Genomic DNA, 54828 nt, shown 5'->3' with positions numbered 1-54828 from the left:
TGGCCGGCGAGGTGCGCGATCCGGCGGTGGCCGAGCCCGAGCAGATGCTCGGTGGCGAGCCGGGCGCCCCGCTCGTCGTCGCCGGCGACGACGTCCACGCCCGGCGGCTGCGCCTCGCGGGCACCCGCCACGACCACCGGCATCCGCCGCGCGAGCGCGCCGAGGCCGCCCGCGTCCGGGACCGTGCCGACCACCACCAGTCCGTCGACGCCCAGGTCCAGGAAGGGCTCGGCGAGGTCGTGGCCCATCCGCCGGCCCAGGCGGGCGTCGGCGAGGAGCATGTGCAGACCGGCCGCGTGCAGCAGGGAGTTCAGCCCGTCGAGCAGCTCCACGAACCAGGGGTTGCGCAGGTCGTCCAGGAGGACACCGATGGTGCGGGTGCGCTGCTCGCTCAGGCTGCGGGCCGCCGCGTTCGGCCGGTAGCCCAGCTCGCGCACGGCCCGCAGGACCGCCTCCCGCTTCTCGGGGCGCACCGGACCGGAGCCACGCAGTACCAGGGACACGAGCGACTTCGACACGCCGGCCCGTTCGGCCACGTCACGGATCGTCGGCGGTCTCATGGCATGGACCGTTCCATGCGACGCGCGGCGCTGTCAAAGGGTTGACACGCTGGTCATGTCCGAACAAAGGTGGCCCCGGAGCGGATCTGGACCGGTCCAACAACCGTGTCCGAGGGAGAGGGGCTGTCATGGTGGACACGCTCGGCGTCGCCGTCATCGGGTTCGGCTGGATGGGCCGGGTGCACACCCAGGCGTACGCCCGTCTCCCGCACCACTACCCCCGGCTGCCGTTGCGGCCCCGGCTCGTCACCGTCGCCGAGGAGGTGCCGGGGCGGGCGGAGGAGGCCGCCGAGCGGTTCGGGTTCGCCTCGGCGACCCGGGACTGGCGCGAGGTGGCCGCCGACCCGCGCGTGCAGGCGGTGAGCGTCACCGCGCCGAACTTCCTGCACCGGGAGATCGGCGTGGCGATGGCCGAGGCCGGCAAGCACCTCTGGATCGAGAAGCCGGTGGGCCTGACCGCCGGGGACGCCCGCGCGGTCGCCGACGCCGTCGCCAAGGCCGGCGTGCGGGGCACGGTCGGCTTCAACTACCGCAACGCGCCCGCCGTCGAGGCCGCCCGCGACCTGATCGCGTCCGGCGAGATCGGCACGGTCACCCACGTCCGCATCCGCCTCTTCAGCGACTACGCGGCCCATCCGGACGGTGCCCTGACCTGGCGTTACGAGCGCGAGCGCGGCGGCAGCGGGGTGCTCGGCGACCTGGCCTCGCACGGCGCCGACCTGGCCCGCTTCCTGCTCGGCGACATCACCTCGCTCACCGCGGACACGGCGGTCTTCGTCCCGGAACGCGCCCGTCCGAGCGGGGCGACGGCCGGCCACGCCCTGGCCGCCGGCGGCGAGCCGGGCCCGGTCGAGAACGAGGACTACGTCAGCTGCCTGCTCCGCTTCGCCTCCGGCGCCCGCGGCGTGCTGGAGGCATGCCGGGTCTCGGTCGGCGAGCAGAACAACTACGGCTTCGAGGTGCACGGCAGCCGGGGCGCGGTGTTCTGGGACTTCCGCCGGATGAACGAGCTGAAGGTGAGCCGGGGCACGACGTACCAGGACCAACCGGTGACCACGGTGTACGTCGGCCCGGGTGCCGGGGAGTTCGCGGCGTTCCAGCCGGGCGCGGCCAACGCGATGGGCTACGACGACCTGAAGGTGATCGAGGCCTACCGCTTCGTCCGCTCCATCGCCGAGGGCACCCCGTACGGCACCACGCTCGCGGACGCGGTGCACAGCGCGACCGTGCTGGACGCGATGGCCGAGTCGGCCGCGAGCGGGACGTGGGTCACCCTGCCGGGGTCGTAGGCATGTTGTACGGCGTGACCACCTGGATCGCGGACGGCAGGACCGGCCCGGCCGGCGGCAGCGCGCCGTGGAAGCGCATCACCTCGTGGCAGCCCTCGCGCAGATCGTGCCGCAGGTCGTGGTGGAGCACGGCGGACAGGCGGTGCTCGCGCAGCAGCCGGGTGTTGTCGTGGTCGAGGTCGTGCGCGACGAACACGGCGCACTCGCGGCCGAGGTCGGCGAAGGCCCGCAGGGTGGCGTTGTTGCCGCCGCCGATGGAGTACACCGCCCGGATCCCCGGGTCGCGTTCCAGGGCGGTGCGGACCAGGTCGTACTGCGTGGCGTCCAGACCCTGGCCCTCGGCGATCTCCACCAGCACCCGCTCCGGGTGCCGGGCCCGCATGACGCCGCGGAAGCCCATCTCGCGCTCCTCCTCGTTGCGGAAGAAGCCGCTGCTGAGGCTGGTGAGGACGTTGCCGGGCCGGTCGCCGAGCCACTGGCCCATCAGGTAGGCGGCGGTCGCGCCGGCCGCCCGGTTGTCGATGCCGACGTAGCCGACGCGTCCGCTCGCGGGCAGGTCGGTGACGAGGGTGACGACCGGGACCCCGACGGCGGTCAGCCGGCCGACGGCCGCGGTGACCTCGGGGACGTCCGGCGCCTTGAGGATCACGCCCTGCGAGCCGCGCCGGGCGATCCGGTCGAGCGTGCCGACCAGCTCGCGGACCGGGCCGGTCTCCCGGAAGTGGAAGCGGGAGCGCACGACGGCCGGGTGCAGGGCGGGCAGTTCGGCCTCCAGGGCGGCGCGTACGGCCGTGGTGAACCGCTCGGGCGCCTGGGCCACGATGTCGACCATGAAGGTACGGCCGACCAGCCGGACCTGGGTGCGCTGCCGGTCGAGATCGGCGATGGCCCGGTGCACCTCCCGCGCGGTGCTCTCCCGCACCCCTCCCCTGCCGTTCAGCACCCGGTCCACGGTGGCCTCGCTGAGACCGGCCTGACGTGCGATCTCCCGGATCGGGAAGGGGTGGCCCATGGACCGGCTCCTTGAGGGGTTTTTGATGGTCGCGTGCTGGTTGTTCGAGGGGTTTGTACTGACAAGAATGACAGGACCGCGCAGCTGCCGTGACCGGAACCCCGGCGCTCCCGTGACCGAAGGCGCGCGCTCCCGTGACCGAAAGAGGGACACCGATGTCCGTCTCCGCCGTGCCAGGACCTGCCTGGCTGTCCGAGCAGGACTGCGATCTCGGCGTGTTCCGCGCCCTGGTGGAGCGGACCACGGACGCCGCCAGCTACCCGCACGCCGCGTCCGTCGTGGAGAACGTCCTCGTGTACGAGGGTGAGCGGCTGCGGACGGCCGGCGACCGGACCGCGCTGCGGGCCGAACTGGTGCGGGCGCTCGCCGAGGGCCCCGGGATCGTCGTCGTCCGGGGCGCCTTCCCGGAGCCGGACGTCGTCGACCGGGTCACAGCGGTGTTCGAGGCGCTGATCTCCGAGCAGCGGGCCGCGGGGGCGATCGCGGGCGACCACTTCGCCGCGCCGGGCGCCAACGACCGGGTGTGGAACGCGCTGGAGAAGACGGCCCTGTACGACGCGGAGGCGTTCGCCGACTACTACGCCAACGACGTCCTGGCGCTGCTCGCCACGGCCTGGCTGGGCCCCGGTTACCAGGTCACCTCCCAGGTCAACGTGGTCAACCCGGGCGGCGCCGGACAGACCGCGCACCGGGACTACCACCTGGGCTTCCTGAGCAACGCGGTGGCCGCCGCCTACCCCGCGCACGTGCACCGCCTCTCCCCCGTGCTCACCCTTCAGGGCGCGGTCGCCCACTGCGCCATGCCGGTGGAGTCCGGGCCGACGCTGTACCTGCCGTACTCCCAGCTCTACGAGCCGGGCTACCTGGCCTGGCGGCTGTCGGAGTTCCAGGAGTACTTCGCGGCCCGCCACGTGCGGCTCCCGCTCGCGAAGGGCGACGCCGCCTTCTTCAACCCGGCGCTCTTCCACGCCGCCGGCACCAACCGGACGGCGGACGTCCGGCGCACGGCCAACCTCCTCCAGATCTCGTCCGCGTTCGGCCGCGCGATGGAGACCGTGGACCGCGAGGCGGTGACGAACGCGGTGTTCCCGGTGCTGCTGCGCCGCAAGGCGGCGGGCGCGTCCGAGGAGTGGCTGGAGAACGTGATCGCCGCGAGCGCAGAGGGCTACCCCTTCCCCACCAACCTGGACAGCGATCCGCCGGTCGCCGGGCTGGCCCCGCCGGCGCAGGCGGACCTGGTGCGGCGGGCGCTGGGGGAGACATGGCAGCCCGAACGGCTGCGCGAGGAACTGCGGGCGGCGGCGGAACGCCGGGAGAGCTGAGGCAGGGCATGGGACTTCTCGACGACAAGGTCGTTCTCGTCAACGGCGGCAGCCAGGGCGTGGGGGCCGCCGTCGCGCGGGCCGCCGTCCGCGAGGGCGCCGTCGTGGCGGTGAGCGGGCGGCGCCGGGAGCCGGGCGAGGCGCTGGTGGCGGAGCTGTCGGCGGCCGGCGGCAAGGCGATGTACGTCCGGGCCGATCTGGCGGACGCCGGGCAGGCCAAGGCGTCGGTCGCCGCGGTCGTGGACGCGTACGGCCGGATCGACTGCCTGGTCAACTCGGCCGGGCTGACCTCGCGGGGCACGCTGCTGGACACCACGCCCGAGCTGTTCGACGCGCACATCGCGGTCAACCTCAAGGGGCCGTTCTTCGCGATGCAGGCGGCGGTCGCCGACATGACGGCCCGCAAGGCGCCCGGCACGATCGTCAACGTCATCACCTCGTCGGCGCACGGCGGACAGCCGTTCCTCGCGCCGTACGTCGCCGCCAAGGCGGGCCTCGCGGGCCTGACCCGGAACGCGGCGCACGCCCACCGCTGGGACCGGATCCGGATCAACGGCCTGAACATCGGCTGGACCGCGACCGAGGGCGAGGACGCCACCCAACGGGCCTTCCACGGCGCCGGCGACGACTGGCGGGAGCAGGCCGCGGCCCGGCTGCCGATGGGCAAGCTCGGCCGGCCGGACGAAATCGCGGACTTCGTGGTCTTCCTGCTGTCCGAGCGGTCGGGGGTGGTCACGGGGTCGGTGATCGACTGGGACCAGAACGTGCTCGGCGGCCTCGACTAGAACTGAAGCACCCACCCTAGGAGCAGTACCGCATGCGTATCGGAATCCTCGGCCTCGGCCGCATCGGCGCCTTCCACGCCGAGACCCTCTTCGGACTGGACGCCGTCGAGTCGCTCGTCGTCGCCGACCCGTTCGCGGAGGCGGCCAAGGCCGCCGCCGAGCGGTTCGGGGCACAGGTCGCGGACTCGCCGGAGGCCCTCCTCGCGGCCGGCGTGGACGGCCTGGTCGTGGCGGCGGCCACCGACGCCCACCCCGCCCTGATCCTGGCCGGCGTCGAGGCGGGCGTCCCGGTCTTCTGCGAGAAGCCGGTCGCCCGCACCATGGCGGAGGGCGTGGAGGTGCTGAAGGCCGTGCAGGGCAGCGACGTGCCCATCCAGATCGGCTACAACCGGCGCTTCGACGCGGGCTTCGTCGCCGCGCGGGCCGCCGTGCGGGCCGGTGAGCTGGGCATGCTGCACACGGTCCGCTCCACGACCCTGGACCCGGCGCCGCCGCCGGCCGCCTACATCGCCGCGTCCGGCGGCATCTTCCGTGACTGCTCGGTGCACGACTTCGACATCATCCGCTGGGTGACGGGCCGTGAGGTCACCGAGGTGTACGCGGTGGGCGGCAACCGGGGTGCCGACTACATCAAGGCGGCGGGCGACGCCGACACCACCGGCGCCGTCCTGACCCTGGACGACGGCACGATCGCGGTGGTGTCCAACTCCCGGCACAACAAGCGCGGTTACGACGTGCGCATGGAACTGCACGGCTTCGCCGACTCCATCGCCGTCGGCCTGGACGACAAGCTGCCGCTGCGCTCGGTCGAGCCCGGTGTCACCTTCCCCGCCGGCACCCCGCACGACTTCTTCATGGACCGCTTCACCGACGCCTACCGCGCCGAACTGACCGCGTTCACCGAGGTCGTGGCCGGCACCCGGACCTCTCCGTGCACCGTCGAGGACGCCCTGGAGGCCGGCTGGATCGCCGAGGCCTGCACGCTCTCCCTGCACGAGCACCGGCCGGTGACCCTCGCGGAGGTACGGACGGCCTGACCGCACGGGAACGGCGCCGGGCACCTGCCCGGCGCCGTCGGCGTGCCGCTCAGCCGCAGTACCGGATCAGCCACTCGTCCGGGTTGTAGGTGTCCCGCGCCGGGTCCGGCACCGTCGCCGGCTTCGTCTCCACCGTGTCCTGCGGGCGTATCCGCTCCGGCAGCGCGCCGAAGCGGTCGCGGCGCCGGGCCTCGGCGTCGGCCGCTTCCTGGGATGGGGATGTGGTGCGAGCGTCCGTACGGTGTGTCATCTCGTCCTCCCGTCCGGGCGTTCCCCGTCGTCTGTCGGAACGCCCGCGTGACCCCGTTGGTTCCCTGCGGGCCGGTGACCGAATCCCCCGGGACAGCGCAGGAACCGGGCCGCGGTCGTCGGCACCGCGGCCTGGCTGACGGTGAAACCGCCCGGCCCCTCAGGCCCCGCAGGACCGCAGGAAGCGCCGGGTGCGTACCGCGATCGGCAGCGGCGTGTCCGGCTCGCACGGGTACATGTCCTGCTCGACGATCGCGAACAGTTCCACGCCCAGCTTCTGCGCCGCCTCCAGCACCGGCCCCAGCTCCGGGACCCCGGAGGGCGGTTCGCACATCACCCCGCGCTGCACGGCCGGCCCGAACGGCACCCCGCCCGCGACCACCTCGGCGAGGATGTCCGGGTCGACCTGCTTGAGGTGCAGGTACCCGATGCGCTCGCCGTAGGTCTCGATCAGCTTGACGCTGTCCCCGCCGCAGTAGGCGTAGTGCCCGGTGTCCAGGCAGAGGTTGACCAGCTCGCTGTCGGTCGAGTCCAGGAAGCGCTCGACGTGTTCCTCGGTGTCGATGTGGGTGTCGGCGTGCGGGTGCACGACGATGTCCAGGCCGTAGGTCTCCTTGACCTCGTGGCCGAGCCGTTCCATGCCCTTCGTCAGGTGGGCCCACTGACCGGCGGTCAGCTCGGGCGGCTCCAGGATCTCGGCGGTCTTGTCGTCCCGCCAGAAGGAGGGGATGACGACCAGGTGCCGGGCGCCCATCGCCTGGGTGAGCGCGGCGACCTGGCTGACGTGCGCCCAGGTCTCCTCCCAGACGGCGGGGCCGCGGTGCATGCCGGTGAAGACCGTGCCCGCCGAGACCTTCAGGTTCCGCTTGGCCACCTCGTCGGTGAGCCGTGCCGGGTCGGTGGGGAGGTAGCCGTAGGGGCCGAGTTCGATCCAGTCGTAGCCGGCCTCGGCGACCTCGTCGAGGAAGCGTTCCCAGGGCACCTGCTGGGGGTCGTCGGGGAACCAGACGCCCCAGGAGTCGGGGGCCGAGCCGACCCGGATGCGGTCGAGCGGAGTGGGGTGCGCCATGATCAGGGGGTTCCTTCCGGGGAGGTCGCCACGGGTGCGCTGAGGTCGCCCTCCTCGGGCAGCTCCTCCACGTCGACGCCGCGCACCTGGGCCAGCTCGTGCTTGAGCGCGGCGAGTTCGGCGCCGCCGGCCATGTGGTTGGTCAGTTCTTCGAGGCCGATCCCGCTGCGTTCGGCGCTCAGCTCCAGGGTGCCGAGGCGCAGGACGCTGAAGTGGTCGCCGACCATGTAGGCGTGGTGGGGGTTGTGGGTGATGAAGATGACGCCGAGGCCGCGGTCGCGGGCGGCGGCGATGTACTTCAGCACCACCCCGGACTGCTTGACGCCGAGGGCGGCGGTGGGCTCGTCCAGGATGAGCACGCGGGCGCCGAAGTGGACGGCGCGGGCGATGGCGACGCACTGGCGCTGGCCGCCGGAGAGGGTACCGATGGGCTGTTCCAGGTCGTCCAGGACGATGCCCATGTGGCGCAGTTCCTGGTCGGCGGTCTCCTTCATGCGGGCGATGTCGAGCCGGCGCAGCGGCCAGGGGCCCTTGGTCAGCTCGGAGCCGAGGAAGAAGTTCCGCCACACCGGCATCAGCGGGACGGTGGCGAGGTCCTGGTAGACGGTGGCGATGCCCCGGTCCAGGGCCTCACGCGGGGTGGTGAAGCGCACCGGCTGCGCGTCGACGAGGAATTCGCCCTCGGTGTGCTGGTGCAGCCCCGAGATGATCTTGATGAGGGTGGACTTGCCGGCGCCGTTGTCGCCGAGGACGCAGGTCACCCGGCCGGCGTGGACCTTCAGGTCGACGCCGTGCAGGGCGCGGATGTTGCCGTAGGACTTGCCGGCGCCGCGGAGTTCGACCAGCGGCCCGTCGGGGGCCGGCGCGCTGTCCTGGAGGACGGCGCCATGGGTGCCCGTGGTGTTGTCGGTCATCGGTTACCTCCGGGTCGCCGTGCGCTGGACCCACAGATTGATCAGGACGGCGCCGAGGAGCATCACGCCGAGGAAGGCCTTGAACCAGTCGGGGTTCCAGCCGGCGTAGACGATGCCCTGCTGCACCATGCCGAACATGAAGGCGCCGAAGACCGGGCCGATCGCGGAGCCGTAGCCGCCGGTGAGCAGGCAGCCGCCGATGACGGCCGCGGCGATGTAGATCAGCTCCTGGCCGACGCCCTCGCCGGACTGCACGGTGTTGAACGAGAACAGGTTGTGCATGCCGACGAACCAGGCACCGAAGCCGACCAGCATGAACAGGGTGATCTTGGTGAACCTCACCGGGACGCCGACCGCGCGGGCGCTGTCCTTGTCGCCGCCGACGGCGAAGATCCAGTTGCCGTACTTGGTGCGCAGCAGCACCCAGGTGGCGAGGGCCGCGAAGACCAGCCACCACAGCACGGTGATCTTCACCTGGACCCCGCCCACGTCGAAGGAGGAGGCGAAGATCTTCCGGGCCTGGTCGAAGCCGTCCATGTCGCTGATGTCGTCGGTGGCGACGTTGCCGGTGACCAGCTTGGTGACCGCGAGGTTGGCGCCCTGGAGGATCAGGAAGGTGCCGAGGGTGACCAGGAAGCTGGGCAGCCCGGTCTTCATCACCATCCAGCCGTTGAAGGCGCCGATCGCGAGGGACACGATCAGGGCGACGACCACGCCGGTCCACACGTTCACGGTGAGCTGGTAGCTGAGCATGCTCGCGGTGAGCGCCGAGGAGATCACGGCGACGCCGGAGGAGAGGTCGAACTCCCCGCCGATCATCAGCAGGGCCACCGGGAGGGCCATGATGCCGATGGTCGAGGACTGGTACAGGATGTTCGCCATCGAGCTGCCGTCGCGCACCGGCGGCGCCGTGATCAGGAAGAAGACCAGGACGGCGACGGCGCCGAGGAAGACACCCACCTCGGGCCGGGCCAGCAGCCTGAGGGCCGGCGGGCGCCGGGCGGTACGGCCGTCGGTCGGTTTCGGGCCGGACGCCGGCGGCCTGCCGACCGCGGGCTCAGCCTGCTGGGCCATGCTCATCACCGGGTGCCCTTCGCGGCGAACCCGGCGACCTTGTCGACGTTGGACCTGTCCACGAAGGCCGGGCCGGTGAGCACGGCCTGCTCACCGCCGCCGCTGTAGTTGCCGTTGTTCTTGTAGAGCCACAGCGAGTCGACCGCCAGGTAGCCCTGGAGGTAGGGCTGCTGGTCGACGGCGAACTCGATGGTGCCCTTCTGCACCGCCTTGACCAGGTCCTTGTTGAGGTCGAAGGTGGCCACCTTCGCCTTGCTGCCCGCGTCGCCCACCGACTGCACCGCCGTCAGCGCGAAGGGGGCGCCGAGGGTGACGACGGTGTCGACGGAAGAGTCCTGCTTCAGCTTGGCCGTGATGGTCGACCTCACCGACGGCATGTCGGTGCCGTTCACGTACAGGGTCTCGGTGGTGCCCTTGAACGTCTTCTTCACGCCGTCGCAGCGCTGGGTGAGGCCCACGTTGCCCTGTTCCTGGATCACGCAGACGATCTTCTTCGCGCCGGTGGTGTTGAGCTTGTCGCCGAACGCCTCGCCCGCCACGCTCTCGTCCTGCCCGAAGAACTCCAGCAGGCCGAGCTTCTTCCAGTCGCTCAGTCCGGAGTTGAGGCCGACCACCGGGATGCCGGCCTGCTCCGCCTTGGCGATCGCGCCCTTCATCGCGTCGGGCTTGGCCAGGGTGACCGCGATGCCGTCGACCTTCTGGTCGATCGCGTTCTGCACGTAGTTGGCCTGGGTGCCGGCGTTGGGGTCGGCGGAGTAGACCAGCTTGATGTTGTCCTTGGCCGCCGCGGCCTCCGCGCCCTTGCGGACGGTGTCCCAGAAGGTGTCGCCGGGCGCCTGGTGGGTGACCAGGGCGACGGTCATGCGGGGGGTGTCGGCCTTGCCCGCGGAGGGGTTCGCCGCTTCCTCCTCGGCCTTCTTGCCGCCGGAACTGCTGGAGCAGCCGGCGAGGGTGAGGGCTGCCGCGGCGGCCACCGCCACCAGGGGGGCCAGTCTGCGGGAGCGGGGACGAGAAGAGCGGTCCATCTTTCCAGCACCTCACTGTGCGTGCGACGGGGCAAGGACGCTGTTGCGTTGGGACGGGATACAAGCCTCTGTCGAGCCCGCTGTCAATACTTTGTTAAGACATCATTTCACAAGCAGGTCCGAATGTAAGTACAAACCATTGACACCTTCGGCGCCGGGTCCTACACCTGAGGGGCATGAGCCCAGTACACCGCACCCCGCGGCGAACGGCACCGGGTGATCGCGCGCTGGATCCCGTGGCCTTCGCCCTGGACCGGTCGAGTCCGGTTCCGCTGTACTACCAACTCGCCCGGCAACTGGAGGCGGCCATCGAGCGCGGCGTGCTGGTGCCGGGGAATCTCCTCGGCAACGAGGTCGACCTGTCGGCACGGCTCGGGCTGTCCCGGCCCACCGTCCGCCAGGCGATCCAGTCCCTGGTCGACAAGGGGCTGCTGGTGCGCCGCCGAGGAGTCGGTACGCAGGTGGTGCACAGCCAGGTCAGACGCCCGCTGGAACTCAGCAGCCTCTACGACGACCTGGAGGCGGCCGGACAGGGCCCGACCACCCGGGTGCTGCGCAACGAACGGATCGCGGCGCCCGCCGACGTGGCCGCCACCCTGTGCCTCCCCGAGGGCGCCGAGGTCGTCGTGCTGGAGCGGCTGCGTCACACCCACGGCCGGCCGGTGGCGTTCCTGCGCAACCACCTGCCCGCCTCGCTGCTCGAACTCGGCACCGAGCGGCTGGAGTCCACCGGTCTGTACCGGATGCTGCGCTCCGCCGGGATCGTCCTGCACAGCGCCCGCCAGTCCATCGGCGCCCGCGCCGCGAGCGCCGAGGAGGGGGCCCTGCTGGAGGAACCGGAGGGCGCGGCCCTGCTCACCATGTGGCGCACCGCCTACGACGACGCGGGCCGGCCGGTGGAGCACGGCAGCCATGTCTACCGGGCGTCCCGGTACGCCTTCGACTTCCAACTGCTGGTCAGAAGCTGAAACGGAGCGACCTGTTTCCCACAGCCCCCTCGGCCGCCCGGGCCGTGGGGGCCGCCGCGTCCCGCCGTCGTCAACGGCGCAGGTGACGATGACGATTACGTTTCGGGCAAGAGACACCTCCGCGCGACCGGAGCTATTGACGCATGAGCGGACATGGGGCTGTTATTACGCCCACGATGTTCGGTCGAGTTGATTTCTGAGCGGTTTCGAACCTTTCGGTGATCAACTCATCCCCTTGGCCGAACCCTGGATGCCTCAGGAGCCGCCATGCGCCTCTCTCCCTCCGGTCTCTCCGTTCCGGGGCCCAGCCGACGTTCCCTGCTGCGCGGAGCGGGCGGTACCGCCCTGCTCGCGGGCGCCGGCATACCCCTGCTGTCCGCCTGCGGAGGCAGCGGTTCCGGATCCGACCCCAAGGCCGTCTCCCTGGGCTCGAACGCCTCCGACGCGGTGCCCAAGAAGGCCTACGAGAGCGTCTACGCGGCCTTCAAGAAGCAGTCCGGCCTCAGCGTCGATGTGAACACCAAGGACCACAACACCTTCCAGGAGCAGATCAACTCGTATCTGCAGGGCACGCCGGACGACGTGTTCAACTGGTTCGCCGGGTACCGCATGCAGTTCTTCGCGGCCAAGGGCCTCGCCAGCCCGATCGACGACGTGTGGGCGAAGATCGGGGACAACTTCCCCGAGGCGATGAAGAAGCTCAGCAAGGGCGCGGACGGCAAGTACTACTTCGTGCCGCTGACCACCTACCCGTGGGCGGTCTTCTACCGCAAGAGCGTCTTCCAGCAGCACGGTTACAAGGTCCCCGCCACCTGGGACGACCTGGTCGCCCTGTGCAAGCAGATGAAGAAGGACGGCCTGGTCCCGATCGCCTTCGGCGACAAGGACGCCTGGCCGGCGATGGGCACCTTCGACCAGATCAACTTCCGTCTGAACGGCTACGACTTCCACGTCGAGCTGATGGCCGGCAAGGCGTCCTGGACCGACGCCAAGGTGAAGGACGTCTTCGACCACTGGGCCGAGATCCTCCCCTACCACCAGGACGGCTTCATGGGCCGCACCTGGCAGGACGCCGCGCAGACGCTGGTGGCGAAGAAGGCCGGCATGTACCTCCTCGGCTCCTTCGTGGCCCAGCAGTTCACCAACAAGGCCGACCTGGACGACCTCGACTTCTTCGCCTTCCCGGAGATCAACTCCGCGTACGGCCAGGACACCGTCGAGGCGCCGACCGACGGCTTCATGGTGAGCAAGTCCCCGAAGAACCACGCGGGTGTCGTCAAGCTGCTGGAGTACCTGGGCAGCCCGGCGGCCGAGGAGCTGTACCTGAAGACCGACCCGAGCGTGGTCGCCGCCTCCAGCAAGGCCGACACCTCCTCCTACTCGCCGCTCCAGAAGAAGGCGTTCGAGATGATCGGCAGCGCCAAGAGCCTCACCCAGTTCATGGACCGCGACAGCCGCCCCGACTTCACCGCCACGGTGATGCAGCCGGGTCTGCAGAAGTTCCTCCAGAACCCCAAGGGCGTGGACGGTCTGCTGTCGTCCATCGAGCGCCAGAAGAAGACCATCTTCGCGTCCTCGTGAGCGGCCCGATGAGCACTGACACGACGACGAAGACCCCGGAGCCGGCGGCCGTGCCGGCTCCGGGGGCCGCGCCCGAGAAGAAGCGGGTCTCGCAGGGCCACCGGCGCCTGCTGACCCGCCGTGACCGGATCACGCTCGCCCTCATGGCGGGCGTTCCGACCGTCCTGCACGTGATCCTCGTCTGGTTCACGGCCCTCGCCTCGATCCTCCTCGCCTTCACCACCTGGGACGGCATCGGGTTCGACTCGATCAAGTGGGTCGGCCTGGACAACTTCACACAACTCTTCACCGACAACCCGCAGTTCTGGCCGGCCGTCCAGCACAACGTCATCTGGTTCGTCGCACTGATCCTGATCCCGACGCCGTTCGGCCTGTTCCTCGCGGTCCAGCTCGACAAGCGGATCCGGTTCAGCCGGGTCTACCAGACCGCGTACTTCCTGCCCGTCGTCATCTCGATGGCGTGCATCGGTTTCGTCTGGCAGTTGGTCTACAACCCGGACACCGGCCTGATCAACAGCATCATCGGCGCCAACAAGCCCGGTCACTACATCGACTGGATCGGCGACCCCGACCTCAACCTGTGGGCCGTCCTGATCGCCGCGTCCTGGCGGCACGCCGGCTACATGATGATCCTCTACCTGGCCGGCCTGAAGAGCGTCGACCCGTCGCTCAGGGAGGCGTCCGCGCTGGACGGCGCCAACGAGTGGCAGACGTTCAAGAACGTGATCTTCCCGACCCTGCGCCCGACCAACACGGTCGTCCTCGTCGTCACCATCATCGAGGCACTGCGCGCCTTCGACCTGGTCTTCGTCTTCAACAAGGGCGCCCAGGGCACCGAGTTGCTGTCGATCCTGGTCACCAACAACATCATCGGCGAGTCCAGCCGCATCGGATACGGCTCCGCCATCGCCGTCGTCCTGCTGGTGATCTCCCTCGCCGTCATCATCCCGTACCTGATCGCCACCTTCCGGAAGGAGCGGCGCGCATGAGCACCGTGAGCGCCCCGGGAAAGCGGCGTACCCCCGTCCGGCCGGCCCGGATCCTGCTGCACGTCTTCCTCGCGGGCACCGCCCTCGCCTGGCTGGCGCCGCTGCTCTGGGCGGTCTTCTCGGCCCTGCGCCCGTACAGCGAGACCAGCGCCAAGGGGTACGTCTCCTGGCCGGACACGCTGAACTTCGACAACTTCACGAACGCGTTCCAGCAGTCGGACATGCTGCACTACTTCGGCAACACGCTGATCATCGCGGTGCCGGCCGTACTGCTGACGCTGTTCCTGTCGTCGATGGTCGCCTTCTACGTCAGCCGCTTCGACTTCCGGGTCAACCTGGCGCTGCTGCTGGTCTTCACGGCGGGCAACCTGCTGCCGCAGCAGGTCATCATCACCCCGCTGTACCGGCTGTACCTGCTCACCGACCTGCCCGGCATCACCGCGAGCGGGAAGCTGTACGACTCCGCGCTGGGCCTGGTCCTGATCCACGTGGCGTTCCAGTCCGGCTTCTGCGCCTTCGTACTGAGCAACTACATGCGCTCGCTGCCGCACGAGCTGACCGAGGCCGCCCTGGTCGACGGCGCCTCGGTGTGGCGGCTGTACTGGCAGATCACGCTGCCGCTGTGCAAGCCGGCGATGGCGGCCCTGGCGACCCTGCTGTCCATCTGGATCTACAACGACTTCTTCTGGGCCCTCGTACTGATCTCCACCGGCGAGAACATGCCGATCACCTCGGCGCTGAACAACCTCTCCGGGCAGTACTTCACCGACCCCAACCTGGTCGCCGCCGGCGCGCTGCTGACCGCGATCCCCACCCTGGTCGTGTACTTCGTGCTCCAGCGCCAGTTCGTCAGCGGCCTCACCCTGGGCTCCAACAAGGGCTGAGGCACCCGCACGTGAAAGAGATCCCCGTGAAGCGCACCCTGTCCGTCCCCGGCCTCGCCTACGGCGGCGACTACAACCCCGAGCAATGGCCCGAGGAGGTGTGGGCCGAGGACATGCGCCTGATGCGCGAGGCCGGGGTGAACCTGGTCAGCGTCGGCATCTTCTCGTGGGCGCTGCTGGAGCCGTCCGAGGGCGTGTACGACTTCTCGCGCCTGGACAAGGTCCTGGACCTGCTGCACGAGAACGGCATCGCCGCCGACCTCGCCACGCCGACGGCCGCGCCGCCGGCCTGGTTCTTCCGGGCCCACCCGGAGGCGCTGCCGGCCGACCGGGACGGCCGTACCCTCTCCTACGGCAGCCGCCAGACGTTCTGCCCGTCCAGCCCCGCCTACCGGCAGGCCGCGCTGCGCATCGCGGGCGCGCTCGCCGACCGGTACGCGGACCACCCGGCCGTCCGCATGTGGCACGTGCACAACGAGTACGGCTGCCACAACGCGGCCTGCTACTGCGACACCAGCGCGGCGGCCTTCCGGCGCTGGCTGCGCGACCGCTACGGCGACGACCTGGCGGCCCTCAACCACGCCTGGGGCACCGCGTTCTGGTCCCAGTGGTACTACGACTGGGAGGAGATCCTGCCGCCGCGCGCCACCGGCGCCGTGTCCAACCCGACGCACCAGCTGGACTGGCGGCGGTTCTGCTCCGACGAGCTGCTGTCGCTGTACACGGCGGAACGGGACCTGCTGCGGGCGGCGGCGCCCGCGATCCCGGCCACCACCAACTTCATGGTGAACTTCAGCTTCGACGCCCTGGACTACTGGCGCTGGGCGCCCGAGCTGGACATCGTCTCCAACGACCACTACCTCCGGTCCACGGACCCCGAGCCGCAGATCGACATCGCGCTCAGCGGCGATCTGACGCGCTCGCTCGCGGACGGCCCGTGGTTGCTGATGGAGCACTCGACCGGCGCGGTGAACTGGCAGCCCGTCAACCGGGCGAAGGATCCCGGCCAGTTGCGCCGGGACGCGCTCGCCCACGTGGCGCGCGGCGCGGACGGCATCGCCTACTTCCAGTGGCGCCAGTCCAAGGCGGGTGCCGAGCAGTGGCACTCGGCGATGGTGCCGCACGCCGGGACGGACAGCCAGATCTGGCGGGACGTGGTCCGGCTGGGCGCCGACCTGAAGGCGCTGGCCGAGGTGCGCGGCAGCACCGGCACCGCCGAGGTCGCGATCGTCTGGGACTGGGACGCCCGCTGGGCCCTGGAGCTCCCCTCCCAGCCGAGCGGCGAGCTGTGCTACCTGGACCTGGTGCGGGCCTGGTACGAGCCGCTGTGGCGGTCGGGCGTGGCCGTGGACTTCGTCCGGCCGGACGCGGACCTGACCGGCTACCGGCTGGTGCTGGCCCCGAGCCTGTACCTGGTCGACGAGGCGGGCGCGGCCAACCTCACGTCGTACGCCGCGGACGGCGGCACCCTGGCGGTCGGCTTCCACAGCGGGGCGGTGGACGAGAACTGCCATGCCCGGCTGGGTGGTTACCCCGGAGCGTTCCGGGAGGTGCTGGGCGTGCGCTCCGACGAGCCGTTCCCGCTGCTGCCCGGCGAGCCGGTCGCGCTGACCGGTGCCGTGCCGGACGGGGCCACGGGCTCCCTGTGGTCGGAGCGGCTGCGGCTCGCGGGTGCCGAGGCGGTCGCCTCGTACGCCGACGGACCCCTGGCGGGGGTTCCGGCGGTGACCCGGCTCGCGCACGGCACCGGGTCCGCCTGGTACCTGGCCACCCTGCCGGACCCGGTCACGCTGGCCGCGCTGCTGGACCGCGTCCGCGAGGAGGCGGGCGTGACGCCGGTGCGGACCGCCCCGCCCGGGGTGGAGGTGGCCCGCCGGCGCGGTCCGCGGGCGGACTACCTGTTCGTCATCGACCACACCGGCCGGGGTGCCGAAGTCCCGGTGCGCCAGGGCTCGTTCGAGCTGCTGACCGGCAAGGAGACGACCGGCACGGTCACCGTCGCCCCCGGCGACGTGGCCGTCGTCCGCGAACCCCGCGATCGGTAGACGGCGCGGCTCAGTGAGCCGCGTCCAGCCGGGCGCGCTGCTCCCCGGTGAGTTCCAGGTCGACGGCGGCGAGGTTCTCGTCGAGCTGGGCCACCGAGGAGGCGCCGACGAGCGGGATCACGGGCAGCTCACCGCCCAGCTGCCAGGCGAGCACGACCTGGTTGACGGTCGCCCCGGTCTCCCGGGCCACCTCGCGCAGCACCGCGAGCCGGGCCGGGGTGCCGGGGTGGTCGTAGTCCGGCGGCAGCGGCTTGTCGGCGCGGGTGTAGGCGCCGGTGAGCAGCGGTGAGTAGGCGACCAGGGTCAACCCCGGCTCCGCCCGCAGGTAGTTCAGGAGCTGGGCGTCCGCGCCGCCGAGGCTGCCGTCCGGGAACAGCTCGCTCGGCACGTCGGTGCGCGGGCGCAGATGGCTGTGCTGGTACTGGAGCACCTCGTACCCCGGCAGTCCCGCCGCCGCCGCGAGGGCGCGGGCCCGTTCCACCCGCCACACGGCGTAGTTGCTGACGCCGAGCAGGCCGACGGTGCCCTCGGCGACGAGCGCGGCGAAGCCCTCGACGGTCTCCGCGAGCGGGACGGCGGGGTCCTCTATGTGCGCGTAGAGCAGGTCCAGCCGGTCCACGCCGAGCAGTTCCCGGCTGCGTTCGGCCGACTCCCGGATGACCTCGGCGGACAGTCCCTCGGCGGTGTCGGTGTAGCTGGTGCCGGGGGCCAGGGGCCGGGCGCCGAGCTTGGTGGCGATCACGATCTCGTCGCCGACGCCCCGGCTGCGCCGCCACCGCCCGAGCAGTCGCTCGCTCTGACCGCCCTGGCCGCCGTCCTCCCAGAAGGCGTAGTTGTCGGAGGTGTCGACGAAGGTCCCGCCGGCCTCGACATAGCGGTCGAGGACGGCGAAGGAGGTCTTCTCGTCGGTGCGCGACCCGAACAGCATCGCGCCGAGCGCGAGCACGCTCACCTCCCGGCGGGTGGCCGGATCGGTGCCGATGGTGCGGTACTTCATGCTGGTCCTCCCCGTGCATGGCTGGTAGCACGGGAGTGTTCAGCTTGAAGTGCACACGAAGTCAAGGAACTCGACGCCGGCTTCCCGGAGGTTTCCGTGCTGCGAGCGATGCTGACGGCGGGCGCGGTCCTCGCCGCCCTCCTGACCCCCGCCACCGCCCACGCCGAGGAGACCGGGGCGGACATCCCCCGGCTCACCGACCGGAACGGACGGGTGCTCACCCTGCGCGGCTGGAACATCGAGGACAAGGCGCACCGGGGCGAGGACGCCCTGACCGCCGTGACCGAACGCCATCTGCGCGACCTGCGGGCCCGGGGCTTCGACTTCGCCCGGCTGCTGGTCTTCTGGGACGACCTGGAGCCCGCACCGGGTCGGTACAGCCGCGGTTACCTGCGGAAGATCGAGCGCGTCCTGGACTGGGCCGGGCGCCATGACGTGAAGGTCGTCATCGACGCCCACCAGGACGTCTTCGGACCCGCCTTCGGCCACCGCGGCATACCCGAGTGGGCGACCCGGACCGACGGGCTGCCGTTCACCGCGCACCCGGACGACTGGTTCGCCGAGTACTTCGAACCCGCCGTGCAGCGCGCGTTCACCCATCTCTACGAGGACGAGGACCTCCGGCGCGCCCAGGCCGGGATGTGGCGCACCCTCGCCGCCCGCTTCGCCCGCCACCCGGCCGTGCTCGGCTACGACCTGATCAACGAGCCGATGGGCGAGCCGAAGCCCGGGGAGGACCTGCCGACGGCCGCGCGCCGCATCGAACGCGAGCAGCTCACGCCGATGTACGACCGCCTCGCCGACGCCGTCCGCTCGGCCGACCGGGACGCCTGGCTGTTCGTGGAGCCGACCCCGATCGTGGGCGAGGGCGTACCGACCGGACTCGGCCGCGTCCACGATCCCCGGGTCGTGTACGCGCCGCACTTCTACGACGCGGCCATGGAGGCGGGCGCCGGCTACGACCCCGGGGCCGGCTGGATCGAGGCGTACGAGCGGGCCGTCACCGCGTACCCGAAGCGGTACCGGGTCCCGGTGGTGGTCGGCGAGTGGGGTCCGCCGGACAGCTCGCTGCCGCACATGGACCGCTTCTACCGGGACGCGATGGCCTCCCTGGGCCGCTACACGTCCGGCTGGGCGGGCTATGTGTGGTGCTACGGCGGCGGGTACTGCGCGCTGGACGGCACCGGCGCCTTCCGCGTCCACAAGGAGCTGACCGCCGAGCCGTACGCGGAGGCCGTGGCGGGCACGGTCCGCTCCGCCGCGTACGACGCCGGGACGGGCGTGTACCGGCTGGTCTACCGCGCGGCGCCGCGCGGCTCCCGGGTGACGGAACTGTCCCTGCCGCCGGGCGCCTGGCGGATCACGGCCGACGGCGGCGCGAGCGTCGTACGCCGGACGGCCGGCCGGGCCCGGGTGACGGCCGCCCCGGGCGGTCTGGTGACCGTCACCGTGGAGCGGGGCTGACCGCGCCGTGGCCCGTGCCCCGGACGTCCGGGGAGCGGGCCACGGCGCGGTGGTGGGTCACACGGCGGGGTGCGCGGGCTCCTGCTCGAAGCGCGCGTGGAACCGGCGGGTGTGGTCCACCTGGCGTGCGGGGCCGGTCAGGGTGACCGTCGCCGTCAGCCGGGCGTCGCTGCTGGACGCCGCCAGCCGCAGCTCCAGTTCGCCCGGTTCGACCACCCGGCGCCCGTCGCGGCCGGTGAAGGAGGCCAGGTCGGCCGGCACGGTGACGCGCAGCCGGCGGGCCTCGCCCGGGGCGAGCGGTACCCGCGCGTAGCCGACGAGGCGCTGCACCGGCTGGACGACGGAGGCGACCGGGTCGTGCAGGTAGAGCTGGACGACTTCGGTGCCCTCCCGCTCCCCCGTGTTGCGCACGGTCAGGGCGAGGGAGAACGCGCCGCTCGTGTCCGCCTCCGGCCGGTCGACGGTCAGCCCGCCCCACTCGAAGGACGTGTACGACAGGCCGTGTCCGAACGCGAAGGCCGCCGTGGGGTCGATGTTGGACACGTCGCTGGCCTGGGCGAGCCGGGCGCCGAGGTAGCCGGCGGGCTGGCCGCCGGTACCGCGCGGCACACTGACGGGCAGCCGTCCGGAGGGGTTGGTCCGGCCGCTGAGCACGCCGGCGATGGCCGTGGTGCCCTCCACCCCGGGGAAGAAGGACTGCACGATGGCGGCTGCCTCGTCCACGGCGCGGCCGAGGGCGTAGGGCCGGCCGGCCAGCAGGACCGTCACCACGGGTGTGCCGGTGTCGAGCAGCGCGTCGAGCAGGCGCTGCTGGGCGCCGGGCAGGGCCAGGGACTCGGCGTCGCAGCCCTCGCCGCTGGTGCCCCGGCCGAAGAGCCCCGCGCGGTCGCCGAGCGCCGCGACGACGACGTCGGCCCGGCGCGCGGTGTCGACGGCCTCGGCGATGCCGAGGATGTCACCGTCGTCCACGCCGGTGCCGCGTACGACGGTGAACTCCGCGTCGGGGAACTCGCGCCGCAGGGCGTCCTCCAGGGTCGGCAGGTCGATGCCGGGCGGCGTCTCGGGGTGGTGCACGCCGACGTGCTGGGGGAAGGAGTAGCAGCCCAGTACGGCCGTGGGCTCGGTCGTGTTGGGGCCGATCAGGGCGATGCGGCGCGGCCGGCCGAGGGGCAGGGTGCCGTCGTTGCGCAGCAGGACGACCGCTTCCTCGGCGACCGTGCGGGCCAGTTCCCGGTTCTCGGCGGAGTCCAGGTCGACGGTGCCGCGCAGGGCGTCGGGGTCGTCCAGGTCCGCTCCGCCGAGGGCGGCCGGAACCGGGTTCCAGTCGGCGTCGAGCAGGCCGAGCCGGGCCTTCTGGAGGAGCACCCGGCGCAGCGCGCGGTCGATCAGCGCCTCCGGTACCCGGCCGTCGGCGACGGCTTCGGCGAGGGGCGCGCCGAACGTCTTGACGGTGGGCAGTTCCACGTCGACGCCCGCGCGCAGGGCCGTGCCCGCCGCGTCCGCCCAGTCGCCGGCGACGCCGTGCAGGATGCGGAGGAAGGCGATGCCGAAGTAGTCGGCGACGACCGTGCCCTCGAAGCCCCAGGTGTCCCGGAGCAGCCCGGTGAGCAGGTCCTCGTCGGCCGCCGAGGGCATGCCGTCGGTGTCGGTGTAGGCGTGCATGACGGAGTCGGCCGCGCCCTCGCGCACCGCCATCTCGAAGGGGGGCAGCAGGACGTCCGCCCGCTCGCGCGGGCCCATGCCGACGGGCGCGAGGTTGCGCCCGGCGCGGGAGGCGGAGTAGCCGACGAAGTGCTTCAGGGTGGCGACGACACCGGCGGACTGGAGGCCCTGGACGTAGGCGGTGCCGATGCTGCCGACGAGGTAGGGGTCCTCTCCGATGGTCTCCTCGACACGGCCCCAGCGGGCGTCCCGCACCACGTCCAGGACGGGCGCGAGGCCCTGGTGGACGCCGACGGACCGCATGTCGCGGCCGATGGCGGCGGCCATCCGGCGGATGAGGGCGGGGTCGAAGGTGGCGCCCCAGGACAGCGGGACGGGGTAGGCGGTGGCGCCCCAGGTGGCGAACCCGGCCAGGCACTCCTCGTGGGCCAGGGCGGGGATGCCGAAGCGGTTCGCGGCGGCGATCCGGGTCTGGGTACGCAGCAGGGAGAGCGCGCCGAGCGCGGGGTCGACGGGCGCCGTGCCGAAGGGGCGGGTCAGCTGGCCGAGCCCGGCCGGCAGGAGCGCGTCGAGGTCGACGGCCTCCTCCATGTCGTGCTGGTGCGGGGCGACTTCGCCGCCCTCGTCGGACGCGCCGACCCACACGCCGTACAGCTGGGCGATCTTCTCCTCGACGGTCATCGCGTCGATCAGCGCGGACACGCGGGTGCCGATGTCCTGGGTCGGGTCGTTCCAGAGGGGGATCTCGGGGGTGGTCTCTACGGCCACGTTGGTGGTCACTTTCCTCCCATGCCCATCAGGCCCTGGACGAGGGCGCGGCGGGCGAACAGGTAGACGAGCAGGACGGGCACCATGGACAGCGTCACGGCTCCCAGCAGGCCGGGGATGTCGATCCCGTGTTCCGTCTGGAAGTTGTACAGACCCAGGGTGATGACCTTGGTCGAGTCGGACTGGGTCAGGACGAGCGGGAACAGGAAGCCGTTCCAGGCCTGGAGCGCGGAGAACACCACGATCGTGGACAGGCCGCCGCGCGAGAGCGGCACGACGAGCTGGAAGAACATCCGCCGCGGGGTCGCTCCGTCCACCGTCATGGCCTCGAACAGCTCCGGTGAGATGTCGCGCATGGAGCCGCTGAGGATCAGCGCGGACATCGGCAGGCAGAACGCGGCCGTGGGCAGGATGACCCCGAGGAGGTTGTCGTACAGGCCCGCCTCGCTGATCAGGTAGAACATCGGCACGATGACGGCCTGGGCGGGGATGGCGAGGCCCAGCAGGAACAGCCGGAAGATCTGCGAGGTGACCCGGCTGCGGCTGCGTACGATCGCGTAGGCCAGGGGCGGTACGAGCAGCAGCACCACGCCGACGACGCAGACGGTGACGATGATGGTGTTGAGGAAGTACTGCCCGAAGCCCGAGTCGAACGCCCCGGTGTAGTTGTCGAGGGTGAAGTCGCCGGGGAAGGACAGCGGGCCCTTCTTCGCGTAGTCCTGCCGGGTGCGCAGGGTCGCCGCGAGCATCACGTACAGCGGCAGACCCACCAGGACGAGCCAGACGATCGAGCCCGTTCCGGCCAGGTAGTTGGGGCGGCGCCTCATGACACCCCCTCCATGTCACTGCGCATCTTGTCGTAGCCGGAGACGCGGACGACGATCAGCGAGACCACCGTGGCGGCGACGACCAGGCACAGGGCGATGGCCGAGCCGGCGCCGAAGTCGAAGCCCTTGAAGGCCTTCTGGTACATGTAGTAGGCGCTGATCGTGGTGTCGGTGCCCGGTCCGCCCTGGGTCAGGATGAGCACGGTCTCGAACGTGGTGAGCCCGCCGACGATCATCAGGATCATCGAGGTGACGATCGAGTTGCGCAGCTGCGGCAGGGTGATGTGGAAGAACTGGCGGTAGCGTCCCGCGCCGTCGATCTCCGCCGCCTGGTACAGCACCGGCGGGATCGCCCGGGCGGCGCCCTGGTAGATCAGCGTGTGGAACGGCGTGAACTGCCAGGTGCTGACGAAGGCCAGCACCCCGATGGCCGAGGCCTGCTCACCGAACAGGTTGCCGTCCCCGAACAGCCAGGTCATGCGCGCGGGGATGCCGAAGTTGGGGTCGAGCAGCGCCCGCCAGAGCACCGACACCGCGGTGGAGGACAGCAGCAGCGGGATGAAGTAGATCGCCGAGAGGACGGCGCGGTTGCGCTGGTGTCCGGCGGCCCAGACGCCCAGCACGATGCTCAGCGGGGTCTGGATGGCCACGCCCAGGGCGGTGAGCAGCAGAGTGAGCCAGATGCTCTTGATCATGACGGGGTCGTCGAGGATGCGCTCCCAGTTGTCCGTCCCGACGAACTGCGGTGACCCCAGGCCGTTCCAGCTCATGAAGGACAGCACCGCCACCATGATCAGCGGTACGAGGGCGAAGAGGGCGAAGAACAGGGTGGCGGGCAGCGCCCAGCCGAAGCCGGGGCGCGTACCGCGTGCGGTGTAGGAGTCCTCCGGCCGCCGCCGGGCCTTCTTGGCAGGCACGGCGGAGGGCGGAGCGCTCGTGAGCTGTGTGGTCATGAGCGATTCATTCGGTCGGGAGGGCCTGCATGGCCTTGATGAAGCCGTCCGCGTCGAGCTGTCCGTTGAAGAACTGCTGGACGGCCTGGTGGATCGGCGTCATGGCCGACGGCGGGAAGGCCTGGTCCCAGGAGAGCTGGAAGGACTTGGCCTTGGCGACGAGGTCGTACTGGAAGCGGGAGTAGTCGGGGCTGGCCGAGGTGTCCAGGAACTTCTGGGTGTTGGTGGTGGTGGGCAGGTTGCCGATGGCCATCTGGGCCTTGACGAACTCGTCGGAGTACATCAGCTTCAGGAAGTCGGCGACCGCCTCGGGGTGCTTGGTCTTCTTCAGCACCGAGTAGAAGTTGTTGGTGTTGCCGACGACGTCGGTCGGGTCACCCTTGCCGCCGGAGATCGTCGGGAACGTGCTGTAGCCGAGCCCCTTGGCGGCGAAGTCCTTCGCGTCCTGCTGCTGCTGCGCGTAGTACCAGGACCCCATCAGCTCGAAGCCGGCCTTGCCCTGGGCCACCAGCGCGGGCGAGGCGCCGTTGGTGTACTTCACCGAGTCGTAGTTCTTGCCGAAGGCGCCGGTGTCGACCAGTTCCTTGAGCATGCCGAGCGCCTTCTTGCTGTCCGCGCTCGCCCAGGCGTCCTTGTCGCCGCTCAGGGCCTTCTGGAACAGCTCCGGGCCGGCCACACGGTCGTAGACGTACTCGAACCACATCAGCGTCGGCCACTGGTCGCCGCCGCCGAGGGCGATGGGGGTGACGCCCGAGGACTTGAGCTTCTTGACGGCGTCGAGCAGCTGGTCCCAGGTCTGGGGCTGCTGCACACCCGCCTTGCCGAGCACGTTCTTGTTGCTGAACAGCAGCACCGGCTGCGTGCCGCGCATGGGGATGCCGTACGGCTTTCCGTCGACGACCGCGCTGTTGTAGACGCTCGGCAGGAACTTGTCGTCGAGGTTCGGGTCCTTCTTGACGAAGTCGTCCAGCGGCATCAGCAAGCCGGCCTTGACGAACGGCTGGATGCTGCCGCCGCCCCAGTTGAAGAAGATGTCCGGCGCCTGCGGCGTGTTGATGATCGTCTGCAACTTCTGCTGGTAGTCGGCGCCGGGGATGGTGTCGAGGACGGCCTTGACCTTCGACGTCTTGTTGAAGGTATCAACGATCTGCTTCTCAACCTTGTTGCTGGCGTCCCCGTACACCAGCACATGGATCTTGCCGTCGTTCGAGGAACCCCCGCCGCTGCCGTTCCCGCAAGCGGCGAGGCTCGCCGCGAGCGCGAGCGTCGCACCGCAGGCGAGCACCCGGGGCATCCGTGTACGCATGATCATCCGCCTTCCGAAAGTTTCGGCTCTGGACCCGAAAGTCATGCGCTGGACAGTAGGAGCGGAGGGAAGAAATGGTCAACGGTCGTGCACCTACGCGGCCAAACCGTTATCCGGCGGAGTGGCCTATGCTGCGGCCATGCGCGAAGAAGCCCAGGTCGGTCACAGAGTCACCTTGGCAGCCGTGGCACGGGAGGCCGGCGTCTCGCTGCCGACAGTTTCGAAGGTCCTCAACGGTCGTTCGGATGTGTCCCCCGCGACCCGCGCCAAGGTCGAACGGCTGCTGGAGGCCCACGGCTACCGCCGGCGCACCCCGGGACAGCCGCAGGCCCCGCTGATCGAGATCGTCTTCCACGAGCTGGAGAGCGTCTGGGCGATGGAGCTCATCCGCGGGGTGGAGAACGTCGCCAAGCAGAACGACGCGACCGTCGCGCTCACCGAGAGCGGCACCCGGCAGGCTCCCGGGCCCGAGTGGATCGGGGGCGTACTGCGGCGTCGGCCCCTCGGGGTGCTGCTGGTCTTCTCCACCGTGCCGGAGGACGTGAAGCGGCAACTGCGGTCCCGGGCCATTCCGTTCGTCATCGTGGACCCGGCGGGCGATCCCGACCCCGACGTCCCGTCCGTCGGTTCGGCCAACTGGGCCGGCGGAGTGGCCGCCACCCGCCATCTCACCGACCAGGGGCACGAACGCGTCGCCATCATCACCGGCCCCGAGGACCTGATGTGCTCACTGGCCCGGCTGGACGGATACCGCTCCGCGATGGCGATGGCCGGTCATGAACCGGACCCCGGGCTGGTACGGTTCGGCGACTTCCACGTCCAGGGCGGCTTCGAACACGCCATGGACCTGCTGCGGCGGCCCGACCGCCCCACGGCGATCTTCGCCGGGAGCGACCTCCAGGCGCTGGGCGTCCTGGAGGCGGCCCGGGTCCTCGGTCTGAGCGTCCCCGGGGACCTGTCGGTGGTCGGCTACGACGACGTACCGCCGGCCCGCTGGTCGAGCCCCCCGCTGACCACCGTGCAACAGCCCCTCCAGCGCATGGCCGAGGAGGCGGCCCGGATGCTGCTGCGGCCGAAGGACACCAAGAAGGCGGCCCTGCGCATCGAACTGGCCACCCACTTGGTGGTACGCCAGAGCACGGCACCGCCCACGGGGCGCTGAGGGGGCACGGGGAGGTGACGGGGCCGCTGGTTCCACCGACGGCACACCTCAAGAGGCGGGCATCGGCACGGCGGAAGCGGACGACGCGGCCCGCCGCAGTAAGCACCGCCCCAGCGGAACAGACCTGCCGGCTCACCGTGTTGGACACCGCCGCAGCCGAACCGGCCGGCGGCCTGCCACCGGCGGCCATCGAGGAGGTGGTGGCGCCCTCGTCCGCCGGGGCAGGCGGAGGTCGCCCGCGGGCCGGAACCGATGGACGGCCGCTCGTGTCGTTCACCCACGCGTGCGCGGCATGCCCCCACCGGCGCCCGGACGGCCCGGCACGCCGCGGACGTGCGCGGGAGCACGTCGTCCGCCGTATCGGGCCACAGCCGTACGGTCCGGCCGGCCACCAGGGGCCGGCCGGACCGTACGGCACCGACGCACGTGCTACTCGGCACCCCCGGCCCGCGCCCGGCCCGCCAGTTCGGACTGGAGCGCGCGGTACGCCGGCTTCGGGCGGTAGCCCTCGTCGTACAGGTTCGCGGCGCCCTCGCCGGGGAACGTGCCGGGGACCCAGGAGTACGTGTCGGTGAAGCCCCAGACGGTGAACGAGATGCAGTGGCGGGTGCGCAGGCAGGCGTCGAGCAGGAGTCGGTAGCCCTCGGCCTGCGTGGCGAGCTTGTCCGCGTCGGCCGGCAGTGGCATGCGCACGTCCGCCTCCGTGACGGCGGTGGCCAGTCCGAGCTTGTCGAAGCGGGCGAAGTTGGCCGCCATGCCGGTGGGCAGGCCGTACTGGATGCCGAGGTGTCCCTGGAAGCCGACCCCGTCGACGGGAACGCCCTCCGCGCGCAGGCGGCCGACCAGATCGTAGACGGCGTCGCTCTTCGGGCCCGTCCACTCGGTGTTGTAGTCGTTGTAGAACAGCAGGGCGTGCGGGTCGGCCTCGTGGGCCCAGCGGAAGGCGTCGGCGATGTAGCCGGGACCGAGCTCGCGCAGCCAGATGCTGTCGCGCAGGGTGCCGTCCTCGTTGAACGCCTCGTTCACCACGTCCCATTGCCAGACCCGGCCCTTGAAGTGCCGGACCGTGTCGGTGATGTGACGGTGCAGGATCTCGCGCAGCTGGTCGGCGCTGAAGTCACCGGAGGTGAGCCAGGACGGCAACTGGTTGTGCCAGACCAGGACATGGCCGCGCACCTTCTGGCCGTGCTTGCGCGCGAAGTCGACCAGGCGGTCGGCGGGCGCGTAGTCGTACTCCCCCTGGCGGGGCTCGATCGCCTCCCACTTCATCACGTTCTCCGGGGTGACGGTGGAGAACTCGGAGCCCGCGAGCCGGCGGTAGGCGGCGTCGTCGGCGAGCGCGGACATGTCGACGGCGGTGCCGACCCGCAGGTGGTCGTCGGCGGCGAGCTGCCGCAGCGGACGGTCCGGTACGGCGGTGCCGCCGGAGGCGCTCGCGGGGCTCGCGGCGACGAGGGGAAGCAGGGTCAGGCAGCAGGCCGAGGCGACGGCCGCGAGGGAGCGGGGCAGGTTCACGGGCACTCCTGTGAGTATCGAAAGTTTCGCATTACCTGACGAGCGTTGCGTCACGCTAAACAGGCGCCAATTCCGCGTCAACCATCGTGTCGACAGTCATTTCAGCCACTCCTTCGAGCGGCTTCGAAACTTGCGGCTCTACACGCCGAAGTTCCCCGTCAAGTTTCGATGAAGTTTCGGAAACAGACGCATTGACCGCCCTTTCGAACCCGCCCCATACTCTCCAGCAATCGAGCCCTCCCTCCCATAGGGACGGCCCGGCCACGGCGTATGGCGCGAACATGACAATCCACCTCATCCAGGAGGCACCATGGACATGGAGCACGCCCTCACCCGCCCGATGAGCCGCAGGGGCTTCATCAACCGTGCCGGCGCGGTCGCGCTGGCCACGACCGCGTCCGGGCTGCTGCTGCCCGACACCGCTCAGGCCGCCACGGTCATCACCACCAACCAGACCGGCACCAACAACGGGTTCTACTACTCCTTCTGGACCGACGGCGGCGGTTCGGTCTCGATGACCCTGAACTCCGGCGGCAACTACAGCACCTCGTGGACGAACTGCGGCAACTTCGTCGCCGGCAAGGGCTGGAGCAACGGCGGACGCAGGAACGTGCAGTACTCGGGCAGCTTCTACCCGTCCGGCAACGGCTACCTGGCGCTGTACGGATGGACCTCGAACCCGCTCGTCGAGTACTACATCGTCGACAACTGGGGCAACTACCGGCCCACCGGAACGTACAAGGGCACGGTCACCAGCGACGGCGGCACGTACGACGTCTACCAGACGACGCGGTACAACGCCCCCTCCGTGGAAGGCACCAGGACCTTCAACCAGTACTGGAGCGTCCGGCAGTCCAAGAGGACCGGCGGCACCATCACCACCGGCAACCACTTCGACGCCTGGGCCCGCTACGGCATGCAACTGGGCAGCTTCAGCTACTACATGATCCTCGCCACCGAGGGCTACCAGAGCAGCGGCTCCTCCAACCTCACGGTGAGCGGCTGACCCTCCCCGTCCCGTCCCATCCCCCACGGCGGTCACGCCGCCCACCCGAGGAGGACGCACCCGCATGCGTGCCGCACCCCGCCCCCTGCTGACCGGACTGGCCCTCGCGGCGACCGCCGTGGCCGGCACGGTCACCACCGTCACCGACGCCGCCCCGGCGCACGCCGCCACCTGTTCCGGGTACGTCGGGCTCACCTTCGACGACGGCCCGTCCAACGACCACACCCCGGCCCTGCTCAACGCCCTGCGGCAGAACGGGCTGCGGGCCACGATGTTCAACGAGGGCCAGTTCGCCGCCGCCTACCCGGCCCAGGTCCGGGCCGAGGCCAACGCCGGGATGTGGATCGGCAACCACAGCTACACCCATCCCCACCTCACCCAGCAGAGCCAGGCGCAGATCGACTCCGAGATCTCCCGCACCCAGCAGGCCATCGCCGCGGCCGGCGGCGGGACGCCGCAACTGTTCCGCCCGCCGTACGGCGAGACCAACGCCACCGTCCAGGCGGTGGAGGCCAAGTACGGCCTGAGGCAGATCATCTGGGACGTCGACTCGCAGGACTGGAACGGCGCGAGCACCGACGCGATCGTGCAGGCGGTGTCCCGGCTGACCAACGGCCAGATCATCCTCATGCACGAGTGGCCGGCCAACACCCTGGCGGCCATCCCGCGCATCGCACAGACGCTGGCGGGCAAGGGCCTGTGCGCCGGCCGCATCTCCCCGCAGACGGGCCGCGCCGTGGCCCCCTGACCCCGGCCGCGAAGTGGTGAGGGGCGGCTCCGGACACCACCGGAGCCGCCCCTGACCCATGTCGGCACGGCAGGTCGTCCACGCGGGCACGCCCCCGCGTCCGGAGAGAACCCGCACGTCGCAGGCCCGCGGCGGGACGACATGCGCGTTACGCCGTTCGGGCGCATGCTGGGAGCGGCCCAACCAGGTGCCACAGACCGACCTCCGGGAGGTGCTGTGATCCTGATTGCCCTGCTCGTGCCCGTCCTGATGATCGCGTTCCTCTTCATCACACCGGCGCTCGAAGAACTCCTGTTCCCCCTTCCCGAGACCGACGACGCCGCCGTCCCCCCAGCCCACGGAATCGCGCCCCGCCTCGTGCACCCGAGGCAGGAGGAAGAGCAGTGAACCGGTCCGCCGGCCCGGCTCGGCGGCCGGGCCGGCGGCGTACCCCTGGTCGGCGCCGTACTCCTCGGCGCCGACGCGTCCATGGCGTGGGTCAGGGCGTGAGGAGGGCCTTGACGGCGCGGCGCTCGTCCATGGCCCGGTAGCCCTCCTCGACCTGCTCCAGGGGCAGGGTGAGGTCGAAGACCTTGCCCGGGTCGATCCGGCCCGACAGGACGCGGTCGATCAGGTCGGGCAGGTAGCGGCGTACGGGGGCGGGGCCGCCGCGCAGGCCGACGTGGGTGAAGAACAGCTCCTCCCCGTCGATCGCCACCTCGTGCGGGAGGCCGACGAAGCCGACGTTGCCGCCGGGCCGGGCCGAGTGCAGGGCCTGCCGCATGGCCTGGCCGGTGCCGACGCACTCCAGGACCGAGTCCACGCCGATCCCGTCGGTCATCTCCTTGATCCGGGCGACGCCGTCCTCGCCGCGCTCGGTGACGATGTCGGTGGCGCCGAACTCCCGGGCCAGTTCCTGGCGGGACTCGTGCCGGCTCATGGCGATGATCCGCTCGGCGCCCATCTCCCTCGCGGCGATCACCCCGCACAGCCCGACCGCGCCGTCACCGACCACCACGGCCGTGGAGCCGGGCCTGACCTCGGCGGCCTCGGCGGCGTACCAGCCGGTGCCCATCACGTCGGAGACGGCCAGCAGGCCGGGCCAGAACTCCTCGCCCGGCACCTCCTCGGTGGCGACCAGGGTGCCCTGGGCGTTGGGGATGCGCACGTACTCGGCCTGGCAGGTGGTCATGAACTCGCGGTTCACGCAGTTGGACTGCCATCCGTTGCGGCAGTTGGCGCAGGTGTTGTCCGAGGTCGCGAACGAGCCGACGGCGAACTGGCCGGGCTCGACCGAGGTGACCTCGCCGCCGACCGCCTCGACGAAGCCGACGTACTCGTGCCCCATGGGGTGGGCCTCGCCGGTCGCGTCCAGGCCGCGCCAGGGCCAGAGGTCGGTGCCGCACACACAGGTGACGGCCGTACGGATGATCGCGTCCGTCGGCTCCAGGATCTCCGGGTCGTCCAGGGTCTCGAAGCGCACGTCTCCGGGGGCGTGGATCACTGCTCCGTGCATGGGGGGAAGTCCTTACGTTTCGCGGGGGGAGGGGCTCGGGGCGGCTCGCGGGCCGCCGTGGCCGGGTGCGGCACGGATCGGGGACGCCTCCAGGCGTCGTCGTCCTTCACGCGCTGCCCGGCCGGGTACCCCTGCACGCGGTCGATGCCACGCGGGGTTCGACGCCCCCGGCCCCCCAGAGCGCCGGCCAGGCTCCCCGACCGGTCTCCACACACAGGTCAGGGCCGGTCTCGGATGCTTCCGAAACCGGCCCTGACCTGTGACTCCCACAAAGTCGGGACGACAGGATTTGAACCTGCGACCCCTTGACCCCCAGTCAAGTGCGCTACCAAGCTGCGCCACGTCCCGTCGCACTCACGCGCGGTGCCCCGCGTGATCGTGCGGACAGCACTTTACCCCACGCCCGGGGGTGCGCCGAAGGAGGCCCGGCGGTGCGAGGGACAATCGGCGGTATGACGAACGCGGGCGCATCGGATGCCAGGGACCGGGACGTGGCCGGGCGGGCGCGGAACGCGCGGCCCCGGGACGGGCTGGGACGCCCGCTGCCGTACGGCACCGAGGGCGTCCCGCGGCAGCCGGAGGGGGTCCTGCGGACGCCGGAGGACACGGTCGCCGAGGCGCGGGCGCTGCTGGCCTCGGGGCGGCCGTTCCACGCGCACGAGGTGTTCGAGGACGCCTGGAAGTCGGGTCCGCGGGAGGAGCGCGCGCTGTGGCGGGGGCTGGCCCAGCTGGCGGTGGGCCTCACCCACGCGGCCCGCGGGAACGCCGTCGGCGGGGCGCGGCTGTTGCGGCGGGGCGCCGGCGCGGTCGAGGAGTGGGCGGCCGAACGCGGCGAGGACCGCCCGTACGGACTGGACCTGCCGGGCCTCGCCCGCTGGGCCCGGGAGCTGGCGGGACGGGTGGAGGACGGCTCGGCACCGGTCGACGCCGAGACCGAGGCACCGCGCCTGGGGCCGTGACCGCCGACGCCCCGGAGCCGCACCCCCTCCGACGGGCCCGGCGGGCCCACTGCCTCCCGCAGCGCCGAGCAGGCCGTCGTCGCAGGCTGTGCGGAGGCGGTGGACGGATGGTCGGCGGGATGCGGCAGACTCGGGGCGTGCGAAAGATTCATGTCATCGGTATCGGCGCGGGCGACCCCGACCAGCTGACGCTCCAGGCGGTCAAGGCGCTGCGGAGCACGGACGTGTTCTTCCTGCTCGACAAGGGCGAGGTGAAGAGCGATCTCACCCAGCTCCGCCGGGACATGCTGGACGCGCACCTGCCCGAGGGGGCGTACCGGGTGGTGGAGGCCAGTGACCCGGAGCGGGACCGGACCGCGGGCGGGTCGGCCTACTCCCCGGCCGTCGGGGACTGGCGCAGTGCCCGCGCCGGGATCTACGAGCGGCTGATCGCCGAGGAGCTGGACGAGGACGGCACGGGCGCCTTCCTGGTCTGGGGGGACCCGGCGCTGTACGACAGCACGCTGGGCATCCTGGAGGAGGTGCTGGAGCGGGGCGCGGTGGCGTTCACGTACGACGTGGTGCCCGGCGTCAGCAGTGTCTCCGCGCTGGTCGCCCGGCATCGCACGGGACTGAACCGGGTCGCCCGGCCGGTGCAGATCACCACCGGGCGGCGGCTGGCCGAGGGGTTCCCGGAGGGCGTCGACGACGTGGTCGTGATGCTCGACGCGCACCAGGTCTTCCGGCGGTACGCCGAGGAGGACATGGACATCTACTGGGGTGCCTACATAGGCACGCCGGACGAGATCCTCGTCTCCGGGCCGATCGCCGAGGCCGCTCCACGCATCGAGCGGCTGCGGGCCGAGGCACGGGAGCGCAAGGGCTGGATCATGGACACGTACCTGTTGCGCCGGCGCCCGTCGCGGGACGGGCGGGACTGACACACCGGCCGGAGGCGGGCGCGGGCCGGCCGGGCGGTGGGACGGAGCAGCACGCTGGCGTCAGCTGCGGGCCGGGGTGGGACGCCGTGATACCCGGTGCGTGTCCGCCACGCCCCTTCGCTTCCGCGATCCGCGCGGCACCGAGGCCGACTTCCTCGACTCGGTGCCGGTGCGCCCCTTGGTGCGACACCGGCCGGAAGACGTCCTCGTCGCCCGTCTCCCCTCTGGATGAAGAGCGCCGGGAACCGGGACGAGGTGCTGCGCGTGCTCGACCGGCTCCGGGCCGTCTTCGTCAGGCCGGGCCGAAGCCCAGCCGTTCCAGGGCGCCCGCCACGTCCGGTACGGCGGTCACGCCGGCCGGCAGGGCGGGGCGGCGTACGACGACCACGGGCAGGCCCAGCTCGCGTGCCGCCGTCAGCTTCGCGGCCGTCGCCTCGCCGCCGCTGTCCTTGGTGACCAGGACGTCGATCCGGTGGGCGCGCAGGAGCTCCGTCTCCCCGGTGACCGTGAAGGGGCCCCGGGCCAGGACGACGGCGGTGTCCGGGGGCAGCGGGGGCTCGGGCGGGTCGACGGAGCGGACGAGGAAGCGCAGGTCCGTGAGGTGGGCGAAGGCCGCGAGCCCGAGGCGGCCGGTGGTGAGGAACACCCGGCGGCCGAGGCCGGGCAGGGCCGCTGCGGCTGCGGCCAGGGACGGGACGTCGTACCAGCGGTCGCCGGACCCCGGCCGCCAGCCGGGACGGCGCAGGACGACGGCGGGGACGCCCGTGGCCCGCGCCGCACGGGCCGCGTGGTCCGTGATCGACTCGGCGAAGGGGTGGGTGGCGTCCACGAGGGCGTCCACCCGGTGCGCGCGCAGCCAGTCGGCGAGGCCCTCCGGGCCGCCGAAGCCACCGGTCCGTACCTCTCCGGGCAGCGCCCCGGGCCGGGCGACCCGGCCGGCGAGCGAGGTGGTGACCCGTACCCCGGGCCGGGCCGCGAGGTCGGCGGCGAGGCGGCGGGCCTCGGTGGTGCCGCCGAGGACCAGGACGTGGGCGGGCATAGGGGTGAGGGTACGAGGTCGTACGGGCCGGTGCGCCGGCCGGGTCGCTACCGTCGGGCCATGGAGTCCTTGGCGTCCGTGCGTGCCGTCCTGATCGACATCGACGGGGTCCTCACCGTGTCCTGGAAGCCGCTGCCCGGTGCGGTGGAGGCGCTGCGCGGCATCCGCGCGGCCGGGTTCGGCGTGGCGCTGGTGACGAACACGACCTCCCGGACCCGGGCGTCGATCGCCGGGACGCTGTCGGAGGCCGGTTTCGAGGTGGGCGCGCAGGACGTGCTGACCGCGCCCGCCGTCACCGCCGCCCATCTCGCCGAGCACCATCCGGGCGCCCGGTGCCTGCTGCTCAACAGCGGGGACATCGCGGCGGACCTGGGTGACGTCACGCTGGTCGAGGAGGGCGCCGACGTGGTCGTGGTCGGCGGCGCCGGGCCGGGGTTCGACTACGCGGCGCTCAACCGGGCGTTCGGCGAGTTGCAGCGGGGCGCGCGGCTGGTCGCCATGCACCGCAACCTGTACTGGCGCACCGACGCCGGGCTGCAACTGGACTCGGGCGCGTTCCTGCTGGGGCTGGAGCGGGCGGCGCGCGTGGAGGCCGAGGTCACGGGCAAGCCGTCCCCGGCGTTCTTCGGGGCGGCGCTCGCCCGGCTGGGAGTGGACGCCGAGCGGGCGCTGATGGTCGGCGACGACATCGAGTCGGACGTGCTCGCGGCGCAGCGGGCCGGGCTGACCGGGGTGCTGGTGAGGACGGGCAAGTACCGGCCGGAGACGCACGAGGAGGCGAGCGGCACCCCCGACCATGTCCTGGACTCCTTCGCGGACGTCCCGGCGCTGCTGGGGCCGGCGCGGTAGCCGTTGGGCGCAGGGCCTAGCGGAGCAGCAGTTGCAGGCCGCCCACGATCGTCGCCGCGATGACGAGTTGTTCGAAGAGTCGCTGGTTGATCCGGTGCACAGCCCACTTCCCGAGGAACGCGCCGGGCACCACGAACACCACCAGCGCGGCGTCGAGGAGCAGCGAGTGCCCGTCGATCAGGCCCAGACCGGCGCTGAACGGCACCTTCGAGACGTTCACGATGAGGAAGAAGAACGCGGAGGTGCCCAGGAAGCCGAGCTTGCGGAAACCCGCGGACAGCAGGTACATCGACATCACCGGCCCGCCGGCGTTGGCGACCATCGTCGTGAACCCGCCGAGCACCCCGTACGAGCGGGCCTTGGCGCGGCCCGCCCGGGTGCCGACCTGGTCCGGGTCCTCCGGGATGCCGGCCGTCCGCCGGCGCCACAGCGTGACCCCGGCCATCAGCAGCAGGATCGCGCCGATCGAGGCCCGTACGACCCCGTCGTCGGCCCAGACCAGGAACAGCGTGCCGGCGACCACGCCCGCCGCCACCGCCGGGAACAGCCGCCACAGCGTGGGCCAGTGGGCGTGCCGCCGGTAGGTGAGGACGGCGAGCACGTCGCCGGCGATCAGGACGGGCAGCAGTACGCCGGTGGAGGCGCGGGCGGGCAGGATCGCCGCGAAGATCGCGAGACTGACCGTGTTGGCCCCGCTGACGGCCGTCTTGGAGAAGCCGACGAGCAGGGCCGCGAAGGCGAGCGCCGCGAACCCCCAGCCGGATATGTGCCAGAGCGTCATCGTGTTCATGGAGGAACCGATGCTATGCACACGCATGGGTGGGGCGTAAGCGGCGTCTCGCCGGTCGGTCCTGGTACGACGGCGGGCCGGCGCCTAACGGCCCGTGTACCGCGCCCGCAGTTCCCGCTTGAGCACCTTCATGCTCGGTCCGAGCGGCAGCGCGTCCGCGAACTCCACCCGCCGCGGGTACTTGTGCCGGCCCAGGTGCTCCTTGGACCACTCGGTGAGCGCGGCGGCGTCCGGCGCGGTGCCCGGCGCCGGGACGACGACCGCGCACACCTCCTCGCCGTGCAGGTCGTCGGGCAGGCCGATGACGGCGACCTGGGCGATGTCGGGGTGACGCATGAGGACCTCCTCGACCTCCCTCGGGTAGACGTTGTAGCCGCCGCGGATGATGACGTCCTTCTTCCGGTCGACGATCCGCAGGAAGCCCTCGTCGTCCTTGGTACCGAGGTCGCCGGTGCGGAACCAGCCGTCCACCAGGGCCTCGGCGGTGGCCTCGGGGCGGCCGAGGTAGCCGGAGAAGACGTTGTGGCCGCGGATGACGACCTCGCCCACCTCACCGGGCGGCAGCAGCTCGATCCGGCCCTCCGTCTCGGCGCGGGCGATCTCCACGTCGATGCCCCACAGCGGGTGGCCGATGGTGCCGGCCTTCGTGCCGAACACCGGCTGGTTGACGGCGGCGGTCGGCGAGGTCTCCGACAGCCCGTACCCCTCGTGGATCTGCGCGCCGAAGGCCGCCTCGAACCGCTCCAGCACGGCGACCGGGAGCGAGGCCCCGCCGGAGACGCACACGCGCAGCACCGGGAGCCGCTCCGCGTCCGCGGCAGCCGCCGCGAGGGCGACGAACATGGTGGGCACGCCGTGGAAGGTGTTCACGCCCTCGCGCACCATCAGGTCGATGGCGCGGGCCGCGTCGAAGCGGGGCAGCAGCACGAGCGTGGCGCCGGCCCGCCAGGTGGAGTTGAGCGAGACGGTCTGGCCGAAGGCGTGGAACAGCGGCAGCGCGCCGAGGGCGATGTCGCCGGAGCGGATGTCGTTGGCGTCGAAGGCGTTGACGGTCGCGTTCATCACCAGGTTGAAGTGGCTGAGCACGGCGCCCTTGGGGACACCGGTCGTACCGCTGGTGTAGAAGATCACCGCGGGGTCGTCGGCGGCGCGGGTGACGTACGACGCGAGGGCCTCGGCGTCGGCCGCGAGCTTCTCGAACTCCGTGCCGAGGGTGAGCGCCCGGACGCCCGTCGCGCGTGCGGCGGCCGTGCCGGTCTCCGCCTGGGCGGGGTGGACCAGCAGCAGGGTGGCCCCGCTGTCGCGCAGCACGTGCTCGACCTCGCCGGCGGAGAGCAGCAGGTGCACGGGGACGACGACCCCGCCCGCGGCGGCGATGGCGTAGTACGCCACCGGGAACTCGGCGGTGTTGGGGGCCATGAGGGCGACCCGGTCGCCGGGCCGTACGCCGAGAGCGGTGAGCGCGCCCGCCTGGGCCAGCGCGCGCCGCCACGCGTCGGCGAAGGTGAGCCGCAGGTCGCCTTCGACGAGGGCGGTCTTGCCGGGGCGGCGCCGGGCGTTCTCGGCGAGGATGGCGGCGACGGACAGGGTGGCCATGGAGTGCTGCTCCGTTTCCTTGCTGCGGCTCGTGTACCGGATGCCCTTGCGGGGAGCCCCCGTTGAGGTAGCTCTAGTGCCTCTCGACCAGCACCGCGCTCCCCTGCCCCACGCCCACGCACATCGTCGCGAGCCCCCGCTGCGCGCCCGTGCGGCGCATCCGGTGCAGCAGGGTGGTGAGGATGCGGGCGCCGGAGCAGCCGAGGGGGTGGCCGAGGGCGATGGCGCCGCCCGTGGGGTTGACCAGGTCGGGGTCGATGCCCAGTTGGTCGACGCACGCGAGTGCCTGCGCGGCGAACGCCTCGTTGAACTCGGCCTCCTGGACGTCGCCGGTCTCCCACCCGGCCCGGGCCAGCGCCTTGCGGGTGGCGGGGACCGGGCCGAGGCCCATCACGTCGGGGTGGACACCGGCGGAGGCGCCCGCGATGTAGCGTCCGAGGGACTCCAGCCCCAGCTCGTTCAGGGCCTCCTCGCTGACCAGCAGCAGGCCGGCCGCGCCGTCGTTCATCGGCGAGGCGTTGCCGGCGGTGACGGTGCCGTCCGCGCGGAAGACCGGCTTCAGCCGGGACAGTTTCTCCAGCGAGGTGTCCTCGCGGACGCACTCGTCCCGCTCGACCACGACGCCGTCGGGGCGCTCGACGGGCAGGAGTTCGTCGTCGAAGTGGCCCTTGTCGCGCGCGGCGGCGGCGAGCCGGTGGCTGCGCAGGGCGAACTCGTCCTGGCGCTCGCGCGGGATGCCGTACCGCGCGGCGACCTCCTCGGCGGTCTCGCCCATGGAGAGCAGGCCGTGCAGTTCCCTCATGGCGGGGTTGACCAGCCGCCAGCCGAGCCGGGTGTCGTGGGTCTCGATGCGCTGCGGCAGGGCCTCGTCGGGGCGGGGCAGGACGAAGGGGGCGCGGCTCATGGACTCGGAGCCGCCGGCGATCACGATGTCGGCCTCCCCGGCGGCGATGGTCCGGGCGGCGGTGGTGACCGCTTCGAGTCCGGAGGCGCACAGCCGGTTGACAGTGGCGCCGGGCACGGAGTCGGGCAGTCCGGCGAGCAGGGCGGCCATGCGGGCGACGTTGCGGTTGTCCTCGCCGGCCTGGTTGGCGGCGCCCCAGTAGACGTCGTCGATCCGGGCGGGGTCGAGCGCGGGCACGCCGGCCACCAGGTGGCGGATGACGGTCGCGGCCAGGTCGTCGGGGCGGACCGGGGAGAGGGCTCCGCGCAGCTTGCCGATGGGGGTGCGGCGGGCGGCCGCGAAGTGGACGGGACGCACGGCTGGGACTCCTGACCTACGACGCTGTGGATCAGCACGGACCTCGCGACAGCCTCTTTCGCTGCCCGGCAGCTTAATTAGCACTGCTAGTTTTGGACTATAGACCGTCGACCGCCCCACTGGGAAGATCCCCAGGACCTTCCCCGAGGCAGCTGGAGGAGAGATGTCCCACGTCCGCGAGCACGTCCTCGACGGCACGCACGGAGCCCTCGCCGTACGGGAGTGGCCGCACCCGGCCCCCCGCTGCCTGGCCCTCCTGGTGCACGGGTACGGCGAGCACGCCGGCCGGTACGCGGAACTCGCCGCCCGGCTCACCGGCTACGGCGCCGCCGTGTACGCGCCGGACCACACCGGCCACGGCCGCTCCGCCGGGGAGCGGGTGGTGATCGAGGACTTCGAGGACGTCGTCACGGACGTGCACACGGTGGCGGACTCGGCCCGCGCCGCGCACTCCGGCCTGCCGCTGGTCCTGGTGGGCCACTCCATGGGCGGGCTGATCGCGGCCCGCTACGCCCAGCGGTACGGCGACGGACTGAGCGCCCTGGTCCTGTCCGGCCCGGTGATCGGCGCCTGGGAACTGCCGGGGCGGCTGCTGGCCCTGGAGGAGATCCCGGACATCCCGATCAGCCCGTCCGCGCTCTCCCGGGACCCGGCCGTGGGCGCCGCGTACGCGGCCGATCCGCTGGTCTGGCACGGGCCCATGAAGCGGCCGACCCTGGAGGCGTTCGCCCGGACGCTGGACACCGTCGCCCGGGGCGGTGACGTCGGCGCACTGCCGCTGCTGTGGCTGCACGGCGACGACGACCGGCTGGTGCCGCTGCCCGGGAGCCGCGTCGGCGTGGAGCGGCTGAGCGGCGGCCGGCTGACCGGGCGGATCTTCCCGGGGGCGCGGCACGAGGTGTTCCACGAGACGTGCAAGGAGGACGTCTTCGCGGAGCTGCTGGCCTTCCTGGACCGGGTACTGCCCCGCTGATCAGCCGGTTTGCTCCCCCACGCAGCGGGCACCCGTCCTGTCGGACCTGACCGTGAACAGTTGCCGAAAGGGGATATACGGACCATGACCGTGGTCAAGAGCACGCTGCCCGAAGAGGCGCTCGGCGTCACCGGAACCGCCCTTCAGGAGACCCTGGTGGACCTGCTCGGGCTGTCGTTGATCGGCAAGCAGGCGCACTGGAACGTCGTGGGCCCGCGGTTCCGGTCGATCCACCTCCAGCTCGACGAGCTGGTCGCCACGGCCCGGAGCCACTCGGACACGGTGGCCGAGCGTGCCGCCGCGCTGGGCGTGCCGCCGGACGGCCGGCCGGAGACCATCGCCGCGACCTTCGCGCTGCCGGGCGCCAAGGACGGCTGGCTGCGCGACACCGAGGCCGTGGCGCTGATGGTGTCGGCGCTGGAGGCGGCCATCAGCCGGCTGCGCGAGCGGATCGAGGCGACCGAGAAGGCCGACCCGGTCACCCAGGACCTGCTGATCTCCGTCACCGCCGACCTGGAGAAGCAGCGCTGGATGTTCGAGGCCGAGAACCACCCGCGCGACGGCGCCGCCCGCTAGTACACCCACTCCCGCACGGAAGGGGGAGACCCATGGCCGACGCACTGGAGATCGAGGCGCTGTGGGAGGACTTCCACCGCGTGGTGAACATGACCTCCGCGGAACTCGCGGCCTGGCTGAAGGTCCGGGACGCCGGCGAGGAGACGGAACCACTGCCGGAGGAGGCGGGCACGCCCACCGGGCAGCACGTCCTCGCCATCCTCCAGAAGCGCCGTACCGACCTCACCGACGACGACGTCCGGGTCATGCACAAGGTCGTCGACACGGTCGGTGACCTCGTCGAGCTGGAGAACGAACCCGAGCCGGAGAGGACACCGGAGGACACCCGGCGCAGGCACCGGCTGATGACGCTGGGCCACGACCCGCTCAAGCCCTAGCCGGAGCCGCACCATGGACCGGGACGAACGGGTCGTGCGCGAGCTGGTGTCCGAGTACGGGCGGACGTACGCCGAGGAGGCGGGCATCCGCCTGAAGGACACCCCGCAGCCGCTGTACCGGCTGCTCGTGCTGTCCCTGCTGCTCAGCGCCCGGATCCGGGCCTCCGTCGCGGTGGCCGCCGCCCGGGCCCTGCACGAGGACCACCTGGACAGCCCCCGCCGGATGGCCGAGGCCGACTGGCAGCGGCGGGTGGACGCGCTCGGCCGGGGCGGCTACCGCCGGTACGACGAGCGCACCGCGACCCAGCTCGGCGACGGCGCCGAGCTGCTGACCGAGCGCTGGGGCGGCGACCTGCGCCGGCTGCACCGGGAGGCGGAGGGCGACGCCGGCGAGTTGAAGCGGCTGCTCCAGGAGGAGCCGGGCATCGGACCGGCCGGCGCCGACATCTTCCTGCGCGAGGCGCAGCGGGTGTGGCCGGACGTCGCCCCCTACCTGGACGGCAAGGCGCTGTCCGGGGCCGGGCGGCTCGGCCTGCCGAAGGACCCGGAGAAGCTGACCGAGCTGGCCGGGGACACCCAACCAGCCGTCCTGGCCGCCGCGTTGGTCCGGGCGGCGCTCGACGAACAGGTGGCCGAAGACTGTCTGCGCCGGGCCGCTTGATCGTGTCAGACTGCTCCCCGCACGTCCCGGAGTGACCACCGGGGCCTGACGGGTGGAGGAGCGGCACGTCACGGGGACAGGCCCGCGGATCCAGGACGGCATCGACACGACCCGGCCGCATCCGGCCCGGGTGTACGACTGGTTCCTCGGCGGCAAGGACAACTACCCGGTCGACGAGGAACGGGGCCGGCGGATCGCTGCGATCGACGGGGGCGCCCCGAAGGCCGCCCGCGCGAACCGGGCGTTCATGCGCCGCGGCACGCGGATGCTGGCCACGGAGCGGGGGATCCGCCAGTTCCTGGACGTCGGCACCGGCATACCGACCGAGCCGAACCTGCACCGGATCGCCCAGTCCGTGGCCCCCGACGCCCGCGTGGTGTACGTGGACAACGACCCCATCGTGCTGGCCCACGCGAGCGCGCTGCTGCGCGGCACCCCGCAGGGCGTGACCGAGTACGTGCAGGCCGACGCCCGCGATCCGCACGCGATCCTCGTCGAGGCCGCCCGCGTCCTGGACCTCGACCGCCCGGTGGCCCTCTCCCTCATCGCCCTGCTCCACTTCATCGCCGACGAGGACGGCGCCCACGACCTGGTGGACACCCTGGTCGGCGCGCTGGCGCCGGGCAGCTGTCTGGTGCTGTCCACCATGACCGCCGACTTCGAACCGGAGAACGTCCAGCGGGGCATCGCGGCCTACGCGGCCGGCGGGGCCACCCTGGTGGCGCGTTCGCGGGCCGGCGTGGGCACCTTCTTCGAGGGACTCCGGCTGCTGGAGCCCGGGATCGTGTCGGTGGCCGAGTGGCGGCCCGAGGAAGCGCCCGACGGGCCGATCTCGCTGTACGGCGGGGTCGCGGTCAAGCCCTGACGCCGTCGTAGGGCAGGTCCAGCACACGGGCGACGGTCCGCAGTACGCCGTCGTCGTTGTTGGACGGGGCCAGGTGGCGGGCCCGCCGGATCACCTCGGGGTGGGCGCCCGCCATGGCGAAGGACCACTCGGCGGCGTCGAGCATCTCCAGGTCGTTCAGGTAGTCGCCGAACACCATGGTCTGGGCGGGCGTGATGCCGAGCGCCCGCTGGAGGCCGCGCAGGGCGGTGCCCTTGTCGGCGGTGCGGTTCATCACGTCCACCCAGTGCTCGCCGGAGACGACGACCTGGTGGGTCGCGGCGAACTCGGCGAGGGCCGGGGCGGTGGTGTGCTCGGCGGACCCGAAGTCGAACAGCGCCACCTTGATCATCTCGTCGTCCACGGCGGTGACGTCCTCGACGATCCGGTGCTCGACGTAGTACTTGCGCACCTCCGCCAGGAACGCCTCGTCGGTCCGCTCGACGTACGCCGCCCGCTTGCCGCAGACGACCGCGCCGTCGCGGACCACGTACGTGCCGTTCTCCGCGATGAAGACCATGCCCTCGGCGACCTCCTCGAACTGCCGGAAGAGGGTGGCGTACTGGCGTCCGCTCGCCGGGCTGAACAGCACCCCGCGGCGGCGCAGTTCGGCGAGCATCGGCCACAGCCCGTCGGGGATCCGCTTGGCGTCGTCCAGCAGCGTGCCGTCCATGTCGGTGACGATCAGCCGGATGTCGGCGGGGCCGGCGGGCAGGCCGGAGGCGTCGAGGAGGGGCGTGGGCGTGGCGGGCATGTCCTGCTTCCGGTCGGGGGCGGGGATACCGGTCCAGTGTTCCTCATGCGTCTCGGGGACCCGGAACCGCCCGGGGCCGGGGCGCACGGCTGCCCGGAACCGCGGGGGGAGCGGGGCGCACGGCTGCCCGGAACCGCCCACTGTGCCCGTTTCCCGGGACAGCGCGATCACCGGGGGGCACAATGACGGCGGAGAACCGCACGTGAGAAGGGCGGACAGGTGAGCGAGGTCGACTCCCCGGGGGCCGGATCGGCACGGCTGGACACCAGCGTGGCGCACAACGCCCGGGTCTGGAACTACTGGATCGGCGGCAAGGACCACTACGAGGTCGACCAGCGCGTGGGCGATCACATCGCCGGCATGTTCCCGGTGATCCGGGCGGTGGCGCGCGCGGACCGGGAGTTCCTGGGACGGGCGGTGCGCTTCCTGGCCGCCGAGCGGGGCATCCGGCAGTTCCTCGACATCGGCACCGGCCTGCCGACGGCCGACAACACGCACGAGATAGCGCAGCGGATCGCCCCCGAGTCCCGGATCGTGTACGTCGACAACGACCCGATCGTGCTCGTGCACGCCCGCTCGCTGCTCACCAGCTCCCCGGAGGGCGTCACGGACTACGTCGACGCCGACGCGCACGACCCGGACGGCATCCTGCGACGGGCCGCCGAGACCCTGGACCTGACCCGGCCGGTGGCGGTGCTGATGCTGGGCATCCTCAACTTCGTGCTGGACACCGACGAGGCCCGGGACATCGTGCGCCGGCTGATGGCGGCGGTGCCCGCCGGCAGCCACCTGGTCCTCACCCACCCGACGTACGACCGTGACGTGGGCGGCGAGGGCAACGTGGCCGCCATGGAGTTCTGGAACGCGCACGCCACCCCGCCGATCACCGCCCGCGGCCGCGCCGAGATCGCCGGGTTCCTGGAGGGCCTGGACCTGGTGGAGCCGGGACTGGTGCCGTGCTCGCAGTGGCGCGCCGAGTCGGCGTCCGCCGCACCGGTGCCGCAGTTCGGCGCGGTGGCCGTGAAACCCTGACCCCGGCCGCGCGCGGGCCGGGCCCGCCGAGGAGGACGCATGACGACTTTCGCCGACCCCGTGCCCGGCGGCCGTCCCGGCGACCTGCGCCGGGTCGCCGGCCTCACCGCCGACCTGGCCGCGCAGGGCGTGCGCGGCATCGTGCTGGCGTACGTGGACACCGCGGGCGTCTGCCGGGTGAAGACGATCCCCACCGGGCGGCTGGAGGCGGCCGTGTCGTGGGGCGTCGGCATGTCCCCGGTGTTCGACACCTTCCTCGCCCACGACTCGATCGTCACCACCGACGTACTCGGCTCCCCCGACGGCGACCTCAGGCTCTACCCGGACCTGGACCGGCTGGTGGCGCTGGCCGGGCAGCCCGGCTGGGCGTGGGCGCCGGTGGACCGGATCACCCAGGAGGGCGCCCGGCACCCCGGCTGTGCCCGGACCTTCCTGCGCCGGATCGTCACCGGCGCAGCCGAACGGCACGGCCTCGCCTTCAAGGCGGCGATCGAGATCGAGTGGTCCGTCGGGCTGGGCTCGGCGCCCGCCGGGGAGTTCGTACCGGCCGTCTCCGGCCCGGCGTACGGCGCGATCCGGCAGGTCGGGCTGAGCGACTACACCGCCGATCTGCTGGCCGCGTGCGCCGCGCAGGGCGTGGACGTCGACCAGCTGCACCCCGAGTACGCGCCCGGACAGTTCGAGATCTCGGTGGGCGCCCGGGATCCGGTGGCGGCGGCCGACCTCAGTGTGCTGGTCCGGCAGACGATCCGGGCGGTGGGCCGGCGGCACGGTCTGCGGGTGTCGTTCGCGCCCGCGGTGTCCGCCGAGGGCGTCGGCAACGGCGGCCACCTGCACCTGTCCTGCTGGCGCGACGGCGTCAACCTGCACGCCGGCGGCGAGCGCCGGTACGGCATGACGGCCGAGGCGGAGTCCTTCGCGGCCGGGGTCCTCGCCCACCTCCCGGCCCTGACGGCGGTCACCGCCCCCAGCCCGGCCAGCTACCTGCGGCTGAAGCCCTCCCAGTGGGCCGGTGTCTTCACCGCCTGGGGCCGTGAGACCCGCGAGGCCGCCCTGCGGATGATCACGGGCACGGCGGGCCGCCACGACCAGGACGCCAACATGGAGGTCAAGCCCGTCGACCTGGCCGCCAACCCGTATCTCGCCCTCGGCTGTGTGATCGCCGCCGGGCTCGACGGCGTCACGGCGGCCCGCACGCTGCCCGACGAGATCACCGGCGATCCGGCCCGCCACGGCCCCGACGAGGCGGCGGCCCTGGGCGTGCGGCGGCTGCCGCGGTCGCTGCCGGAGGCGGTGGAGGAGTTCCGCGCGGACCCGGTGCCGCGGGCCGCGCTCGGCCCGGTCCTCGCGGACGCGGTGATCGCCGTACGGCTCGGCGAGGCGGCGGCCGTCGACGGACTCGGCCCCGACCAGGTGGCGGCGGCCTACCGCTGGACGTACTGACCATGGCCGCCCCCGGACCGGTCCACGAGGCCCTCGCCGCGCTGCCGCTCGTCGACCACCACTGCCACGGCGCCGTCACGGCCGACCTGAGCGGCACTCAGTTCGCGTCCCTGCTCACCGAGGGCGCGGCCTGGCCGGACGTCTCGCCGTTCGACAGCCCGGTCGGCCTGGCCGTCCGCCGCCACTGCGCGCCCCTGCTGGACCTCCCCCGGCACGCGCCGCCCGCCGACTACGTGGCCCGGCGTGCCGAGCTGGGCTGGCGGGAGGTCAACCGCCGCTTCCTGACAGCGGCCGGAGCCGGGGTGTTCTGCGTGGACACCGGCTACGCCCCGCACCCCGTCACCAGCCCCGCCGAACTGGCGTCGGCCGCCGGCACCGCCGCCTGCGAGGTCGTACGGCTGGAGCGGATCGCGGAATCGGTGGCGGCGCGGGGCGTGGAGGCGGGCGAGTACGCGGCCGTGTTCCGCACCGCCGCCGAGGAGGCCGTACGGCGGCCGGGCGTGGTGGCGGTGAAGTCGGTCGCGGCCTACCGCACGGGTTTCGCCCTGGACCCGGAGCGCCCGGCCGGGGCCGAGGTGACGGAGGCCGCCCGGCACTGGCTGGCGCGGGGCGGACGCCTCACGGACCCGGTCCTGGTCCGGCACCTGCTGTGGACCGCCGTGGAGCTGGGACTTCCGCTGCAACTGCACACCGGCTTCGGCGACGCGGACGTACGGCTGCACCGCGCGGACCCCGCCCTGCTCACCGACTGGCTGCACCGGACCGCCGGCACGATCCCGGTGCTGCTGTTGCACTGCTGGCCGTACCACCGCCAGGCCGCCTATCTGGCCGCGGTGTTCGAGCAGGTGTACCTGGACGTCGGACTCGCCCTGCACTACACCGGCCCGGCCCGGTGCCGGGCGGTGCTGGAGGAGGCGCTGGAGATCACCCCGTTCCGCAAACTGCTGTACAGCTCCGACGCCTATGGTGTGTCCGAGTTCCACCACCTGGGTGCCCTGTGCTTCCGGCAGGGCCTCGCCGATCTGCTGCAAGAGCGCGTGGACGCCGACGAGTTCAGTCTTGCCGACGCCCTGCGGATCGCGGCCTGGACGGGCCGCGACAACGCCCGCCGACTGTACGGACCGCCCGTATCCGAACCGGCCCGCGATTCCAGCGGGCGCCCCACCCGGAAAGTATGATCAAGCAATGTCTGACATGACCGAGACCACGCCCGGCTGGCTGACCACGGACGAGTTGGAAATGGCCAGGGCCCGGATGCCGATCCTGTACGTCGAGGCCGTGCCCGTGCGCGTGGACGACAGCGGTGAAGTCACCAGTATCGGGCTGCTGCTGCGCATCGGCCCGGACGGCACGGTCAGCCGGACCCTGGTCTCCGGCCGGGTGCTGCACCACGAGCGGGTCCGCGACGCGCTGCTGCGCCACCTGGAGAAGGACCTCGGCCCGGTCGCCCTGCCGCGCGTCCCCGCCTCGCTCCAGCCGTTCACGGTCGCGGAGTACTTCCCGACGGCCGGCATCACGCCGTACCACGACCCGCGCCAGCACGCGGTGTCGCTGGCCTACGTCGTGCCGGTGACCGGCGACTGCCGGCCCCGCCAGGACGCGCTGGACCTCGTCTGGTTCAGCCCCCAGGAGGCCGCCTCGCCGGCGGTGCAGAACGAGATGCCGGGCGGGCACGGGGTGCTGCTGAAGCAGGCGCTGGCGCACGTGGGGCTGGCCTTCTGAGCGACCGTCACCGGCGCCCCGATCCGCCCGGCCCAGAAAGAGGAAGCGACTATTCCACAATTCCCGGGAAGGGTTTTCCATGTCTGTGAGCCGCACGTTGGCCGCTTCCGTGATCTGCGCGACCGCCGCCATAGGCGCCGCGGGATGCTCGGACGACGAATCGTCGGATCAGCCGTTCAAGGGGCAGAGCGCGGACCAGGTGGCCGCCAAGGCGGTGACCGCCACCCGGAACGCGGCATCGCTGCGCATGGCCGGCGAAGTGTCCGCGGAAGGGCAGCCCCTGACGGTCGACTTCCACGTCGACACCCAGAAGAACTGCAAGGGCCGGATGGCCATGGAAAAGGGCTCGGCCGACGTCATCCACGCAGGCCAGGCGACGTTCGGCGGGACAGGTGATCGACGCGACCAAGGGCGCCAAGGCGGCTTCCTGAGCGGTGGAAAGAACCGCTCGAACGTTTGAGGGCCGGTCCCGGATGTCTCCGGAACCGGCCCTCACCGGCGACTCTCACAAGTCGGGACGACAGGATTTGAACCTGCGACCCCTTGACCCCCAGTCAAGTGCGCTACCAAGCTGCGCCACGTCCCGGTGCCGTTTGACCTGGGGTTTCCCCGGCCGAACGCGCAGGGAAACAATACCGCACTCGGCTCGGTGGTCGCGCGCCCCTTTCCCGGTTGACCTCAAGTTTGCTTGAGGTTGCACGATCGTCGGCATGACGACCGCAACGGACCAGAACCGTACGTACGGCTACGACGACCTGCCCCGGCTGATGGGGCTCATGACCGGCGACGAGAAGCACGGACCGGCCGCCACGTCCACGCTCGACGTGCTGTGGGTGCTCTACGACCGGGTGCTCCGGGTCGCTCCGGAGCGGCGGGACGACCCGGCCCGGGACCGCTTCCTGCTGAGCAAGGGGCACGGGCCCATGGCGTACTACGCCGTGCTGGCCGCGAAGGGGTTCGTGCCCGTCGAGTGGCTGCCGGGCTTCGGGTCCTACGACTCCCCGCTCGGGCACCACCCGGACCGTGTGCTGGTGCCGGGGGCCGAGATCGGCAGCGGCTCGCTCGGGCACGGGCTGCCGATCGCCGTGGGCACCGCGCTGGGCCTGCGGGCGCAGGGCCGGCCCGATCCGGCGGTCTGGGTCCTGATCGGCGACGCCGAGCTCGACGAGGGCAGCAACCACGAGGCGATCGCCTTCGCGGGGCCCGCCGGGCTGGACCGGCTGCACACCGTCGTGATCGACAACTCCTCCGCCAGCCACGCGCTGCCCGGCGGGATCGCCGCCCGGTTCGAGGCCGCGGGCTGGTCCGCCGTGACCGTCGACGGGCGCGACCACGAGGCGCTGTACGCCGCGTTCACCGCGCCGCATCCCGGCCGGCCGCATGTCGTCGTGGCCCGCGTCGAGCCGAAGAACGCCTGACTTCCCGGAAAGGGTCTTTTCGATGGACACCATGCGTGACCGTTTCGCCCCCGTCGTCTCCCGGCTGCTGGAGGAGGACCCCCGGGTCGCGGTCGTCCTCGCCGAGATCGGCCGGGACGGGTTCCGCGAGGCCGAGCGCCGGCACCCCGACCGGGTGATCAACGTCGGCATCCGCGAACAGCTGCTGGTCGGCGCGGCGGCGGGGCTGGCGCTCACCGGGCTGCGGCCGATCGTGCACACCTTCGCCAGCTTCCTCGTCGAGCGGCCGTTCGAGCAGGTCAAGCTGGACCTGGGACACCAGGGCACGGGCGCGGTGCTGGTGAGTGCCGCCGCCTCCTTCGACTGGCCGGCCGGCGGCTTCACGCACATGGCCCCGGGCGACGTGGCCCTCCTCGACACGCTGGACGGCTGGACCGTACATGTGCCCGGACACCCGGACGAGGCCGAGACACTGCTGCGCCACGCGGTCGCGGCGGGCGACGACCGGGTGTACGTGCGGCTGTCCGTGCAGTCCAACCGGCAGGGGCGGGTCATCGACGGCCGGCACTTCGTCACCGTCCGCGAGGGCCGCTCGGGGGTGGTCGTCGCCGTGGGCCCGATGCTGGACGCGGTCCTCGCGGCGACGGAGGGCCTGGACGTGACCGTGCTGTACGCGACGACCGTACGACCGTTCGACGCGGCCGGGCTGCGCCGGGCGACTCAGGCGGCGGGCACCGACGTCGTGCTGGTCGAGCCGTACCTGACCGGGACGTCGACGGCCGCGGTGAGCGAGGCACTGGCCGATGTCCCGCACCGGGTGCTCGGCCTCGGCGTCGCCCGCCGCGAACTGCGCCGCTACGGGACGGTCGAGGACCATGTGGCCGCCCACGGCCTGGACGCGGCGACCTTGCGGGAACGGATCGGGCACTTCATGAACGCGAGCCGGGTGACGGCGGAACGCGGGTGAGCACCGACGCGGGGGGCGTGGCGGAGGGGGCCAGGCCGGCACCCACGGCCCAGGCCGCCGACGAAGCCGCACGTGCAAGGGCCGGCGAGGAGGCGGTCCCATCGGCGCCACGCCTGAAGCCTCGCACTCAAGGTCCGGCGCAGACGGTCCCGTCGACCCGGACCAGGACACGGCTGAAGCCCCGCGCTCAGGCTCGGGCGGAGGTAGCCCCGTCGGCACGGGCACGTCGCGCCCTCATGCTCACGGTCACGGTGCGACGGTGGGCCTGTCGGCCTGGACGGGTCGCGGGCGAGCCCGCTCGCGCGGCGGTACGGCGAGTGCGGTCGCGGCCGTCCCCGCCAGATCACGCCGACCCCCGCACCCAGGCGGGCCCCCGCGCTCGGGGCCGGCGGAGGCGCGACTCGGGCCGGGCCAGGACACGTCCGGCCGCGTACGCGGAGCGCGGTCGGCACGGTGGTGGCTCGCGCGGAGCGCGCCCGGCCCGCGCACCCGCGTTCCCGTGGAGGACGGTCGCGTCGGCACGGACCAGGGGCGTGCCCGGCCCTCTTGCTCACACTGCGGCGGACGCCGTCGCGTCGGCCCGGGTCAAGTCGCGTATCGGGGGGATCGCCAGCAGGATGGCGGCCACCGCCAGGCTCACCGCCGCCGCGGTCAGCAGGACGTGGCCGGCGCCCAGGGATCCGGCCGCCGGGCCCGCGAGGGCCTGGCCGACCGGCATCATGGCGAGGGAGCCGGCCACGTCGTAGGCGTGGATGCGGTTGAGGACGTCGGCCGGAACCTGGGTCTGCACGGTGGTCGCCCACATCACGCCCCAGAACGACATCCCGGCGCCGGCGACCGCGGCCCCGGCCGCCATGGCCGGCACGCCGAGGCCCGCCCCGACGGTCGCGGGGAAGCCGAAGAAGGCGAAGAGGGAGAGCGCGCCCGCGCGGAGCATGCGGCGGGGGCGCAGCCGCAGGGCGAGCAGGCCGCCGACCACCGTGCCCGCGCCGAGGGCCGAGTTGACCAGGCCGTAGGCGCCGGGGCCGTGGTGCCGGACGACCTCGGTGGCCACCAGCGGCACGGTGGGGCCCCAAACGGCGATCATGTAGAGGCACCAGACGGCGATCACCCCCCACAGCCAGGCCCGGGAGCGGAACTCCCGCCAGCCGTCGACGAGATCGGTGCGGAAGGCGCGCAGGGCGGACCCCGCGGCGGCGCGGGCGGCGACGGGGAGCGGGCGCAGCCGGAGCAGCAGCAGGCACAGGGCGCTGAGCGCGTAGGTGGCGGCGTGCGCGGCGAAGACCCCGCCGGGCGAGGCGAGGCCCACCAGGACGCCGGCGACGGCGGGACCGGCGAGCTGGGCGGCGGACTCGGCGATGCGGATGGCGCCGTTGGCGCCCTGGATGTCGGTGGCGAGGCGGGGCACGGTGCTGGCCACGCCGGGCTGGAAGACCGCGCCGGCCACCCCGTTGACGACGCCGATGGCGCAGATCTGCCACAGCACCACGTGCCCGGTGAAGAACAGGCCCGCGGCGAGGGACTGGGTGCCGAGCCGGACGAGGTCGGCGCCGATCATCAGCCTGCGGGTGCTGAACCGGTCGGCGATGACCCCGCCGAAGACGACCAGTCCCGCGAACGCGGCGGCCGTGGAGGCCATGGCGAGGCCGACCGCGCCCGCGCCGTACCCGTGTTCCAGCAGGCCGGCGGCGAGGGCGACGGGCAGCATGGTGTCGCCGAGGCGGGCGACGGCCCGGGCCGTGAAGAAGAGCGCGAAGTCCCGCGACCAGACCGCCGGGGCACCGGCCGCCGCCTCCCGTACCCCCTGGCCGACGACTTCCCGCCGCGCGTCCGTTCCGGTCATCCCCAGCACTCCCCTCCCCGACCGGGCCGCTCCCCCGCCCGTACCGTTCCCCGTCCGTGTCTCGGCCGCTCCCTGCCCGCCGAGGCGGGATCATGCCACCCCCCGGCCGCGCCCGCCGGGCTTTTCAGCCCCCGGCCGGAAGCCCCAGCTCCGGGTGGGCGTCGAGGAGTCGGGGCGGTGCGGCCTGGCGCCAGGAGTCGGCCAGGATGTCCCGCAGCTCCTCGATGTCCTCCAGGGCGGCGAGTCTGGCTCTCACCCAGGCGAACTGCGCCTCGTGGCCGGCGATCCAGAACTTCTCCGGCTCGGCCAGCACCAGTTCGTCGCGCTCCTCCTTGGGGCAGCGCACGGCGAGGGACGTCTCGTCCTCGGGGAGGGTCGCGAACATCTTCCCGCCGACCCGGAACGTGGGCATGCTCCAGGCGATCTTCTCCGTCGTGTCCGGCAGGGACAGGGCGATTCGGCGTACGTCGTGTGCATCCGGCATGCCACGCACGGTAGCCCCTGCCACTGACAGTCACCCGCCCCAGCCGTCCTCCTCCCAGCCGCACCCGCCGACCGTCATCCTCCGAGCCGCTTGTAATACAGCGTCGTCGGCCGCAACACGCCCGCCGGGCTCGCCGCGTAGTCGGGGATGGTCCCGGCCCTGGTCCAGCCGGCCGAGCGGTACAGGTCCTCGGCAGGGCTGCCCGTCTCGGTGTCGAGGTGGAGCAGGGTGCGGCCGTCGGCCGCGGCGGCCTGTTCGGCCGTGGTGAGGAGCCGGCGGCCGATTCCCTGTCCGCGCGCGCAGCGGTGCACCATCAGCTTGACCAGCTCCGCGCGGTGCCGGCTGTTCGGCTTGTCGGGACAGGCCAGGCCGACCGTGCCGGTCACCCGGTCCCTGGGGTCCAGGGCCGCCCAGACGGCGAGCCGTCCCGCCGCCGCGGCCTCCGCCCGCTCCCGCCACCAGGCGACCGCCTCCGCGTGGCCGAGCGGCGCGAGGAAGCCGACGGAGGCGCCCGAGGCCACGGTGTCGGCCAGCAGCGCCGCCAAGTCGTCGGCCCGGTCGCGCACTCGGGTGCCGTCCCAGCGCTCCACCCTCGTCTCCGCATCCCCGCGAGCCCTCATGGCCGTACCACCGCCAGCACGTACCGCGCCTCGCCCGGACCGGCGCAGCGGAAGCGGGTCGCGCCGGTCACCCGCATCCGCAGGCAGTCCCCCGCGCCGAGCCGGTGCGCCCGGTCCCCCACGGTCACCTCCAGGGCTCCGTCCAGCAGCCAGAGGTGCTGTTCCAGGCCGGGCAGGGGCGGGCGGTCGTAGGCGATGTCCGCGCCCGGGGTGAGCCGGCCCTCGACCAGTTCGCCGCGCAGTCCGGTGTGCGGCGGGGACACCGACCGGCGCACGAAGCCGGAGGCGCGGTCCTCCCACACCTGCTGGTCGGCGGCCCGGACCAGCGGGGCCGGTGCCGCCTCGACCTCGCTGAGCAGCTGGGACATGGTGCGGCCGTAGACGTGGCAGAGCCGGTTCAGGAGGGCGGCGGTGGGGCTGGTCTCCGCGCGTTCGGCGCGCGACAGGGTGGACCGGCTGACCCCGCTGCGCTCCGCCAGCTCGCCGAGGGACCAGCCGTGCTGGGCGCGCAGTTCGGCGAGCCGGGCGCCGATGAGGAGATCGACAGCGTCCTCGTTTCTCATGTCCGGGACGCTATCCCGGATATGAGACGCCCCTGTTACGGACGCCTCACGCCTGCGCCGCCTCGCCGAGCGCCTCCAGCACCGGGCGGATCAGCGGGTGCCCTTCGGCGCCCCGGCGGACGGCGGCGAAGACCCGGCGGGTCGGGGCGACACCGTCGACGGGCCGGACGACCACGCCGGTGAGGTCCATGCCGCGCAGCGCGGAGCGCGGGACGAGGGCCACGCCCGCGTCGGCCGACGCGAGCGCGACGACGGCCCGGAAGTCGTCGGAGGAGTGCTCCAGGCGCGGCTGGAAGCCGGCGCTCTCGCAGGCGAGGACGACCACGTCATGGCAGGGGTTGCCGGGGTACGGCCCGATCCAGGGGTCCTTGGCCAGTTCGGCGAGGGGGACCTCGGGGGCGTCCGCCAGGCGGTGCCCGAGGGGTACGACGGCGTCGAACGGCTCGGCGTAGAGCGGGACGTGGGTCAGGCGGGGGTCGTCGGCGGCCGGCGCGCCCCGGTACTCGACGGCGACCGCGACGTCGACCTGCCGGTCCAGGACCATCGGCAGGCTGGCGTCGCCCTCCGCGTCCTGCACACGGATCTTTATGCCCGGCGCGTGGTGGGCGAGGCGGGCCACGGCCGGGGCCACGACCTGGGCGATGCCGGTCGCGAAGGCGGCCACGGTGACCGTGCCCGCCTCGCCCGAGCCGTAGGCGGCCAGCTCGGCCTCGGCCCGCTCCAGCTGGGCGAGGACCACGTTGGTGTGGCTGAGCAGGATCTCGCCCGCCGGGGTGAGCCGTACGCCCTTGGCGCCGCGCTCGACCAGGCGGTGGCCCGTCTCCTGCTCCAGGGCCGTCAGCTGCTGCGAGACGGCGGAGGGGGTGAGGTAGAGCGCGGCGGCAGCCGCGGTGACCGTGCGGTGGTCGGCCACCGCACGGAGGATGTGGAGCCGCCGTGCCTCGATCATGCCCCCATTATCCCAGGGCGTCCGCCCTGGTCAGGCCGCCAGCTCGGCGCGCGCCGCGACGAACGCGTCGACCGCGCGGTTGACGTCGGCCGTGGAGTGCGCGGCGGACAGCTGGACGCGGATGCGGGCCTGGCCCTGCGGCACGACCGGGTAGGAGAAACCGATCACGTAGACCCCGCGCTCCAGCAGCAGCTCGGCCATCCGGGCCGCCTCGGCCGCGTCACCGATCATGACGGGGGCGATGGCGTGGTCGCCGGGGAGGATGTCGAAGCCCTCCTCGGTCATCCGGCGGCGGAACAGCGCGGTGTTCTCGGCGAGCCGGACGCGCAGGTCGTCGGCGGACTCCAGCAGGTCGAGGACCTTCAGGGAGGCTGCCGCGATCACCGGGGCGAGCGTGTTGGAGAACAGGTAGGGGCGGGAGCGCTGGCGCAGCAGGGCGACGATCTCGGCGCGGGCGGCGACGTAACCGCCGGAGGCGCCGCCGAGGGCCTTGCCGAGGGTGCCGGTGATGATGTCGACGCGGTCCATGACGCCGTGCAGCTCGGGGGTGCCGCGGCCGGTCGGGCCGACGAAGCCGACGGCGTGCGAGTCGTCGACCATGACCATCGCGTCGTAGCGGTCGGCGAGGTCGCAGATCTCGGCCAGGGGCGCCACGTAGCCGTCCATGGAGAACACGCCGTCGGTGACGATCAGGCGGCGGCGGGCGTCGGACGCCTCCTTGAGCTTGGCCTCCAGGTCCGCGAGGTCGCGGTTGGCGTAGCGGAAGCGGCGGGCCTTGGACAGCCGGATGCCGTCGATGATGGAGGCGTGGTTGAGGGCGTCGGAGATCACCGCGTCCTCCTCGCCGAGCAGGGTCTCGAAGACACCGCCGTTGGCGTCGAAGCAGGAGGAGTACAGGATCGTGTCCTCCTGGCCGAGGAACGCCGACAGCCGGGCCTCCAGCTCCTTGTGCACCTCCTGGGTGCCGCAGATGAAGCGGACGGAGGCCATGCCGTAGCCCCAGCGGTCCAGGGCCTCGTGGGCGGCGGCGATCACGTCGGGGTGGTCGGCGAGGCCGAGGTAGTTGTTGGCGCAGAAGTTGAGGACCTCGCCGGGGCGGCCTCCGGCGGTGACGTTCACGGTCGCGGACTGCGGGGTGCCGATGACCCGCTCGGGCTTGTGCAGGCCGGCGGCGCGGATCTCGTCGAGGGTGGCGCGCAGGTCGTCGCGGACGGTGTCGAACATGAGGGTGCCCTACCTTTCTGATGGGTTCGAAATGATCATTCGTAAGATCAGTGGGACCCAGGGGCTCTGGGCATGGCTGATGAGGGTGAGACCGTCAGATGGCTCAAGGAGCTTGGCCACCCGGAGCCCCGCGACGACTCGACCGCCAATTGGGAGATGCGACTCGATCGCTGCGTAGGGCAACGTCGGCGAGGTCGTCTGCTGGGCTGTGAACGCGCGACGGGATGGCGGAGGTGACCG

Annotated in this window: 53 protein-coding genes, 2 tRNA genes and 1 pseudogene (1 of these 56 only partly in view); 29 read left to right on the top strand and 27 right to left on the bottom strand. The window is 72.3% G+C overall.

Annotation, left to right across the window (positions count from 1 at the left end; genetic code table 11):
* Nucleotides 1-560 carry the 5' portion of a LacI family DNA-binding transcriptional regulator gene (locus IE273_RS34915; protein ID WP_189819138.1) on the bottom strand. It extends 448 nt beyond the left edge of the window, so only the first 560 of its 1008 coding nucleotides appear in the window; the start codon lies at nucleotides 558-560; its stop codon lies off the left edge, out of view.
* Nucleotides 561-688: 128 nt separating this feature from the next.
* Here IE273_RS34915 and IE273_RS34910 point away from each other — a divergent pair, with 128 nt between their 5' ends.
* Nucleotides 689-1849: a Gfo/Idh/MocA family protein gene (locus tag IE273_RS34910; RefSeq protein ID WP_189819137.1), complete on the top strand. Its 1161-nt coding sequence runs from the start codon at nucleotides 689-691 to the stop codon at nucleotides 1847-1849.
* Here IE273_RS34910 and IE273_RS34905 read toward each other — a convergent pair.
* Nucleotides 1830-2861, bottom strand: a complete 1032-nt coding sequence (locus tag IE273_RS34905; protein WP_189819136.1) for a LacI family DNA-binding transcriptional regulator — start codon at nucleotides 2859-2861, stop codon at nucleotides 1830-1832. The genes IE273_RS34910 and IE273_RS34905 overlap by 20 nt on opposite strands.
* 155 nt (nucleotides 2862-3016) lie before the next feature.
* Here IE273_RS34905 and IE273_RS34900 point away from each other — a divergent pair, with 155 nt between their 5' ends.
* Genes IE273_RS34900 through IE273_RS34890 form a run of 3 tightly spaced genes read left to right on the top strand, consistent with a single transcriptional unit; the run spans nucleotide 3017 to nucleotide 6005 of the window.
* On the top strand, nucleotides 3017-4183 hold the full coding sequence (locus tag IE273_RS34900) for a phytanoyl-CoA dioxygenase family protein (RefSeq protein WP_189819135.1): 1167 nt from the start codon (nucleotides 3017-3019) through the stop codon (nucleotides 4181-4183).
* Nucleotides 4184-4191: 8 nt separating this feature from the next.
* The gene (locus IE273_RS34895) at nucleotides 4192-4968 is read left to right on the top strand and encodes an SDR family oxidoreductase (protein ID WP_189819134.1); all 777 of its coding nucleotides are present in this window, start codon (nucleotides 4192-4194) and stop codon (nucleotides 4966-4968) included.
* Nucleotides 4969-5000: 32 nt separating this feature from the next.
* Nucleotides 5001-6005, top strand: a complete 1005-nt coding sequence (locus IE273_RS34890) for a Gfo/Idh/MocA family protein (protein WP_189819133.1) — start codon at nucleotides 5001-5003, stop codon at nucleotides 6003-6005.
* A 49-nt stretch (nucleotides 6006-6054) separates the two neighbouring features.
* On the opposite strand, the gene IE273_RS34885 is transcribed toward IE273_RS34890, so the two are convergent.
* The 5 genes from IE273_RS34885 to IE273_RS34865 all read right to left on the bottom strand — a co-directional run bounded on the left by IE273_RS34885 (nucleotide 6055) and on the right by IE273_RS34865 (nucleotide 10336).
* Nucleotides 6055-6255, bottom strand: a complete 201-nt coding sequence (locus tag IE273_RS34885) for a hypothetical protein (RefSeq protein ID WP_189819132.1) — start codon at nucleotides 6253-6255, stop codon at nucleotides 6055-6057.
* A 159-nt stretch (nucleotides 6256-6414) separates the two neighbouring features.
* Nucleotides 6415-7323, bottom strand: a complete 909-nt coding sequence (locus IE273_RS34880) for a sugar phosphate isomerase/epimerase family protein (protein ID WP_189819131.1) — start codon at nucleotides 7321-7323, stop codon at nucleotides 6415-6417.
* 2 nt (nucleotides 7324-7325) lie between these two features.
* Nucleotides 7326-8237, bottom strand: a complete 912-nt coding sequence (locus tag IE273_RS34875) for an ATP-binding cassette domain-containing protein (RefSeq protein ID WP_189819130.1) — start codon at nucleotides 8235-8237, stop codon at nucleotides 7326-7328.
* A 3-nt stretch (nucleotides 8238-8240) separates the two neighbouring features.
* The gene (locus tag IE273_RS34870; RefSeq protein ID WP_189819129.1) at nucleotides 8241-9317 is read right to left on the bottom strand and encodes an ABC transporter permease; all 1077 of its coding nucleotides are present in this window, start codon (nucleotides 9315-9317) and stop codon (nucleotides 8241-8243) included.
* On the bottom strand, nucleotides 9317-10336 hold the full coding sequence (locus IE273_RS34865; protein ID WP_189819128.1) for a sugar ABC transporter substrate-binding protein: 1020 nt from the start codon (nucleotides 10334-10336) through the stop codon (nucleotides 9317-9319). The genes IE273_RS34870 and IE273_RS34865 overlap by 1 nt, the downstream gene beginning before the upstream one ends.
* 176 nt (nucleotides 10337-10512) lie before the next feature.
* Here IE273_RS34865 and IE273_RS34860 point away from each other — a divergent pair, with 176 nt between their 5' ends.
* The 5 genes from IE273_RS34860 (at nucleotide 10513) to IE273_RS34840 (ending at nucleotide 16803) form a co-directional block, all read left to right on the top strand.
* On the top strand, nucleotides 10513-11304 hold the full coding sequence (locus IE273_RS34860) for a GntR family transcriptional regulator (protein WP_229887845.1): 792 nt from the start codon (nucleotides 10513-10515) through the stop codon (nucleotides 11302-11304).
* A 267-nt stretch (nucleotides 11305-11571) separates the two neighbouring features.
* Nucleotides 11572-12885 (top strand): ABC transporter substrate-binding protein, encoded by a 1314-nt coding sequence (locus IE273_RS34855; protein WP_189819127.1) that lies wholly within the window; start codon nucleotides 11572-11574, stop codon nucleotides 12883-12885.
* An 8-nt stretch (nucleotides 12886-12893) separates the two neighbouring features.
* Nucleotides 12894-13874: a carbohydrate ABC transporter permease gene (locus IE273_RS34850; protein WP_189819126.1), complete on the top strand. Its 981-nt coding sequence runs from the start codon at nucleotides 12894-12896 to the stop codon at nucleotides 13872-13874.
* The gene (locus tag IE273_RS34845; protein WP_189819125.1) at nucleotides 13871-14758 is read left to right on the top strand and encodes a carbohydrate ABC transporter permease; all 888 of its coding nucleotides are present in this window, start codon (nucleotides 13871-13873) and stop codon (nucleotides 14756-14758) included. The genes IE273_RS34850 and IE273_RS34845 overlap by 4 nt, the downstream gene beginning before the upstream one ends.
* 26 nt (nucleotides 14759-14784) lie before the next feature.
* Nucleotides 14785-16803, top strand: coding sequence for a beta-galactosidase (locus IE273_RS34840; protein ID WP_189819124.1), 2019 nt, complete (start codon nucleotides 14785-14787; stop codon nucleotides 16801-16803).
* A gap of 10 nt (nucleotides 16804-16813) precedes the next feature.
* Here IE273_RS34840 and IE273_RS34835 read toward each other — a convergent pair whose 3' ends face one another.
* A complete protein-coding gene (locus IE273_RS34835) occupies nucleotides 16814-17800 on the bottom strand; it encodes an aldo/keto reductase (RefSeq protein ID WP_189819123.1) in 987 nt (328 codons plus the stop codon).
* Nucleotides 17801-17908: 108 nt separating this feature from the next.
* On the opposite strand from IE273_RS34835, the gene IE273_RS34830 reads away from it, so the two are divergent.
* On the top strand, nucleotides 17909-19264 hold the full coding sequence (locus tag IE273_RS34830) for a cellulase family glycosylhydrolase (protein ID WP_189819179.1): 1356 nt from the start codon (nucleotides 17909-17911) through the stop codon (nucleotides 19262-19264).
* 57 nt (nucleotides 19265-19321) lie between these two features.
* Here IE273_RS34830 and IE273_RS34825 read toward each other — a convergent pair whose 3' ends face one another.
* The 4 genes from IE273_RS34825 to IE273_RS34810 are packed head-to-tail and all read right to left on the bottom strand — an operon-like array spanning nucleotide 19322 to nucleotide 24786.
* A complete protein-coding gene (locus tag IE273_RS34825) occupies nucleotides 19322-21706 on the bottom strand; it encodes a beta-xylosidase/alpha-l-arabinosidase (protein WP_189819122.1) in 2385 nt (794 codons plus the stop codon).
* A complete protein-coding gene (locus IE273_RS34820) occupies nucleotides 21703-22521 on the bottom strand; it encodes a carbohydrate ABC transporter permease (protein ID WP_189819121.1) in 819 nt (272 codons plus the stop codon). The genes IE273_RS34825 and IE273_RS34820 overlap by 4 nt, the downstream gene beginning before the upstream one ends.
* Nucleotides 22518-23474 (bottom strand): carbohydrate ABC transporter permease, encoded by a 957-nt coding sequence (locus tag IE273_RS34815; protein WP_189819120.1) that lies wholly within the window; start codon nucleotides 23472-23474, stop codon nucleotides 22518-22520. Before IE273_RS34815 ends, IE273_RS34820 begins: the two co-directional genes overlap by 4 nt.
* Nucleotides 23475-23481: 7 nt before the next feature.
* The gene (locus tag IE273_RS34810; RefSeq protein ID WP_189819119.1) at nucleotides 23482-24786 is read right to left on the bottom strand and encodes an ABC transporter substrate-binding protein; all 1305 of its coding nucleotides are present in this window, start codon (nucleotides 24784-24786) and stop codon (nucleotides 23482-23484) included.
* A 133-nt stretch (nucleotides 24787-24919) separates the two neighbouring features.
* Between IE273_RS34810 and IE273_RS34805 the strand changes: the two genes are divergently transcribed.
* Nucleotides 24920-25942 (top strand): LacI family DNA-binding transcriptional regulator, encoded by a 1023-nt coding sequence (locus IE273_RS34805; RefSeq protein WP_189819118.1) that lies wholly within the window; start codon nucleotides 24920-24922, stop codon nucleotides 25940-25942.
* Nucleotides 25943-26371: 429 nt separating this feature from the next.
* Here IE273_RS34805 and IE273_RS34800 read toward each other — a convergent pair whose 3' ends face one another.
* Nucleotides 26372-27457: an endo-1,4-beta-xylanase gene (locus tag IE273_RS34800; RefSeq protein WP_189819117.1), complete on the bottom strand. Its 1086-nt coding sequence runs from the start codon at nucleotides 27455-27457 to the stop codon at nucleotides 26372-26374.
* 310 nt (nucleotides 27458-27767) lie between these two features.
* Between IE273_RS34800 and xynA the strand changes: the two genes are divergently transcribed.
* From xynA to IE273_RS34785, 3 genes and pseudogenes are all read left to right on the top strand, one after another.
* Nucleotides 27768-28463: an endo-1,4-beta-xylanase XynA gene (gene xynA, locus IE273_RS34795; protein ID WP_189819116.1), complete on the top strand. Its 696-nt coding sequence runs from the start codon at nucleotides 27768-27770 to the stop codon at nucleotides 28461-28463.
* A 64-nt stretch (nucleotides 28464-28527) separates the two neighbouring features.
* Nucleotides 28528-29208: pseudogene (locus IE273_RS34790) on the top strand (polysaccharide deacetylase family protein); the annotation flags it as partial.
* Nucleotides 29209-29427: 219 nt separating this feature from the next.
* Nucleotides 29428-29598, top strand: a complete 171-nt coding sequence (locus IE273_RS34785; RefSeq protein ID WP_189819114.1) for a hypothetical protein — start codon at nucleotides 29428-29430, stop codon at nucleotides 29596-29598.
* A gap of 91 nt (nucleotides 29599-29689) precedes the next feature.
* Here IE273_RS34785 and IE273_RS34780 read toward each other — a convergent pair whose 3' ends face one another.
* Nucleotides 29690-30706, bottom strand: coding sequence for a zinc-dependent alcohol dehydrogenase family protein (locus IE273_RS34780; protein ID WP_189819113.1), 1017 nt, complete (start codon nucleotides 30704-30706; stop codon nucleotides 29690-29692).
* Nucleotides 30707-30980: 274 nt separating this feature from the next.
* Nucleotides 30981-31054: transfer RNA gene (locus tag IE273_RS34775), tRNA-Pro, on the bottom strand.
* A gap of 104 nt (nucleotides 31055-31158) precedes the next feature.
* Here IE273_RS34775 and IE273_RS34770 point away from each other — a divergent pair.
* Both IE273_RS34770 and cobF read left to right on the top strand, forming a co-directional pair.
* Nucleotides 31159-31665 carry a DUF309 domain-containing protein gene (locus IE273_RS34770; RefSeq protein WP_189819112.1) on the top strand — a complete coding sequence of 169 codons (507 nt, stop codon included), beginning with the start codon at nucleotides 31159-31161 and terminating at the stop codon, nucleotides 31663-31665.
* A gap of 107 nt (nucleotides 31666-31772) precedes the next feature.
* A complete protein-coding gene (gene cobF / locus IE273_RS34765) occupies nucleotides 31773-32585 on the top strand; it encodes a precorrin-6A synthase (deacetylating) (RefSeq protein ID WP_189819111.1) in 813 nt (270 codons plus the stop codon).
* Between the two features lie 292 nt (nucleotides 32586-32877).
* On the opposite strand, the gene IE273_RS34760 is transcribed toward cobF, so the two are convergent.
* Complete coding sequence (locus IE273_RS34760; RefSeq protein WP_189819110.1) at nucleotides 32878-33624, bottom strand: cobalt-precorrin-6A reductase; 747 nt, start codon at nucleotides 33622-33624, stop codon at nucleotides 32878-32880.
* Nucleotides 33625-33684: 60 nt separating this feature from the next.
* On the opposite strand from IE273_RS34760, the gene IE273_RS34755 reads away from it, so the two are divergent.
* Nucleotides 33685-34473: an HAD-IIA family hydrolase gene (locus tag IE273_RS34755; protein ID WP_373309438.1), complete on the top strand. Its 789-nt coding sequence runs from the start codon at nucleotides 33685-33687 to the stop codon at nucleotides 34471-34473.
* A 16-nt stretch (nucleotides 34474-34489) separates the two neighbouring features.
* Here IE273_RS34755 and IE273_RS34750 read toward each other — a convergent pair whose 3' ends face one another.
* From IE273_RS34750 to IE273_RS34740, 3 genes are all read right to left on the bottom strand, one after another.
* Nucleotides 34490-35263, bottom strand: coding sequence for a sulfite exporter TauE/SafE family protein (locus IE273_RS34750; RefSeq protein ID WP_189819177.1), 774 nt, complete (start codon nucleotides 35261-35263; stop codon nucleotides 34490-34492).
* An 84-nt stretch (nucleotides 35264-35347) separates the two neighbouring features.
* The gene (locus IE273_RS34745; RefSeq protein ID WP_189819109.1) at nucleotides 35348-36859 is read right to left on the bottom strand and encodes a long-chain-fatty-acid--CoA ligase; all 1512 of its coding nucleotides are present in this window, start codon (nucleotides 36857-36859) and stop codon (nucleotides 35348-35350) included.
* Between the two features lie 73 nt (nucleotides 36860-36932).
* On the bottom strand, nucleotides 36933-38120 hold the full coding sequence (locus IE273_RS34740; protein ID WP_189819108.1) for a thiolase family protein: 1188 nt from the start codon (nucleotides 38118-38120) through the stop codon (nucleotides 36933-36935).
* 163 nt (nucleotides 38121-38283) lie between these two features.
* Between IE273_RS34740 and IE273_RS34735 the strand changes: the two genes are divergently transcribed.
* The 5 genes from IE273_RS34735 (at nucleotide 38284) to IE273_RS34715 (ending at nucleotide 41572) form a co-directional block, all read left to right on the top strand.
* The gene (locus IE273_RS34735) at nucleotides 38284-39093 is read left to right on the top strand and encodes an alpha/beta hydrolase (protein WP_189819107.1); all 810 of its coding nucleotides are present in this window, start codon (nucleotides 38284-38286) and stop codon (nucleotides 39091-39093) included.
* A gap of 84 nt (nucleotides 39094-39177) precedes the next feature.
* Nucleotides 39178-39669 carry a Dps family protein gene (locus tag IE273_RS34730; RefSeq protein ID WP_189819106.1) on the top strand — a complete coding sequence of 164 codons (492 nt, stop codon included), beginning with the start codon at nucleotides 39178-39180 and terminating at the stop codon, nucleotides 39667-39669.
* Nucleotides 39670-39701: 32 nt separating this feature from the next.
* A complete protein-coding gene (locus IE273_RS34725; RefSeq protein WP_189819105.1) occupies nucleotides 39702-40046 on the top strand; it encodes a DUF3140 domain-containing protein in 345 nt (114 codons plus the stop codon).
* Nucleotides 40047-40059: 13 nt separating this feature from the next.
* Nucleotides 40060-40707 (top strand): HhH-GDP family DNA glycosylase, encoded by a 648-nt coding sequence (locus IE273_RS34720; protein WP_189819104.1) that lies wholly within the window; start codon nucleotides 40060-40062, stop codon nucleotides 40705-40707.
* A gap of 52 nt (nucleotides 40708-40759) precedes the next feature.
* Nucleotides 40760-41572, top strand: coding sequence for an SAM-dependent methyltransferase (locus tag IE273_RS34715; protein ID WP_189819103.1), 813 nt, complete (start codon nucleotides 40760-40762; stop codon nucleotides 41570-41572).
* On the opposite strand, the gene IE273_RS34710 is transcribed toward IE273_RS34715, so the two are convergent.
* Nucleotides 41562-42344 carry a Cof-type HAD-IIB family hydrolase gene (locus IE273_RS34710; RefSeq protein ID WP_189819102.1) on the bottom strand — a complete coding sequence of 261 codons (783 nt, stop codon included), beginning with the start codon at nucleotides 42342-42344 and terminating at the stop codon, nucleotides 41562-41564. The genes IE273_RS34715 and IE273_RS34710 overlap by 11 nt on opposite strands.
* Nucleotides 42345-42563: 219 nt before the next feature.
* On the opposite strand from IE273_RS34710, the gene IE273_RS34705 reads away from it, so the two are divergent.
* The 5 genes from IE273_RS34705 (at nucleotide 42564) to IE273_RS34685 (ending at nucleotide 47001) form a co-directional block, all read left to right on the top strand.
* Entirely contained in the window at nucleotides 42564-43376 is an 813-nt protein-coding gene (locus IE273_RS34705; RefSeq protein ID WP_189819101.1) for an SAM-dependent methyltransferase, read from the top strand.
* A gap of 39 nt (nucleotides 43377-43415) precedes the next feature.
* Nucleotides 43416-44819 (top strand): type I glutamate--ammonia ligase, encoded by a 1404-nt coding sequence (locus tag IE273_RS34700; RefSeq protein WP_189819100.1) that lies wholly within the window; start codon nucleotides 43416-43418, stop codon nucleotides 44817-44819.
* 2 nt (nucleotides 44820-44821) lie between these two features.
* Nucleotides 44822-45997 carry an amidohydrolase family protein gene (locus tag IE273_RS34695; RefSeq protein ID WP_189819099.1) on the top strand — a complete coding sequence of 392 codons (1176 nt, stop codon included), beginning with the start codon at nucleotides 44822-44824 and terminating at the stop codon, nucleotides 45995-45997.
* Nucleotides 45998-46013: 16 nt separating this feature from the next.
* On the top strand, nucleotides 46014-46541 hold the full coding sequence (locus tag IE273_RS34690; protein ID WP_189819176.1) for an NUDIX hydrolase family protein: 528 nt from the start codon (nucleotides 46014-46016) through the stop codon (nucleotides 46539-46541).
* Nucleotides 46542-46626: 85 nt separating this feature from the next.
* On the top strand, nucleotides 46627-47001 hold the full coding sequence (locus IE273_RS34685) for a hypothetical protein (RefSeq protein WP_189819098.1): 375 nt from the start codon (nucleotides 46627-46629) through the stop codon (nucleotides 46999-47001).
* A gap of 52 nt (nucleotides 47002-47053) precedes the next feature.
* Here IE273_RS34685 and IE273_RS34680 read toward each other — a convergent pair.
* A tRNA-Pro gene (locus tag IE273_RS34680) sits at nucleotides 47054-47127 on the bottom strand.
* Nucleotides 47128-47251: 124 nt separating this feature from the next.
* On the opposite strand from IE273_RS34680, the gene IE273_RS34675 reads away from it, so the two are divergent.
* Both IE273_RS34675 and IE273_RS34670 read left to right on the top strand, forming a co-directional pair.
* Entirely contained in the window at nucleotides 47252-47959 is a 708-nt protein-coding gene (locus IE273_RS34675) for a thiamine pyrophosphate-binding protein (RefSeq protein WP_189819097.1), read from the top strand.
* Between the two features lie 22 nt (nucleotides 47960-47981).
* Nucleotides 47982-48905 (top strand): transketolase family protein, encoded by a 924-nt coding sequence (locus tag IE273_RS34670; RefSeq protein ID WP_189819096.1) that lies wholly within the window; start codon nucleotides 47982-47984, stop codon nucleotides 48903-48905.
* Between the two features lie 550 nt (nucleotides 48906-49455).
* Here the strand turns inward: IE273_RS34670 and IE273_RS34665 are convergent.
* From IE273_RS34665 to IE273_RS34640, 6 genes are all read right to left on the bottom strand, one after another.
* Nucleotides 49456-50748, bottom strand: coding sequence for an MFS transporter (locus IE273_RS34665; protein ID WP_189819095.1), 1293 nt, complete (start codon nucleotides 50746-50748; stop codon nucleotides 49456-49458).
* Nucleotides 50749-50872: 124 nt separating this feature from the next.
* Nucleotides 50873-51232: an MmcQ/YjbR family DNA-binding protein gene (locus IE273_RS34660; RefSeq protein WP_189819094.1), complete on the bottom strand. Its 360-nt coding sequence runs from the start codon at nucleotides 51230-51232 to the stop codon at nucleotides 50873-50875.
* A gap of 74 nt (nucleotides 51233-51306) precedes the next feature.
* The gene (locus tag IE273_RS34655; RefSeq protein ID WP_189819093.1) at nucleotides 51307-51822 is read right to left on the bottom strand and encodes a GNAT family N-acetyltransferase; all 516 of its coding nucleotides are present in this window, start codon (nucleotides 51820-51822) and stop codon (nucleotides 51307-51309) included.
* A 26-nt stretch (nucleotides 51823-51848) separates the two neighbouring features.
* A complete protein-coding gene (locus tag IE273_RS34650) occupies nucleotides 51849-52415 on the bottom strand; it encodes a helix-turn-helix domain-containing protein (RefSeq protein ID WP_189819092.1) in 567 nt (188 codons plus the stop codon).
* A 46-nt stretch (nucleotides 52416-52461) separates the two neighbouring features.
* Nucleotides 52462-53364, bottom strand: coding sequence for a LysR family transcriptional regulator (locus tag IE273_RS34645; RefSeq protein WP_189819091.1), 903 nt, complete (start codon nucleotides 53362-53364; stop codon nucleotides 52462-52464).
* Nucleotides 53365-53394: 30 nt separating this feature from the next.
* On the bottom strand, nucleotides 53395-54588 hold the full coding sequence (locus tag IE273_RS34640; RefSeq protein WP_014676227.1) for a glycine C-acetyltransferase: 1194 nt from the start codon (nucleotides 54586-54588) through the stop codon (nucleotides 53395-53397).
* Nucleotides 54589-54828: the final 240 nt, after the last annotated feature.

Source organism: Streptomyces olivaceoviridis (genome assembly GCF_014650115.1).
GTDB classification, from domain to species: Bacteria; Actinomycetota; Actinomycetes; order Streptomycetales; family Streptomycetaceae; genus Streptomyces; species Streptomyces olivaceoviridis.
This window is presented reverse-complemented; position numbering and strand designations above follow the sequence as displayed.

What these genes read in the sequence shown, in the direction of transcription:
- IE273_RS34910 (WP_189819137.1), top strand. Translation starts at nt 689, where the DNA reads ATGGTGGACACGCTCGGCGTCGCCGTCATCGGGTTCGGCTGGATGGGC.
- IE273_RS34905 (WP_189819136.1), bottom strand. Translation starts at nt 2,861, where the DNA reads ATGGGCCACCCCTTCCCGATCCGGGAGATCGCACGTCAGGCCGGTCTC.
- IE273_RS34900 (WP_189819135.1), top strand. Translation starts at nt 3,017, where the DNA reads ATGTCCGTCTCCGCCGTGCCAGGACCTGCCTGGCTGTCCGAGCAGGAC.
- IE273_RS34895 (WP_189819134.1), top strand. Translation starts at nt 4,192, where the DNA reads ATGGGACTTCTCGACGACAAGGTCGTTCTCGTCAACGGCGGCAGCCAG.
- IE273_RS34890 (WP_189819133.1), top strand. Translation starts at nt 5,001, where the DNA reads ATGCGTATCGGAATCCTCGGCCTCGGCCGCATCGGCGCCTTCCACGCC.
- IE273_RS34885 (WP_189819132.1), bottom strand. Translation starts at nt 6,255, where the DNA reads ATGACACACCGTACGGACGCTCGCACCACATCCCCATCCCAGGAAGCG.
- IE273_RS34880 (WP_189819131.1), bottom strand. Translation starts at nt 7,323, where the DNA reads ATGGCGCACCCCACTCCGCTCGACCGCATCCGGGTCGGCTCGGCCCCC.
- IE273_RS34875 (WP_189819130.1), bottom strand. Translation starts at nt 8,237, where the DNA reads ATGACCGACAACACCACGGGCACCCATGGCGCCGTCCTCCAGGACAGC.
- IE273_RS34870 (WP_189819129.1), bottom strand. Translation starts at nt 9,317, where the DNA reads ATGAGCATGGCCCAGCAGGCTGAGCCCGCGGTCGGCAGGCCGCCGGCG.
- IE273_RS34865 (WP_189819128.1), bottom strand. Translation starts at nt 10,336, where the DNA reads ATGGACCGCTCTTCTCGTCCCCGCTCCCGCAGACTGGCCCCCCTGGTG.
- IE273_RS34860 (WP_229887845.1), top strand. Translation starts at nt 10,513, where the DNA reads ATGAGCCCAGTACACCGCACCCCGCGGCGAACGGCACCGGGTGATCGC.
- IE273_RS34855 (WP_189819127.1), top strand. Translation starts at nt 11,572, where the DNA reads ATGCGCCTCTCTCCCTCCGGTCTCTCCGTTCCGGGGCCCAGCCGACGT.
- IE273_RS34850 (WP_189819126.1), top strand. Translation starts at nt 12,894, where the DNA reads ATGAGCACTGACACGACGACGAAGACCCCGGAGCCGGCGGCCGTGCCG.
- IE273_RS34845 (WP_189819125.1), top strand. Translation starts at nt 13,871, where the DNA reads ATGAGCACCGTGAGCGCCCCGGGAAAGCGGCGTACCCCCGTCCGGCCG.
- IE273_RS34835 (WP_189819123.1), bottom strand. Translation starts at nt 17,800, where the DNA reads ATGAAGTACCGCACCATCGGCACCGATCCGGCCACCCGCCGGGAGGTG.
- IE273_RS34830 (WP_189819179.1), top strand. Translation starts at nt 17,909, where the DNA reads ATGCTGACGGCGGGCGCGGTCCTCGCCGCCCTCCTGACCCCCGCCACC.
- IE273_RS34820 (WP_189819121.1), bottom strand. Translation starts at nt 22,521, where the DNA reads ATGAGGCGCCGCCCCAACTACCTGGCCGGAACGGGCTCGATCGTCTGG.
- IE273_RS34815 (WP_189819120.1), bottom strand. Translation starts at nt 23,474, where the DNA reads ATGACCACACAGCTCACGAGCGCTCCGCCCTCCGCCGTGCCTGCCAAG.
- IE273_RS34810 (WP_189819119.1), bottom strand. Translation starts at nt 24,786, where the DNA reads ATGATCATGCGTACACGGATGCCCCGGGTGCTCGCCTGCGGTGCGACG.
- IE273_RS34805 (WP_189819118.1), top strand. Translation starts at nt 24,920, where the DNA reads ATGCGCGAAGAAGCCCAGGTCGGTCACAGAGTCACCTTGGCAGCCGTG.
- xynA (WP_189819116.1), top strand. Translation starts at nt 27,768, where the DNA reads ATGGACATGGAGCACGCCCTCACCCGCCCGATGAGCCGCAGGGGCTTC.
- IE273_RS34780 (WP_189819113.1), bottom strand. Translation starts at nt 30,706, where the DNA reads ATGCACGGAGCAGTGATCCACGCCCCCGGAGACGTGCGCTTCGAGACC.
- IE273_RS34770 (WP_189819112.1), top strand. Translation starts at nt 31,159, where the DNA reads ATGACGAACGCGGGCGCATCGGATGCCAGGGACCGGGACGTGGCCGGG.
- cobF (WP_189819111.1), top strand. Translation starts at nt 31,773, where the DNA reads ATGGTCGGCGGGATGCGGCAGACTCGGGGCGTGCGAAAGATTCATGTC.
- IE273_RS34760 (WP_189819110.1), bottom strand. Translation starts at nt 33,624, where the DNA reads ATGCCCGCCCACGTCCTGGTCCTCGGCGGCACCACCGAGGCCCGCCGC.
- IE273_RS34755 (WP_373309438.1), top strand. Translation starts at nt 33,685, where the DNA reads ATGGAGTCCTTGGCGTCCGTGCGTGCCGTCCTGATCGACATCGACGGG.
- IE273_RS34750 (WP_189819177.1), bottom strand. Translation starts at nt 35,263, where the DNA reads ATGAACACGATGACGCTCTGGCACATATCCGGCTGGGGGTTCGCGGCG.
- IE273_RS34745 (WP_189819109.1), bottom strand. Translation starts at nt 36,859, where the DNA reads ATGGCCACCCTGTCCGTCGCCGCCATCCTCGCCGAGAACGCCCGGCGC.
- IE273_RS34735 (WP_189819107.1), top strand. Translation starts at nt 38,284, where the DNA reads ATGTCCCACGTCCGCGAGCACGTCCTCGACGGCACGCACGGAGCCCTC.
- IE273_RS34730 (WP_189819106.1), top strand. Translation starts at nt 39,178, where the DNA reads ATGACCGTGGTCAAGAGCACGCTGCCCGAAGAGGCGCTCGGCGTCACC.
- IE273_RS34725 (WP_189819105.1), top strand. Translation starts at nt 39,702, where the DNA reads ATGGCCGACGCACTGGAGATCGAGGCGCTGTGGGAGGACTTCCACCGC.
- IE273_RS34720 (WP_189819104.1), top strand. Translation starts at nt 40,060, where the DNA reads ATGGACCGGGACGAACGGGTCGTGCGCGAGCTGGTGTCCGAGTACGGG.
- IE273_RS34710 (WP_189819102.1), bottom strand. Translation starts at nt 42,344, where the DNA reads ATGCCCGCCACGCCCACGCCCCTCCTCGACGCCTCCGGCCTGCCCGCC.
- IE273_RS34700 (WP_189819100.1), top strand. Translation starts at nt 43,416, where the DNA reads ATGACGACTTTCGCCGACCCCGTGCCCGGCGGCCGTCCCGGCGACCTG.
- IE273_RS34695 (WP_189819099.1), top strand. Translation starts at nt 44,822, where the DNA reads ATGGCCGCCCCCGGACCGGTCCACGAGGCCCTCGCCGCGCTGCCGCTC.
- IE273_RS34690 (WP_189819176.1), top strand. Translation starts at nt 46,014, where the DNA reads ATGACCGAGACCACGCCCGGCTGGCTGACCACGGACGAGTTGGAAATG.
- IE273_RS34675 (WP_189819097.1), top strand. Translation starts at nt 47,252, where the DNA reads ATGACGACCGCAACGGACCAGAACCGTACGTACGGCTACGACGACCTG.
- IE273_RS34670 (WP_189819096.1), top strand. Translation starts at nt 47,982, where the DNA reads ATGGACACCATGCGTGACCGTTTCGCCCCCGTCGTCTCCCGGCTGCTG.
- IE273_RS34665 (WP_189819095.1), bottom strand. Translation starts at nt 50,748, where the DNA reads ATGACCGGAACGGACGCGCGGCGGGAAGTCGTCGGCCAGGGGGTACGG.
- IE273_RS34660 (WP_189819094.1), bottom strand. Translation starts at nt 51,232, where the DNA reads ATGCCGGATGCACACGACGTACGCCGAATCGCCCTGTCCCTGCCGGAC.
- IE273_RS34650 (WP_189819092.1), bottom strand. Translation starts at nt 52,415, where the DNA reads ATGAGAAACGAGGACGCTGTCGATCTCCTCATCGGCGCCCGGCTCGCC.
- IE273_RS34645 (WP_189819091.1), bottom strand. Translation starts at nt 53,364, where the DNA reads ATGATCGAGGCACGGCGGCTCCACATCCTCCGTGCGGTGGCCGACCAC.
- IE273_RS34640 (WP_014676227.1), bottom strand. Translation starts at nt 54,588, where the DNA reads ATGTTCGACACCGTCCGCGACGACCTGCGCGCCACCCTCGACGAGATC.